This is a genomic window from Acuticoccus mangrovi, from assembly GCF_016411865.1.
GTDB lineage: Bacteria > Pseudomonadota > Alphaproteobacteria > Rhizobiales > Amorphaceae > Acuticoccus > Acuticoccus mangrovi.
This window is the reverse complement of sequence record NZ_JAEKJA010000018.1, coordinates 1-56,698: the sequence shown is the minus strand read 5'-3', so window position 1 is coordinate 56,698 and position 56,698 is coordinate 1. Positions and strand designations below refer to the sequence as shown.

General features: G+C 69.8%; 49 protein-coding genes, 1 tRNA gene, 1 other RNA gene and 1 pseudogene (1 of these 52 cut by a window edge). 20 read left to right on the top strand and 32 right to left on the bottom strand.

Annotated features, from left to right (window positions below):
• Both JCR33_RS18055 and JCR33_RS18050 read left to right on the top strand, forming a co-directional pair.
• On the top strand, positions 1-260 hold the 3' end of the coding sequence (locus JCR33_RS18055) for an alpha/beta hydrolase (RefSeq protein ID WP_198883517.1). 475 nt of this gene lie to the left of the window's left edge; the window shows 260 of its 735 coding nt (coding positions 476-735); its start codon lies off the left edge, out of view; the stop codon is at positions 258-260.
• Positions 261-294: 34 nt separating this feature from the next.
• On the top strand, positions 295-1,551 hold the full coding sequence (locus JCR33_RS18050) for a glycoside hydrolase family 15 protein (RefSeq protein ID WP_198883516.1): 1,257 nt from the start codon (positions 295-297) through the stop codon (positions 1,549-1,551).
• Here JCR33_RS18050 and JCR33_RS18045 read toward each other — a convergent pair.
• The 8 genes from JCR33_RS18045 to JCR33_RS18010 all read right to left on the bottom strand — a co-directional run bounded on the left by JCR33_RS18045 (position 1,520) and on the right by JCR33_RS18010 (position 11,580).
• Positions 1,520-2,797 carry a glucoamylase family protein gene (locus JCR33_RS18045; protein WP_198883515.1) on the bottom strand — a complete coding sequence of 426 codons (1,278 nt, stop codon included), beginning with the start codon at positions 2,795-2,797 and terminating at the stop codon, positions 1,520-1,522. The genes JCR33_RS18050 and JCR33_RS18045 overlap by 32 nt on opposite strands.
• The gene (gene bglX, locus JCR33_RS18040; protein WP_198883514.1) at positions 2,790-5,045 is read right to left on the bottom strand and encodes a beta-glucosidase BglX; all 2,256 of its coding nucleotides are present in this window, start codon (positions 5,043-5,045) and stop codon (positions 2,790-2,792) included. Before bglX ends, JCR33_RS18045 begins: the two co-directional genes overlap by 8 nt.
• Positions 5,046-5,063: 18 nt before the next feature.
• Positions 5,064-7,184: an ABC transporter ATP-binding protein/permease gene (locus JCR33_RS18035; RefSeq protein ID WP_198883513.1), complete on the bottom strand. Its 2,121-nt coding sequence runs from the start codon at positions 7,182-7,184 to the stop codon at positions 5,064-5,066.
• A 552-nt stretch (positions 7,185-7,736) separates the two neighbouring features.
• Positions 7,737-8,516 carry an HAD-IIA family hydrolase gene (locus tag JCR33_RS18030; RefSeq protein ID WP_198883512.1) on the bottom strand — a complete coding sequence of 260 codons (780 nt, stop codon included), beginning with the start codon at positions 8,514-8,516 and terminating at the stop codon, positions 7,737-7,739.
• A 148-nt stretch (positions 8,517-8,664) separates the two neighbouring features.
• Entirely contained in the window at positions 8,665-9,867 is a 1,203-nt protein-coding gene (locus JCR33_RS18025; RefSeq protein ID WP_198883511.1) for an alpha-hydroxy acid oxidase, read from the bottom strand.
• A gap of 83 nt (positions 9,868-9,950) precedes the next feature.
• A complete protein-coding gene (locus JCR33_RS18020; RefSeq protein WP_198883510.1) occupies positions 9,951-10,769 on the bottom strand; it encodes a sulfotransferase family 2 domain-containing protein in 819 nt (272 codons plus the stop codon).
• A 119-nt stretch (positions 10,770-10,888) separates the two neighbouring features.
• Positions 10,889-10,965: transfer RNA gene (locus JCR33_RS18015), tRNA-His, on the bottom strand.
• A 117-nt stretch (positions 10,966-11,082) separates the two neighbouring features.
• The gene (locus JCR33_RS18010; protein ID WP_198883509.1) at positions 11,083-11,580 is read right to left on the bottom strand and encodes a phasin family protein; all 498 of its coding nucleotides are present in this window, start codon (positions 11,578-11,580) and stop codon (positions 11,083-11,085) included.
• Positions 11,581-11,816: 236 nt separating this feature from the next.
• Here JCR33_RS18010 and JCR33_RS18005 point away from each other — a divergent pair, with 236 nt between their 5' ends.
• Positions 11,817-13,094 (top strand): PAS domain-containing protein, encoded by a 1,278-nt coding sequence (locus JCR33_RS18005; protein ID WP_198883508.1) that lies wholly within the window; start codon positions 11,817-11,819, stop codon positions 13,092-13,094.
• A 3-nt stretch (positions 13,095-13,097) separates the two neighbouring features.
• Here the strand turns inward: JCR33_RS18005 and JCR33_RS18000 are convergent, their stop codons facing one another.
• Positions 13,098-14,015: a dihydrodipicolinate synthase family protein gene (locus JCR33_RS18000; RefSeq protein ID WP_211110395.1), complete on the bottom strand. Its 918-nt coding sequence runs from the start codon at positions 14,013-14,015 to the stop codon at positions 13,098-13,100.
• Between the two features lie 277 nt (positions 14,016-14,292).
• Here JCR33_RS18000 and JCR33_RS17995 point away from each other — a divergent pair, with 277 nt between their 5' ends.
• The 3 genes from JCR33_RS17995 (at position 14,293) to JCR33_RS17985 (ending at position 18,401) form a co-directional block, all read left to right on the top strand.
• A complete protein-coding gene (locus tag JCR33_RS17995; protein ID WP_198883507.1) occupies positions 14,293-15,369 on the top strand; it encodes a nickel/cobalt transporter in 1,077 nt (358 codons plus the stop codon).
• A 63-nt stretch (positions 15,370-15,432) separates the two neighbouring features.
• Entirely contained in the window at positions 15,433-17,805 is a 2,373-nt protein-coding gene (locus tag JCR33_RS17990; protein ID WP_198883506.1) for a transketolase, read from the top strand.
• A 62-nt stretch (positions 17,806-17,867) separates the two neighbouring features.
• Positions 17,868-18,401, top strand: a complete 534-nt coding sequence (locus JCR33_RS17985) for a Rho termination factor N-terminal domain-containing protein (RefSeq protein WP_198883505.1) — start codon at positions 17,868-17,870, stop codon at positions 18,399-18,401.
• A gap of 57 nt (positions 18,402-18,458) precedes the next feature.
• On the opposite strand, the gene JCR33_RS17980 is transcribed toward JCR33_RS17985, so the two are convergent.
• Positions 18,459-19,541: a PLP-dependent cysteine synthase family protein gene (locus JCR33_RS17980; protein WP_198883504.1), complete on the bottom strand. Its 1,083-nt coding sequence runs from the start codon at positions 19,539-19,541 to the stop codon at positions 18,459-18,461.
• Between the two features lie 94 nt (positions 19,542-19,635).
• Positions 19,636-19,959: an ArsR/SmtB family transcription factor gene (locus tag JCR33_RS17975; RefSeq protein WP_198883503.1), complete on the bottom strand. Its 324-nt coding sequence runs from the start codon at positions 19,957-19,959 to the stop codon at positions 19,636-19,638.
• A 97-nt stretch (positions 19,960-20,056) separates the two neighbouring features.
• On the opposite strand from JCR33_RS17975, the gene JCR33_RS17970 reads away from it, so the two are divergent.
• Positions 20,057-20,491, top strand: a complete 435-nt coding sequence (locus tag JCR33_RS17970) for a YeeE/YedE family protein (RefSeq protein ID WP_198883502.1) — start codon at positions 20,057-20,059, stop codon at positions 20,489-20,491.
• A complete protein-coding gene (locus tag JCR33_RS17965) occupies positions 20,491-20,922 on the top strand; it encodes a DUF6691 family protein (RefSeq protein WP_198883501.1) in 432 nt (143 codons plus the stop codon). The genes JCR33_RS17970 and JCR33_RS17965 overlap by 1 nt, the downstream gene beginning before the upstream one ends.
• Before the next feature lie 25 nt (positions 20,923-20,947).
• Here JCR33_RS17965 and JCR33_RS17960 read toward each other — a convergent pair whose 3' ends face one another.
• The 6 genes from JCR33_RS17960 to JCR33_RS17935 form a co-directional block, all read right to left on the bottom strand.
• Entirely contained in the window at positions 20,948-21,454 is a 507-nt protein-coding gene (locus JCR33_RS17960) for a DUF6653 family protein (protein WP_332461221.1), read from the bottom strand.
• A gap of 106 nt (positions 21,455-21,560) precedes the next feature.
• Complete coding sequence (locus tag JCR33_RS17955; protein WP_198883500.1) at positions 21,561-22,310, bottom strand: YebC/PmpR family DNA-binding transcriptional regulator; 750 nt, start codon at positions 22,308-22,310, stop codon at positions 21,561-21,563.
• A gap of 118 nt (positions 22,311-22,428) precedes the next feature.
• Positions 22,429-22,857 carry a DUF983 domain-containing protein gene (locus JCR33_RS17950; RefSeq protein WP_232372666.1) on the bottom strand — a complete coding sequence of 143 codons (429 nt, stop codon included), beginning with the start codon at positions 22,855-22,857 and terminating at the stop codon, positions 22,429-22,431.
• A 127-nt stretch (positions 22,858-22,984) separates the two neighbouring features.
• Positions 22,985-23,812: a TIGR00282 family metallophosphoesterase gene (locus JCR33_RS17945; protein WP_198883499.1), complete on the bottom strand. Its 828-nt coding sequence runs from the start codon at positions 23,810-23,812 to the stop codon at positions 22,985-22,987.
• Positions 23,803-24,360: a 5-formyltetrahydrofolate cyclo-ligase gene (locus JCR33_RS17940; protein WP_198883498.1), complete on the bottom strand. Its 558-nt coding sequence runs from the start codon at positions 24,358-24,360 to the stop codon at positions 23,803-23,805. Before JCR33_RS17940 ends, JCR33_RS17945 begins: the two co-directional genes overlap by 10 nt.
• Entirely contained in the window at positions 24,357-25,388 is a 1,032-nt protein-coding gene (locus JCR33_RS17935; RefSeq protein WP_198883497.1) for a peptidase M29, read from the bottom strand. The genes JCR33_RS17940 and JCR33_RS17935 overlap by 4 nt, the downstream gene beginning before the upstream one ends.
• A 117-nt stretch (positions 25,389-25,505) precedes the next feature.
• Between JCR33_RS17935 and JCR33_RS17930 the strand changes: the two genes are divergently transcribed.
• Positions 25,506-27,044: a carboxyl transferase domain-containing protein gene (locus tag JCR33_RS17930; protein WP_198883558.1), complete on the top strand. Its 1,539-nt coding sequence runs from the start codon at positions 25,506-25,508 to the stop codon at positions 27,042-27,044.
• A 430-nt stretch (positions 27,045-27,474) separates the two neighbouring features.
• On the opposite strand, the gene JCR33_RS17925 is transcribed toward JCR33_RS17930, so the two are convergent.
• From JCR33_RS17925 to JCR33_RS17915, 3 genes are all read right to left on the bottom strand, one after another.
• Positions 27,475-28,506: a phytanoyl-CoA dioxygenase family protein gene (locus tag JCR33_RS17925; protein ID WP_198883496.1), complete on the bottom strand. Its 1,032-nt coding sequence runs from the start codon at positions 28,504-28,506 to the stop codon at positions 27,475-27,477.
• A gap of 59 nt (positions 28,507-28,565) precedes the next feature.
• Positions 28,566-29,504, bottom strand: coding sequence for a DMT family transporter (locus tag JCR33_RS17920; RefSeq protein WP_198883495.1), 939 nt, complete (start codon positions 29,502-29,504; stop codon positions 28,566-28,568).
• 242 nt (positions 29,505-29,746) lie between these two features.
• Positions 29,747-30,727: a hypothetical protein gene (locus JCR33_RS17915; protein WP_198883494.1), complete on the bottom strand. Its 981-nt coding sequence runs from the start codon at positions 30,725-30,727 to the stop codon at positions 29,747-29,749.
• A gap of 103 nt (positions 30,728-30,830) precedes the next feature.
• Here JCR33_RS17915 and JCR33_RS17910 point away from each other — a divergent pair, with 103 nt between their 5' ends.
• Positions 30,831-31,019, top strand: coding sequence for a hypothetical protein (locus JCR33_RS17910; RefSeq protein ID WP_198883493.1), 189 nt, complete (start codon positions 30,831-30,833; stop codon positions 31,017-31,019).
• Positions 31,020-31,112: 93 nt separating this feature from the next.
• Here JCR33_RS17910 and JCR33_RS17905 read toward each other — a convergent pair whose 3' ends face one another.
• Positions 31,113-31,442 (bottom strand): c-type cytochrome, encoded by a 330-nt coding sequence (locus tag JCR33_RS17905; RefSeq protein WP_198883492.1) that lies wholly within the window; start codon positions 31,440-31,442, stop codon positions 31,113-31,115.
• A 13-nt stretch (positions 31,443-31,455) separates the two neighbouring features.
• Positions 31,456-32,730: a PQQ-dependent sugar dehydrogenase gene (locus JCR33_RS17900; RefSeq protein ID WP_198883491.1), complete on the bottom strand. Its 1,275-nt coding sequence runs from the start codon at positions 32,728-32,730 to the stop codon at positions 31,456-31,458.
• Between the two features lie 208 nt (positions 32,731-32,938).
• Between JCR33_RS17900 and JCR33_RS25660 the strand changes: the two are divergent.
• A pseudogene (locus tag JCR33_RS25660) lies at positions 32,939-34,189 on the top strand (adenylate/guanylate cyclase domain-containing protein); the annotation flags it as partial.
• 95 nt (positions 34,190-34,284) lie between these two features.
• On the opposite strand, the gene rnpB reads toward JCR33_RS25660, so the two are convergent.
• Positions 34,285-34,661, bottom strand: an RNA gene (gene rnpB / locus JCR33_RS17890) — RNase P RNA component class A.
• A 260-nt stretch (positions 34,662-34,921) separates the two neighbouring features.
• Positions 34,922-36,091 carry a pyridoxal phosphate-dependent aminotransferase gene (locus JCR33_RS17885; protein ID WP_198883490.1) on the bottom strand — a complete coding sequence of 390 codons (1,170 nt, stop codon included), beginning with the start codon at positions 36,089-36,091 and terminating at the stop codon, positions 34,922-34,924.
• A gap of 190 nt (positions 36,092-36,281) precedes the next feature.
• On the opposite strand from JCR33_RS17885, the gene JCR33_RS17880 reads away from it, so the two are divergent.
• The 3 genes from JCR33_RS17880 to JCR33_RS17870 all read left to right on the top strand — a co-directional run bounded on the left by JCR33_RS17880 (position 36,282) and on the right by JCR33_RS17870 (position 39,136).
• The gene (locus JCR33_RS17880) at positions 36,282-37,352 is read left to right on the top strand and encodes a hypothetical protein (protein WP_198883489.1); all 1,071 of its coding nucleotides are present in this window, start codon (positions 36,282-36,284) and stop codon (positions 37,350-37,352) included.
• A gap of 96 nt (positions 37,353-37,448) precedes the next feature.
• Positions 37,449-38,387: a sulfite exporter TauE/SafE family protein gene (locus JCR33_RS17875; protein WP_198883488.1), complete on the top strand. Its 939-nt coding sequence runs from the start codon at positions 37,449-37,451 to the stop codon at positions 38,385-38,387.
• Positions 38,384-39,136: a TIGR02186 family protein gene (locus JCR33_RS17870; RefSeq protein ID WP_198883487.1), complete on the top strand. Its 753-nt coding sequence runs from the start codon at positions 38,384-38,386 to the stop codon at positions 39,134-39,136. Before JCR33_RS17875 ends, JCR33_RS17870 begins: the two co-directional genes overlap by 4 nt.
• Before the next feature lie 102 nt (positions 39,137-39,238).
• Here JCR33_RS17870 and JCR33_RS17865 read toward each other — a convergent pair whose 3' ends face one another.
• Both JCR33_RS17865 and JCR33_RS24735 read right to left on the bottom strand, forming a co-directional pair.
• Entirely contained in the window at positions 39,239-40,384 is a 1,146-nt protein-coding gene (locus tag JCR33_RS17865; protein WP_198883486.1) for a glycerate kinase, read from the bottom strand.
• Between the two features lie 66 nt (positions 40,385-40,450).
• Positions 40,451-40,690 (bottom strand): hypothetical protein, encoded by a 240-nt coding sequence (locus JCR33_RS24735; protein WP_211110394.1) that lies wholly within the window; start codon positions 40,688-40,690, stop codon positions 40,451-40,453.
• Positions 40,691-41,024: 334 nt separating this feature from the next.
• On the opposite strand from JCR33_RS24735, the gene JCR33_RS17855 reads away from it, so the two are divergent.
• The gene (locus tag JCR33_RS17855; protein WP_198883484.1) at positions 41,025-41,675 is read left to right on the top strand and encodes a 2,3-bisphosphoglycerate-dependent phosphoglycerate mutase; all 651 of its coding nucleotides are present in this window, start codon (positions 41,025-41,027) and stop codon (positions 41,673-41,675) included.
• A 13-nt stretch (positions 41,676-41,688) separates the two neighbouring features.
• Here JCR33_RS17855 and JCR33_RS17850 read toward each other — a convergent pair whose 3' ends face one another.
• Positions 41,689-42,213, bottom strand: coding sequence for a cell division protein ZapA (locus tag JCR33_RS17850; RefSeq protein ID WP_332461222.1), 525 nt, complete (start codon positions 42,211-42,213; stop codon positions 41,689-41,691).
• 17 nt (positions 42,214-42,230) lie between these two features.
• Positions 42,231-42,524: a DUF4164 family protein gene (locus JCR33_RS17845; protein ID WP_198883482.1), complete on the bottom strand. Its 294-nt coding sequence runs from the start codon at positions 42,522-42,524 to the stop codon at positions 42,231-42,233.
• Positions 42,525-42,638: 114 nt separating this feature from the next.
• Here JCR33_RS17845 and tkt point away from each other — a divergent pair, with 114 nt between their 5' ends.
• Positions 42,639-44,624: a transketolase gene (tkt, locus tag JCR33_RS17840; protein WP_198883481.1), complete on the top strand. Its 1,986-nt coding sequence runs from the start codon at positions 42,639-42,641 to the stop codon at positions 44,622-44,624.
• A 76-nt stretch (positions 44,625-44,700) separates the two neighbouring features.
• On the opposite strand, the gene leuD is transcribed toward tkt, so the two are convergent.
• Together leuD and JCR33_RS17830 are read right to left on the bottom strand one after the other, a co-directional pair.
• Positions 44,701-45,306: a 3-isopropylmalate dehydratase small subunit gene (leuD, locus tag JCR33_RS17835; protein ID WP_198883480.1), complete on the bottom strand. Its 606-nt coding sequence runs from the start codon at positions 45,304-45,306 to the stop codon at positions 44,701-44,703.
• 84 nt (positions 45,307-45,390) lie between these two features.
• Complete coding sequence (locus JCR33_RS17830; RefSeq protein WP_198883479.1) at positions 45,391-45,915, bottom strand: hypothetical protein; 525 nt, start codon at positions 45,913-45,915, stop codon at positions 45,391-45,393.
• Between the two features lie 464 nt (positions 45,916-46,379).
• Between JCR33_RS17830 and JCR33_RS17825 the strand changes: the two genes are divergently transcribed.
• From JCR33_RS17825 to JCR33_RS17810, 4 genes are all read left to right on the top strand, one after another.
• The gene (locus tag JCR33_RS17825; RefSeq protein ID WP_198883478.1) at positions 46,380-51,227 is read left to right on the top strand and encodes an NAD-glutamate dehydrogenase; all 4,848 of its coding nucleotides are present in this window, start codon (positions 46,380-46,382) and stop codon (positions 51,225-51,227) included.
• Positions 51,228-51,364: 137 nt separating this feature from the next.
• Positions 51,365-52,486: a site-specific DNA-methyltransferase gene (locus JCR33_RS17820; protein WP_198883477.1), complete on the top strand. Its 1,122-nt coding sequence runs from the start codon at positions 51,365-51,367 to the stop codon at positions 52,484-52,486.
• Positions 52,487-52,534: 48 nt separating this feature from the next.
• Positions 52,535-53,653, top strand: coding sequence for an isocitrate/isopropylmalate dehydrogenase family protein (locus JCR33_RS17815; RefSeq protein WP_198883476.1), 1,119 nt, complete (start codon positions 52,535-52,537; stop codon positions 53,651-53,653).
• A gap of 1 nt (position 53,654) precedes the next feature.
• Positions 53,655-54,683 carry a Gfo/Idh/MocA family protein gene (locus JCR33_RS17810; RefSeq protein WP_198883475.1) on the top strand — a complete coding sequence of 343 codons (1,029 nt, stop codon included), beginning with the start codon at positions 53,655-53,657 and terminating at the stop codon, positions 54,681-54,683.
• A gap of 15 nt (positions 54,684-54,698) precedes the next feature.
• Here JCR33_RS17810 and JCR33_RS17805 read toward each other — a convergent pair whose 3' ends face one another.
• Both JCR33_RS17805 and JCR33_RS17800 read right to left on the bottom strand, forming a co-directional pair.
• Positions 54,699-55,625 carry a BKACE family enzyme gene (locus JCR33_RS17805; RefSeq protein WP_198883474.1) on the bottom strand — a complete coding sequence of 309 codons (927 nt, stop codon included), beginning with the start codon at positions 55,623-55,625 and terminating at the stop codon, positions 54,699-54,701.
• Between the two features lie 22 nt (positions 55,626-55,647).
• Positions 55,648-56,574 carry a 3-hydroxyacyl-CoA dehydrogenase gene (locus JCR33_RS17800; protein WP_198883473.1) on the bottom strand — a complete coding sequence of 309 codons (927 nt, stop codon included), beginning with the start codon at positions 56,572-56,574 and terminating at the stop codon, positions 55,648-55,650.
• Positions 56,575-56,698 lie beyond the last annotated feature (124 nt).

Genomic DNA, 56,698 nt, shown 5'->3' with positions numbered 1-56,698 from the left:
CCCTCTTTCAGGAGGTGGCGGCGGCGCACGACGAGTGGCCGCGGCACGATCTCGCTGCGGTCGCACCCTTGGTGGACGTGCCCGTCGCCATCATCGTCGGCGCCGACGATGCCGTGACGCCCCCCGCCCACGCCCACCGCCTCGCCGGCTGGCTCGGGACCCGCGCCCACGTCGACGTGATCCCGGGCGAGCCGCATTCGCCCCTCGGCCCCGCCTACGTCGCGAGCGTCGGCCACGCCCTCGATCGGCTGCTCGGATGACCGCCCGACCCCCACCTCCTGCGACGGTCCCGGCGTGAGCGGTCTCGACGCCTGGCTCGAGGCGCAGGAGCGCCACTCGGCGGCGGCGATGGCGGCGGCCGTTTCCGCCACCCACCTCCGCCACACCCGGCCCGCCTTCGGCCTCACCGTCGTGCCGGCGGCGGGGAGCGTGCTCGCCTCGCCGGTACCGGCCCTATGGGACCCGGAGCCCGACTACTTCTACCACTGGGTCCGCGACGCCGGGGTGGTGATGCTGTCGGCCGTCCCCCTCTCCGCCGATCCCGCCTGGCGGCGCCGCCTCGCCGACTATGTGCGCTTCAGCCTCGCCATCGCGACGCGGCCGGGGCCGGCGCACAACCCCCTCGCCGAGACGACCAGCGCCGACCATCGCCGCTTCCTGCGTCCCGACGCCGAGCTCGCCGCCCTCCACGGCGATGCCCTCCTCGGCGAGCCGCGCGCCAATGCCGACGGCAGCGTCGACGTGGAGCGCTGGAGCCGGCCGCAGTTCGACGGCCCGGCCCTGCGCGCCCTCTCCGTTCTCGCCGCGATGGAGGTCTTCGCGCACGCCCCGGGACCGGTCGAGGCGGCCGAACGCCTGCTGCGGCTCGATCTCGGCCACGTGCTCGCCCACGCCGGCGAGCCCGCCATCGGCCCGTGGGAGGAGGAGCCGGCGGCGCTCGACGCCTTCACCCTCCTCGCCCAGCGCGCCGCCCTCGCGGCGGCCGGCGAGCGGCTCGGCGACATCGGTCCGGCCCTGCGCCGCATCGATCGCGCCCTCGACGCGCTCTGGTGTGGCGATCACTTCAAGGCGTCCTCGAACGCCGAGCCCGGCGAGAGCGACGCCGCCACGATCCTCGGCGCCCTCCTCGGCGCGGCGGACGCGCCGTTCGGCGTCGGCGACGAGCGGATGGCAGGCACCGCGCGCCATATCGCTCGCTGGTCGCGCGCCGCCTACCCGCTCGCCGCGGACCTTCCCCTCGTGGGGCGCTTTCCGGGCGACGTCTATTTCGGCGGCAATCCCTGGCTGCCGACGAGCCTCGGCTTCGCCGAGTTTCACTTTCGCCGCGCCCGCCTCCTCGGCTATGAGGCGGAACTCGTCGCGGGAACGCGCTATCTGGAAGCGGTGCGCCGGGCCCTGCCGCAGCCGGGCGCCCTGCCGGAGCAGCTCGACCGGACCACCGGCGCCCCCACCTCCTGCCGCGACCTCACCTGGAGCCACGCCGCGCTCCTCGCCGCCGCACAGGCGCGGCGCGACGCGCTCAGCTCGTCGGGGCGAGGCGCGGGCTCGTGAAGCCGAGCCGACGGAGGCCCGCCGCCACCTCCGGCGCCGACATCATCAGCTGCCAGACGAGGCCGGTGCGGTAGTTCTCGATCATCACGACGATGGGGCCCTGATCGATGGCGAGCGTCGCCGGCGCCACCCACCCGGTCGCCGGGGCGAAGGCGTCGGCGAGGCCGTAGGGGCCCCACAGCGCGGCACCGCGATCCTCCACGAAGTGGCGCAGCGCCGCCATCGCCGCCTCCGGCGCGAAGGGAAGCGAGGCGACCGCCGCCGTCGGCGAGATCACGCCGAGATCGTTGGTCGGCGAATGGGCGGCGTAGCCCGCGGGGCTGTCGCTCGCGGTGAGGCCCCAGCAGGCCGGCCCGTAGCCCGCGTGCCGGCCGGGATTGTCGATGCAGTAGGCCCGGTTGATCGCGACGTGGGCGCGGACCTGCTCGCCGTAGTCCGCGTAGGCGTCGCGCAGCCCGTCCGGGTCGATCCCGAGGAAGGAGTAGTGGGAGAGGAACAGCGGCCCGCCCATCGGCGGCCCGAGCGGCAGACGGATGCCGTAGTAGGTGGCGCCGTTGAGGAATTCCTCCGCCCGCGCCCAGGAGCGATGGTAGATTTCGGGCGCGATCGGGTGGGTCGGCGAGCCCGTCGCCAACACGAAGGTCACGAGGCTCTCGTTCCACCCTCGGATCGGCAGGCTCTTGTCGGTCCACGGATGGCGCGGGCTCTTGTGCCACATCAGCCCACCGTCGGACTGCCGCACGTGGGCTGCCCAGTCGACGCGCCGCCACAGCCGATCGATCGTCGCGACCAGCGTCGCCTCCTCGGCGAAGGCCTGCCGCGCGGTGAGGAGCCCCGCCATCAGGAACGAGGTCTCGACGAGGTCGCCCCCGTCGTCGGTCGGCGAGAACGGGATCGTCGCCCCCGTCGCCCCGTCCATGAAGTGGGGGAAGACGCCCTCGTGGTGCTCCGCCGCCTCCAGAAAGGCCGCGACGGTGGCGATCCGCTCCACCACGGCGGGCCGCGCGAGCCAGCCGCGTGCCGCCCCCACCACCAGCGCCATCAGCCCGAAGCCGGTGCCGCCGGTGGTGACGACGCGCTCCACGTCGTAGCCGAAGGCGCCGCCGCTGCGCTCGCGCGTCATACCGCTGACGGGGTGGGCGAAGTCCCAGAAATAGGCGAGCGCGGCGCGGGAGACGGCGTCGAGCAGATCGTCGTCGGAGAGGCCCGACGGCGGACGGCCGGGGTTGAGGACGGCTTCAGCCATCCCAGTGCACCGCCACGCTCTGGAGATCGCGGGCGTTGGGGCCGGTGCGGAACACGAACACGCCGGGGTCCCACACCCACTCCACCGCGAGCGGCTCCTCGCCGATCGCGTAGGCGAGATCGCGACGGGTGAGGCTGAAGGCGACCTCCCGCGTTTCGCCGGGATCGAGGACGATCTTCTTGAACCCTTTGAGCTCGATCATCGGCCGGGTGATGCGGGCGACGGGGTCGGACACGTAGAGCTGGACCACCGTCGAGCCGCGCCGCACGCCGGTGTTGGTGACGACGACGCGCACGCGCGCGGTGTCGTCCCCGGCGAGGCGGTCCCGCTCCACGGTGGGCGCGGCATAGTCGAACGTCGTGTAGGAGAGGCCGAAGCCGAAGGGAAAGAGGCCCGTCGCCGGCGGGATCGTGTCGGGAAGGTCGACATAGCCCGTCTTGAACTTCTCGAAGTGGCCCGGATAGGGGCGCCCGGTGGGCTCGGCGGCGTAGAGCACCGGCACCTGGCCGGTGCGGGCGGGAAAGGTGATCGCGAGACGGCCGCCGGGCTCGGTGCCGGTCAGGACGTCGGCGATGCCGTTGCCCGCCTCGGTGCCGGCGAACCAGGCGAGCACCACGGCGCTGGCGAGCGCCGTCTCGCGCTCCAAGGCGAGCGGCCGGCCGGTCTGCACCACGAGGACGAGCGGCGTACCCGTGGCCGCGAGCGCCTCCACCAGGCGCTGCTGCGGCGGCGGCAGGTCGAGGTCGGTGCGCGAGGAGCACTCGCCGGAATATTCCCGCGCCTCGCCCACCACGGCCACCACCACGTCGGCGGCGCGGGCGGCCGCGACCGCCTCCTCCACCATCAGCGCGGCGGGGCGGTCGTCGAGAAACACGGTCTGGCCGTGCACGTTGAGACGGTGGGCGAGCTCGGGGTCGTCGACGATGTCGGCCCCCTTCACGCAGGTGAGCGGCTCCTCGAGGTGGGCTTGCAGCCCCTCGCGGAAGGTGACGGCGGCGGCCTGGTCGCCCGACACCGCCCAGGTGCCGAGGACGTTGGTGCGGTCGTCCGCCATCGCCCCGACGAGGGCGACGCGGGCCCCCGTGCGCAGCGGCAGAACGCCGTCGTTCTTGAGGAGCACCGTGCTCTCGGCGATCGCGTCGCGCGCCACGCGGCGGTGCTCGGGCGACAGCGCCGTGGTCGTGGCGCGCGCCTCGTCGCAATAGCGGAACGGATCGTCGAACAGGCCGAGGCGCTCCTTCAGCGTGAGGACGCGGGTGCAGGCCCGGTCGACGGCGGCACAGATGTCGCCCGCAGCGATCGAAAGGCCCGCCTCGGGGGCGTCGAGCCCCTCCACCGCGAGGCGGGGCAGATGGTGCAGGTAGTTCTCGCCGATCATGTCCATGTCGACGCCGGCGAGCAGGGCGAGGGCGGTGACCGTCGCCCCGTCGCCGAGGCCGTGGGCGCTGAGCTCGGCGATCCCCGTATAGTCGGCGACGAGCAGCCCGTCGAAGCCGGCCTTGCCGCGCAACCAACCCTCGATGAGCGGGCGGTGGGCGTGCATCGGCCGCTTGTTCACCGCGTTGAAGGCGGCCATCACGCTGCCCGCCCCCGCGGCGACGCCGGCGCGGAAGGGCTCGGCGTAGACGCCGATCAGCTCCTCGGCGGAGAGGCTGGCGTTGTCGTAGTCGCGCCCGCCCACGGCCGCCCCGTAGGCGAGGAAGTGCTTCAGGCACGCGACCACGGTGTCGGGGCGGGTGAGGTCGTCGCCCTCGAGGCCGCGCACCGTCGCCTCGGCGTAGCGGGAGGCGAGGTACGGGTCCTCGCCAGGGCTTTCGGCGACGCGGCCCCAGCGCGGATCGCGGGCGATGTCGATCATCGGCGCGTAGACCTGCTTGATCCCCTCGGCGGCCGCCTCGCGGGCGGCGACGCGCGCCGTCGCCTCCCACACCGCCGGGCTGAAGGCGCCCGCGAGCGCGATCGGCAGCGGAAACACGGTGCGATGGCCGTGGATCACGTCCTCGGCGAAGAAGAGCGGGATCGCGTGGCGCGACCCGGCGAGCGCGAGCTCCTGCCAGGCGCGCACCGAGACCACGGACTTCGTCCCGAAGATCGCGCCGAGACGGCCCTTTTCGAGCCGCCCCCGGATGTTGCCGACGGCGGCGCTGCCGGTCTCGGGGCCTTCGCCCGCGCTCAACAGGTTGAGCTGGCCGATCTTCTCGGCCAGCGTCATCCGCGCCATCAGCGCGGCGATACGGTCGGTCGTCATGACGGCTGTTGCCCTCGCCTACTCCGCGGCGATCGGAGGCCGCTTGATCGCCGCGACCGTTATAGGATGAAGGTCCGCCTCGCCATCCTCGATATAGAGAATGTTGTCGTAGAACGACTTCCCAGTGGGGCTTACGGGCGGCTCCGGGCTGTGCATGATCGAGATCACCACGGCATCCCCGCAATGATGGCGCAGGAGGCTGTGGAAGTCGGTCACCGCCGCCGGATCGAGCGCGGAGCAGGCTTCGTCGAGCAGCAGCACGTCGGGCCGCTGCAGGATGATGCGGGCGAGCACCAGGCGCTGCCGCTGGCCGCCGCTGAAGACGTTGTTCCAGGGCTTGCCGTGGTGGAGGCTCTCGTCGAGCTCGCGGATGAAACGGCCGAGACCCACTTCGGCGAGCACCGCGGCGACGTCCTTGTCGCTGTAGGCGCTGCCGAAATGCGGGTAGGTGACGAGCTCCTTCAGCGAGAGCCGCGTCGGCAGGTCCGGGTCCTGGCCGGCGAAGAACACGCTGGCGCCTTCCGGCAGCACGACATCGCCGGAGCCGTAGGGCCACAGCCCGGCGATCGCCTTCAGGAGGCTCGACTTGCCGCACCCGTTGTGGCCGCGCACGTAGGCCCAGTGGCCGGGACGCAGGCTGAGATGGCGCACCCGCAGGAAGGGTTCGGCATCGCGCCCGCGGTGGTTGAGGGCGAGGTCGCGCAGGGTCAGCCCGAAGGCGGACGCCTGGGTGAGGGCACGGAACTCGTGCACCCCCGTCTCGCTGTAGAAGCGGTGCTGATCGCTGGCGCACTCGATCGCCTCCGCCACCTCGGTGAGGCGCTTGGCGTTGGCGTTGAGCGTGGCGATGGCGGGCATCACCTGGAGGAACCAGGAGCAGTCGTTGATCAGCTCCGCGGCGAGCTCCGACGTCGCCGTGTAGGTGCGGAAGGTCATCGCCCCGGAGAGATAGCCGGGCAGCGCCGGCAGGTAGGAGACCAGCCGCTTCGACAAGAAGGTGTAGCCGTCGGTGAACGCCTGGAAGGCGGCCGTGGTGATGTTCATGCGGTGCCACACGCGGTCGATGGCGCCGTAGAGGACGGAGTTGGTGCGCGCCTGCACCCGCTCGCCGTTGGAGATGGCGAGCTGGCCGGAGCGGCTCAACAGGTCGTTGAGCTCGCCGCGCCAGCTGCCGTCGCGCGCCTGACGCTCCAGCGTCTGCCGCTCCAGCACGCGGCCGAGGCACCAGGCGCAGAAGGTGCCGAGCGGCACGTAGACGGCGATGAGCAGGGCGACGAGCAGCGCCGAGCCGTACTCGCCGGGCGAGAAGGAGAGCGCCGCCCCGACGCTCGGGCCGAAGGCCTTGCCGGCGGCCGCGCCGATGGCGGCGAACCAGCGCTCCAGGAAGGCGACCTCCACCGAGCGCGCGATGATCGCGACGCTGACGAAGTAGATCGAGGCGACCGCCCCCCAGATGCCCATGGCGAGGCCGATGATGCCGCCGAACAGGGCGTTGGAGCACTCGTCGATGCGCTGATCGACGTTGTCCGGCATGCGGCCGGCGGTGCCGGGGGCCGCATCGCGGTTGCTCATCAGCCCCATGGCGATGTGGTTCTTGGCGAGGAGAGCGGCGGAGAACTGCTCCTGCATCCAGCCGCGCGCCTTGCGGTGCAGGCTGGTGGACAGGAAGTGGCGCACCGCCGTCCCGCCGACGCGGGCGAGGTGGACCGCGGCGAACGCGGCCACCGCCGTCAGCAGAACGGCGACCGGGTCGACCCCCTCGGGCGTCGCGTGGATGCGCACGATGGCGCTGAGGAAGTCGGCGGTGGCGGTCGCCGCCCACACGCTGCTCTTCGACAACAGCGTGGTGAGGACGACGATGCCGACGGTGAGCGCCCACGCCTCGACCCAGCGCTCCGACCCCCAATAGGCCATCACGAGACCGCGGAAGGAGCGCATGCCCGACACGGGCGTCGGCCCGGCGCGTCGCAGCGGCTGGTGGAGCCGCGGATGGGTGAGCGCGAGACGCACGCCGAGGACGAGCGGGGCGAGGTCCACGGCGCCCAATGTCGCCTGCAGGAGACCCACCCAGCCGGCCAGGATGTGAAGGCTGCCCATGACGGCGGTCGCCCAGCCGTGCGGCAGCGAGTCGAGAACCATGAAAGTATCGAGAAGGTACGCCAAAAGCGCCGCGCCCGTCGCGGTGACGAGCACGCCGCGACAGCCCGGTTCGATCTGAAAGTTACTCGACGTTACAACAATGTTGCGCAATTCAGTAAACACCCAATAGTGCGAGCAAAGTATGCCGCATGAGGCTGCACCGATACTTGCCGCGGAGCTTAGGCTGAGCGTCGTTGGTCACACTATAGCCACAGTGCCACACGGCGAGCTGTTCCTTCCGTCTACTCGCCGAGGGCATCGGAATGCCCATGGGTCGCAAAGGGACAGTCAAATAGTTGGTGATCCGGCAGAGGGTTCACTTGTGTCGCAGATCACAGAATGTGGCACCGTTGCCGCATTCGCGGCCCGGAACTCGCCCGTCCCGACCGGGTCCATCACGCGTGCGTGAAAAATCGAAGCGGATTCGTGCTTGCTTTTCCCGCCGACCGCTAGCGCCCTTCGCACATGCGGCAAGAACGGACAAAGGTCACATTTTCGTGAGAATCGCCTCCTAACCGCCGATCCAGCGGACGGAAGGGGGTTCGCACGCGGTCAGGCGGCGAGCGGCGGCCGCAGCGAGGTGAGGTCGGCGAGGGTGAGGTCGGGCTCCGGCACGTGCGGCAGCGGATTGGCGACGCCGGTCTCCACGAGCACCGCAAACACGCCGGCGGCCCGCGCCGCGGCGATGTCGGTCGCGACCTGATCGCCGATCATGATGACCCGATCGCGGGCGACGCCGAGCCGGACGATCGCCTCCTCGATGAGGTCCGGGCCGGGCTTGCCGATGATTCGCGGGGTGACGCCGGTCGCCGCCGCCACCGCGGCGATCATCGCCCCCGCTCCTGGGGCGAAGTGGCCCGATTCGGGAATGAGCCGGTCGGCGTTGGTGCCGATGAAGGCGGCTCCCGCGAGCACCGCCGCCACCGCCCGGTCGAGGCGGCGATAGGTGAGGTCGCGGTCGAGCCCCACGACCACGCAGTCGGCGTCGGCGTCCTCGGTGAGGACGAAGCCGGCCGCCTCCACCGCCTGCTCCAGCGACGGCGCGCCGAGCACCACGGCTTTGCCGCCGCGGGGCCACCCCTCGCGCAGGGCGCGCATGGTGCCGGTGGAGCTCGTGACCACCTGCTCCTCGGTCGCCGGCACTCCCATCGCCGTCAGCTTGGCGGCCATCTCCGCCGGGCTCTTGGTCGAGTTGTTGCTGACGAAGGCGTAGGGGATGCCCGCCGCGCGCCAGGCGGCGAAGGCGTCGACCGCGCTCGCGATGGGGGCGGCGCCGCGAAACACCACGCCGTCCAGGTCGGCGATGATCGCCTCGATCGGTGGCAAGGTCACGGCGTCCCCCTCTCAACCGGGCCCGGTATCGCAGGGCGGGCCAACCACACGCCCGATCCAAGCATCGGCGGTGGCACTTGAAAAGAGGACGCCGCGCCGCCGAGCCCCCGGCGGGCGTGCGGATGTCGCGAGGGTGTTGCCGCCGGGCTCAGGCCCCGACGGCGGCGAGACCGCGCTCGCGGTCCGGGTCGACCACCGGCGCCGGATGGGGCACCCCGCCCCAGATGTTGTGCGGCCCGACCTCGGTGATCTTGGTCTCGCCGCAGAGCGCCATGGTGGTGTCCAGCTCGCGCTGGATGATCTCGAGCGCCTTGGTGACGCCGGCCTCGCCCATCGCGCCGAGGCCGTGGATGAAGGCGCGGCCGATCGACGTCGCGTGCGCGCCGAGCGCCATCGCCTTCAGGACGTCCTGACCGGAGCGGATGCCGCCGTCCATGTGGATCTCGATCTTGTCGCCCACCGCCTCGGCGATCTCGGGCAGCATGTGGATCGAGGCCGGCGCCCCGTCGAGCTGGCGCCCGCCGTGGTTCGACACGGTGATGGCGTCGGCGCCCGTCTGCAGCGCGATCTTGGCGTCCTCGACGTCGCCGATCCCCTTGAGGATGAGCGGCCCGTCCCAGTGCGACTTGATCCACTCCACCGAGGACCAGTCGAGCGAGGGATCGAACTGCCGCGCCGTCCACTCCGACAGCGAGCCGAGATCGTCGACCCCCTTCACGTGGCCGACGATGTTGCCGAAGGAGCGCCGCTTGGTGCCGAGCATCTTCATGCACCACGCCGGGTGCTGCACCAGATCGGCGATCACCTGGGGCGTCATCTTCGGCGGAGCGGAGAGACCGTTGCGGACGTCCTTGTGACGCTGGCCGAGAATCTGGAGGTCGAGGGTGAGGACGAGGGCGCCGCAGCCCACCGCCTTGGCGCGGGCGATGAGATCGGCCACGAAGCCGCGATCGCGCATCACGTAGAGCTGGAACCAGAAGGGCTTGGTGGTGGCGGCCTTCACGTCCTCGAGCGAGCAGATGCTCATGGTGGAGAGGGTGAAGGGCACGCCGAACGCCTCGGCGGCGCGGGCGGCGAGGATCTCGCCGTCCGGATGCTGCATGCCGGTCATGCCGACGGGAGCGAGATAGACGGGGATGGTGGCCGGGCGCCCGAGGATCGTGGCCGAGACGTCGCGATGGTCGATGTTGCGGGCGACGCGCTGACGAAGCTTGATGGCGGCGAACGCGGCTTCGTTCTCGCGATAGGTGCCTTCCGTGTAGGAGCCGGAGTCGGCGTAGTCGTAGAACATCTTCGGCGTAAAGCGTTTGTGCCTCAGGCGAAGATCCTCGATCGTCAGAATGGGTGCCACACGTCCTCCCCGGCCGGCGCTCCGACCTCGTTCGTTGCACACTAGCCCCAAGCGCTGACCGGGGAAAAGAACCAACGCAGCCGTCAGGCGGACGGCGAAGCGCCTCCGCCCACCACCGCCACGCCGCGATGGCGCACGCTGTCGGGAGCGACGGCGCCCAGAAGGGCCATGTCGAGCGCGTTCCATTCGAGGAGCAGCGCGCGCGTGGCGGGCGACAGCGTCGCCACCGTCGCCACCTCGTAGTCGGATTGGGCGGGATCGACCTTCGGCGCGACGTTGCGGTGGGTCAGGCTCCCCTCGAGCACCCCCTTGTCGCGCAGGAAGGCCTCGATGAGGGGCTGCTCGCCGATGATCAGGCGGCGGTCGGCGATGCGCTCCTCCACCAGGCTCCGCGCCTCGTCGAAGGTGGCGCCGAAGCCCGCCGGGCCGAGCACACCCTTGGCGCTGTCGCCGTCCACGAAGCGGTCGATCGATAGGCCGCTGAAGGCGCGCGTGTAGTAGTTGCTCCACTCCTTGAAGAAGATCGGATGGGGCCGCATCAGCGCCTCGGTGAGGTCGTTGAGGCTCTTGAGGCGCTTCTTGAAGATCGCGTTGGCCGGATGCGACGTGCTGCGGTGCACGAAGTTGAAGAAGCTGCAGATGCGCTCCAGCGGATCGCGCAGGATGGAGAAAGCCGTGAACGGGCGATTCTCGAAATACTCGGTGACGTTCCAGGCGAAGTGGCCGGCCACCGCGTCGTAAGCGGCGTTGCGCTCGTCGAGCGTCATCGCGGCGAGCCGCCCGAGCGCCAGCGGCGGCTGCCCGGAGAGCACCCGCGCCGCGCCGAAGTGGCGAATCATCTCGTAGTTCACCGACGTTCCCGAGCATTTCGGGATATGAAGATGAATCAGAAGCTCCCGCATCGGGCTCCGGTCTCCTCGCGATCGTTGCCGAACTCACATGCCGAGCGACGCCCCCTAAGGGGTCTGCTCGGTTCGCACAAGGTGCGATGCCACAACGATCCTGGGGATTTAGGGGCGGGTGGTACCGACGGTAGGGGTCGAACCTACGACCTCTGGATCCACAATCCAGCGCTCTAACCAACTGAGCTACGTCGGCCCGCGTCAGGTCTGACGGGGGCGGGCGAATGAGCCGCACCCCCGTCGGAGATGCCTCTTGGCACAAAAAAAGCGCGTCGGGAAGCCCGGCGCGCTCTGGCGGACAGAAACAACCTGATTAGGTGTTGAACTTCTGCGTCGCGCGCTCCCAGGCCTCCTTCATGGGGCCGGTGGTCTCGGTCGCGAGCTTCTGCGCCGTCTCCTGCATTTCGCGCGCCTGGCCGGCGAAGGCCTCGAACTGCTCGCGCACGAACTTCGTCTGGAGCTCCACCGCCTCGGACACGGTCTTGGCGCTGGCCACTTCCTTGGCGAAGGCGAACACGCGGTCGGTGTTGGCCTGGGCCTGATCGATCAGCTTGAGGTTCATCTCAGTGAACGATTTGCGGGCGTGCTCGTAGGTATCTTCCATCATATCCGTCGCTTCCTCTGCTGCATTACGCGCGGTTTCGTACATCTGCCGGGCGGACGCGATACTCTGCTCAGCGAGCTCCCGAACCATGTTCGAGCCCTCGGCTCCCGGAATAACAGATGCAAAGTCATTGGTCGCCATTTGGGCGGCCTGAAAACCCTGCTCGATTGCCGCGTCAGGGTTAGGAATATTTTCGTTGGTCGACATTCTGACCTCCTTCACGGGTTCGCGGCGGTTCGCTGCACGACCCCGTCCCGTGATTTCATTCGACTGCGGCATTGAACCGCTGCCGAGCCATACATAATCGAGTTATTGTGCAGTGCAACATGTTTTTGCGTCCGCGATGCGATTCACATGAATCTCGCGCGCCCTTAACCCATTCGCAGCACACCGGCGGCTACGTCTCGACGCTCGTATTGTTGAGTTTGCAGGGAGGCCGCAGGATGGAGCGCGGCGACGCATCGCTCGATCTCAGCCGGCTCGAACGGCCGGAAGACGAGGCCTTCCGCTATATCGCCGAGGCGCTCGGCGCCCGCTATGCGGGCGACCTGCGGATCGAGGGCGAGCCTGCGACCGCGCGCGCGCCGCTCGCGATCCCGCGTCAGGGCTCCACCCTCGACGTCGGCAACAGCGACCCGCGCACCGCCACCATTCTCGACCGCATCCCGGTCGCACTGCTGGTGCTCGACGGCGACAGCATCGCCTTCGCCAATCGTACCGCCCTCGCGGAGTTCGGATATTCTTCCGCGAACGTGCTCGAGATGGCCGGCGGGCTCGGCGCCCTGTTCCATCGCGCCAATTCGTCGCAGACCGGCACGATGACCATGACCACCGCCAACGGCCACCCGTTCGACGCCCGCGTCACCATGGCGCCGATCGACTGGGCCGGCCGGCGCTCGATGCTGATCACCGTCATCCGCCAGGAGGCCGCCGACGCGGTCCCGTCGACGTTGCGCCTTGCCGAGGACGACCCGCTCGGCGCCATCCTCGACGCCAACCCCGATCCGATCGCGCTCGTGACGCGCACGGGCGACATCGAGGTCGCCAACCGTGCGTTCCAGACATTGGCCGGCGACGCTACCGACCTCTCCGGCGTCCTCCCCCTCGAAAGCGAGCGGGCGCACATTCTGGATCTCGTCTCCCTCGCCCTCTCCGTCGGCACCTCGCCGACCCGCTCGACGGCGCCCGTGCGCGCCACCGACGGGCTCCACGACGTGACCGTCGGCGCGCTCGGCGGCCGCCTCGCCCTCGTCGCCTTCCACAAGGTGGCGGACGAGGGCGCCACCTGCCCCGCGCCGGCAAGCGAGGATGCGGCGGAGGACACCCCGCTCGCCGCGGCGGTGCGGGAGGTGCGCCGTCTCGTCACCGAAGCCTCGGTACTGATCGTCGCCGAGGCCGACCCTCAGGCCCACGGCGACGCCCGCCTCGCCGCCCGCGACCGCGAGGTTCGCCTCCTGCGCCTCCTCCTGTTGTCGATCGCCTCGCGCGTTTCGGCCGGCACCGTGATGCGGGTGCGCGAGGACGGCGACGATATCGTCGTCAGCCTCACCCCCTATGCCGACGCCCCGTTCGCCCAGTCGCTCGCGTCGGGCCGGCTCGCGGAGCTCGCCGAAGCGGCCGGCCGCACCCTCACCCGCGAGCCCGGCGGCCTCCTGCGCATCGCCGGTGCCGAGCCCGCGGCGCCGGCGAACACGCTGACGGTGCTCGACAGCTGGCGCTGAGCCTCAGCGCCCCCAGCGCAGCGCAAGTGGCGACGCCGCGGCGGCGAGCTCCACGAGCCCCGCCCGCGTCGCCGGATGCAGCGGCGTCAGCGGATGGCGCACGTGGTCGGATGCGATGACGCCGCCCTCCTTCATCACCGTCTTGCAGGCGCGCAGGCCGCATTGCCGGTTCTCGTAGTTGATCAGCGGGAGGATCGCGGCGTAGCGCGCGGCGGCGGTGGCGCGGTCGCCCGCCGCGTGGGCCTCGAGCACCGGCTTGATGAGATCGGGCAGCATCGCCGACGACATCGTGCCCGTCGCCCCGGCGTCGAGGTCCGCCATCAGCGTGATCGCCTCCTCGCCGTCGAAGGGGCCGACGATCGCCTCGCCGCCCGCCTCGATCAGCGCCCGCAGCTTGGCGGCGGCCATCGGCGTTTCGACCTTGAAGTAGGTCACGAGCTCGATCTCGCGGGCCATCTTCACGAGGAAGGGCACCGAGAGCTCGACGCCCGACAGCGGCGCGTCCTGAATCATGATGGGCACCCCCACCTCGCCGGCGCGGGCGAACTGCTCGTAGGTCTGCGCCTCGCCGCCCTTGAGGAGGGCGCCGTGATAGGGCGGCATCAGCATCACCATGGCCGCCCCGAGGGAGCGGGCGAGCTTGACGCGCTCGACGACGATGCCGGTCGCAAAGTGCGAGCAGGTGACGATCACCGGCACGCGCCCGGCGACGTGTTCCAGGCAGAGCCGGGTGAGCCTCTCCCGCTCGTCGTCGGACAGGAGGAATTGCTCGGAGTAGTTGGCGAGGATGCAGAGACCGTCGACGCCCTGGTCGACCATGCAGTCGAGAACGCGCGTCATGCCTTCGTAGTCGACGTCGCCGGTCTCGGTGAACGGCGTCGGGGCCACCGGCCAGACGCCCTTGTAGGTGGGCACGCTCATCTCGCTCTCCTCCCGCGCGGTGTTTCGACCCGCGCCTTGTTGCGGCGCAGGGCCCGGGCCATGCCCGAGCCGCGCCGTCGTGTTCGTATTGGTTGCGGCAGGCTGCCGCGCCGGCTGCTACAGACCAGAGCGATCGGTATGTTTCAACCTGTCGCCGAGGTGGACACCGTCGCCACGCCCGACGACGGGGCTTGCGCCCATGACGCGATGGCGTCAGAGGTCGAGTGTATGTGTATCGATCCGCCGGTCGGTCGAGGTTGAAACAGGTGAGGCGTCCATGGAGCGAGCGACCACCGGATCGGTCCCCACGATCGGCGCGCGCGACGGCAACCTGACGGCCCGCGGCCGCCGGACGCTCGGCGCCATCATCGTGGCGGTGATCGGCTTCACGGCGACCGCGGCGGTGCTCTCCTCCGGCCTCGGCCTCGTCGACATGGCCCGCTGGGCGGCCGAGCAGCAGCGCGCCTTCCACACCATGGTCAACGAGCTGCTCGGGGTGAACCGGCACGGCGGCCTCGCCTCCCTCGGCCTCGTCGGCGCCTGCCTCGCCTACGGCTTCCTCCACGCCGCGATCCCCGGCCACGGCAAGTTCCTGATCGCCGGCGCCGGCATCGCCAGCCGCATTTCCACCGTCCGCCTCGTCGGCCTGTCGCTCGCGGCAAGCCTCGCCCAGGCGGCGACGGCCATCGCGCTCGTCTACGGCAGCTTCGCCCTCCTCGACATCACGGCCGGCTGGGCGATGGCGGCGACCGACCAGATCCTGGTGCCGCTCAGCTATCTCGCCATCCTCGCCATCGGTCTCATCCTGATCCGGCGGGCCATCAGCGGCTTCCACGGGATCTGGCGCGAGCAGGCGGCCCGGTTCGGCCTGATCGCCCCGGCCCTTGCCGCATCGGACGACCATCACCACACCCACGATCATCACGCGCACGACGACCACACGCACGGCGAGCACGTGCACGACCATGACCATGACGGCCTTTGCGGCTGCGGCCACCGGCATGCGCCGACGCCGCAGGAGGTGGAGGCGATCCGCTCGTGGCGCGACGCGGCGATGCTGGTGATCGGCATCGGCCTGCGGCCCTGCACCGGCGCCGTGTTCGTGCTCGTCGCCGCCTGGCGCATGCACCTCTTCACCGTCGGCGCGGTGGCGGCGGTGGCGATGGCGCTCGGCACCGGCACCTTCATCAGCCTCGTCGCCATTTCGGCGACCACGGCGCGAGGGGCGACGCTGTTCGCGGCGGGCGTGCGCAACGTCGGTCTCGCCGTGCCGATCCTGCAGCTCGGCGCCGGCGTCGCCATCACGCTGATCAGCGTCGCCTTCCTCATCGCGGGCATCTGGCCCAACATTTGACGGCTATCCGAACGGCCGGATCCCGCGCTATTCTTGTGACTTGAGACCCGAGGGGAGAACGCCATGGCTCGCGACCTTACGATGCTGTCGAAGATCGAGCGGAAGGTCCTCTGGCTCTCCTGCTACATGATCCACGCCGCGAACCATCTGCGCGAGCCGGACGAGGTGAAGATCGGCGGCCATCAGGCCTCCTCCGCCTCCATGGTGCAGATCCTCACGGCGCTCTATTTCCGCGTCCTCAAGCCGGAGGACCGCGTGGCGGTGAAGCCGCACGCGTCGCCCGTGTTTCACGCGATCCAATATCTCGCCGGCCACCAGAGCCTCGCCAAGCTGAAGGCCTTCCGGGGCTGGGGCGGGGCGCAGTCCTACCCTTCCCGCACCAAGGACGGGCCGATGGTGGACTTCTCCACCGGCTCGGTCGGCCTCGGCGTCGCCATCACCGCCTTCTCCTCGCTGATCCAGGACTACGTCGCCGCCAAGGGCTGGCGGGGCGACAAGCCGATGGGCCGCATGATCGCCCTCGTGGGCGACGCCGAGCTCGACGAGGGCAACGTCTACGAGTGCCTGCAGGAGGGCTGGAAGCACGGCCTGCGCAACACCTGGTGGATCATCGACTACAACCGCCAGAGCCTCGACGGGGTGGTGCGCGAGGGCCTCTACGACCGCATCGCCCACGTCTTCCGCGCCTTCGGCTGGGAGATTGTGACGCTGAAATATGGTGCCCTCCAGCGCGCGGCCTTCCAGGAGCCCGGCGGCGAGACGCTGCGCCAGTGGATCGACAATTGCCCCAACCCGATCTACTCCGCCCTCGCCTTCCAGGGCGGCGCCGCCTGGCGCAAGCGGATCATGGACGAGATCGGCGATCAGGGCGACGTCACCGCCCTCCTCGACCGCCGCTCCGACGCCGAGCTCGCGGCGCTGATGGAAAATCTCGGCGGCCACTGCCTCGAGACGCTGATCGACGCCTTCGAGCGGGTGGATCACGACCGGCCCATCGTGTTCATCGCCTACACCATCAAGGGCTGGGGCACTCCGCTCGCCGGCCACAAGGACAACCACGCCGGGCTGATGACGCCCTCGCAGATGGCCGCCTTCCAGAAGGTGATGGGCGTGCCGGAGGGCACCGAGTGGGACCCCGCCGGCGGTCTCGACGCCTCGGCCGACGAGATCTCGCGCTTCATCGCCTCCACGCCCTATTTCGCGCCCCGGCCGGCGCGCGCCGCCCCGGCACCGGTGGCGCTGCCGCCGATGCCCAAGGTCGCCGAGCGCACGATCTCGACGCAGGCCGCCTTCGGCAAGATCCTCGACGGCCTCGCCCGTGAGAAGAGCGAGCTCGCCGCCCGCATCGTCACCTCCTCGCCCGACGTCACCGTCTCCACCAATCTCGGACCGTGGGTGAACCGGCGCGGCCTCTTCGCCCGCGAGGCCATCGCCGACTTCTTCCGGCAGGAGCGGGTGCCGTCGGCCCAGAAGTGGCAGTTCTCGCCCGAGGGGCAGCACATCGAGCTCGGCATCGCCGAGATGAACCTCTTCCTGCTCCTCGGCGCGGCCGGTCTCTCCGGCGACCTCTTCGACGCGCCCCTCTTCCCCGTCGGCACCCTCTACGACCCGTTCATCGCCCGCGGGCTCGATGGGCTCACCTACGCCTGCTACCAGGGCGCCCGCTTCCTCCTCGCCGCCACCCCGTCGGGCATCACGCTGGCGCCGGAGGGCGGGGCGCACCAGTCCATCAACTCCCCGCTCATCGGCATGAGCCAGGACGGCCTCACCTCGTTCGAGCCCGCCTTCGCCGACGAGCTCGGCGTGATGATGGGCTTCGCCTTCGCGCATATGCAGCGGCGCGGGGCCGCCACCCCCGATCCGCGGACGAGCCTTCCCGACGAGGCGGGCGGCGCCACCTACGTGCGCCTCACCACGCGCCCGCTGGAACAGCCGATCCGCGAGATGACCGACGACCTCGCCGCCGCGATCATCGACGGCGCCTACTGGCTGCGCGAGCCCTCGCCGAGCGCCGAGATCATCGTGGCGGTGCAGGGTGTCGTCGCCCACGAGGCAATCCAGTCGGCGGCGATGATCGCGGAGGGACGGCGCGACGTCGGAGTGCTCGTCGTCACCTCCGCCGACCGGCTGCACGCCGGGTGGGTCAACGCCCGCCGCGCCCGCGCCGACGGGATCGCGGCAGAGTGCGTGGTGGAGCGTCTTCTCGCGCCGCTGCCGCGCCACTGCGGCATCGTGACGGTGCTCGACGGCCACCCCGCGACCCTATCTTGGTTGGGTGCGGTTCACGGCCATCGCGTCGCCCCGCTGGGGGTCGATCACTTTGGGCAGACAGGACGCATCGACGAGCTTTATCATCACTACGGCATCGATGCGGAGGGCATCGCGCGTGCGGCCGACGGGCTGATGCCGCGCCGCCTCCGCCTCGCCGCCGGTTGACTATCCGGGGCGAAACCGGCACGCCGTGCCGGCGTTGCGCCCCCAGATCATGGAGGCACCTGATGTCGACAGCGCAACCGACCCGCCCGCGGCTTTGGGAGGTCGTCAAGGACGAGTTGATCTGGTCGGACGAAGGCGGGGAGCCCGGCGAATGGTCGGCCCGCAAGGCGCAGCTCGCGGCCGCCGAATATGAGCGCCGCGGCGGGAGCTATCGCGCGGCCGACCTCGGGGACGCGCACCTTGCCCGATGGAGCGCGCCGGCGACCCCCGCCGCCACGCGCGAGGTGCGCCGCGGCGGCGCCGGGCACCGCTACTCGCAGCAGTCCGCCGAGTTCGCCGAGAAGACCGCCCAGTTCGGCAAGCGCATCATCGAAGCGCGGAAGTCCGACCTCATCGCGCTCGCCCGCGACCTCGGGGTGCGCGGCCCCACGCGCATGACGAAGACGGAGCTCGCCCGCGCGATCCACAAGACGCTGAAGAACGCCGGCGATCTCTCCAAGGAGACGCTCGCCCGCTACGCCCGGGCGCTGCGCGTCGCCGGGCGATCGCGGATGTCGAAGCGCGAGCTCTGGGCGGCGCTCATCGGCACCGCCTGAGCCGCCTCGGGCCGCACCGCCCGAGCCGGCGGAGGGGCCGGCACCGCGTGAGCCGGCTCAGCCCATCTGATAGCCGGGGGTGGAGCGGGAGATCACCATCTCTTCCTCGTCCATCTCCTCGGCGATGCCCTCGAAGAGGGGGGTGGAAAGGTAGCGCTCACCGGTGTCGGGCAGCATGCACAGAAGCACCGAGCCCGGCGCCGCCTTCTCCGCGATCATCTGCGTCACGGCGAAGGTGGAGCCGCCGGAGATGCCGGTGAAGATGCCCTCCCTCCGGGCGAGGAGACGTGCCCACTTGATCCCCTCCGGCCCGGGGATCGGCACCAGCTCGTCATAATATTTCTCGTCGAGCGTCTCCTGCAGCGTCAGCGGGATGAAGTCGGGCGTCCAGCCCTGGATCGGATGGGGCTCGAAGGCCGGATGGCTCACCGCCGGGGAACCGTCGGCGGTGCGCCGCTGCGGCGTGCCGGAGGCGACGAGGGCGGCGTTGGCGGGCTCGCACAGAATGATCTTGGTGTCGGGCCGCTCCGCCCGCAGGACGCGGCCGACGCCGCTCACCGTGCCGCCGGTGCCGTAGCCCGTCACGAAATAGTCGAGCCGGCCGTCGGCGAAGTCGCCGAGGATCTCGCGCGCCGTGGTCGCCTCATGGATCGCGGCGTTGGCCTCGGTCTCGAACTGGTGGGCGAGGAACCAGCCGTGCCGCTCGGCGAGCTCCACCGCCTTGCGGTACATGCCGAAGCCCTTCTCGGCGCGCGGCGTCAGCACCACCTTGGCGCCGAACATGCGCATCAGCCGGCGCCGCTCCACCGAAAAGCTCTCCGCCATGGTGATGACCAGCGGATAGCCCTTCTGGGCACACACCATGGCGAGGCCGATGCCGGTGTTGCCGCTCGTCGCCTCCACCACGGTCTGGCCCGGCTGCAGCGTGCCCGCGCGCTCGGCCGCCTCGATGATGTTCACCGCGAGGCGATCCTTCACCGACGCCGCCGGATTGAACGCCTCCGCCTTCACGTAGATCGTCACATGGTCGGGACCGAGATTGTTGACGCGGATGGCCGGCGTGTCGCCGATCGTGTCGAGAATGCTGTCGAAGAGCTTGCCGCGCCCGCTGGTGGTGCGAATCCCGTCGTTAGTCGCCATTGGCTGCCCTCGCTGGCTGGCCGCCCTCCCTCCGGCGGCGAGGTGGGGCACATTGAACCAGCCCGCCGCGGCCTTCAACTCGGCGAGGCGAGGATCAGCCGGCCTCGGCGGGCGGGTGGCAGAAGGCGGTGTAGAGCGCCGTCATCAGAAGCCGCGTCTCGTCGTCGGCGATCCGGTAGTGGATCGTCTGCGCCTCGCGCCGCGTCGCCACGATCCCGGCCTCCCGCAGCCGCGCCAGATGCTGCGACAGGGCCGACTGGGACAGCCCCACCGCCCCTTGCAGGACGCCCACCGACGCCTCCCCCTCCGTCAGCCGGCAGAGGATCAATAGCCGGCTCGCATTGGCGAGGAGGCGCAGCCGGTCGGCGACCCATTCGGCCCGCTCGCCGAGCGCCGCGCTCGCTTCCAGACTGGTCATCTCGGCACCAATATTAGCATTGTCTAATTTAGATGATTATCATATGTGAGGGAACGCGGCATCGTCAAAGCCGCTCTCGATTTTCGAAGGAGCCTTCATGCTGCCCGTCGTCACTACCTCCTTCACACCGCTCGCCTCGCTGCTGGGCGGCGTGCTCATCGGCATTTCCACGGTGATGCTGATGGGCCTTCTCGGCCGCATCGCCGGCATCTCCGGCATCACCCTCGGCGCGCTCGGCAGCGCGAGCGACTGGGGCTGGCGCCTCGCCTTCCTCGCCGGGATCATCGGCGCACCGCTCGCTGTCGAGCTCGTCGGCGGGACGGTGGAGAGCACCGTCTCGACCAACCTCGTCGGCATGGCGGTGGCCGGCCTCCTCGTGGGCTTCGGCACCGGGCTCGGCTCCGGCTGCACCTCTGGCCACGGGGTGTGCGGCCTCGCCCGCCTGTCGCCGCGCTCGGCCGCCGCCGTCGGCGTGTTCATGGTCACCGCCGTCGCCACCGTCATCGTCCTGCGTCACGCGGAGATCTTCTGATGCGCCTCCTCACCGGCTTCCTTTCCGGCCTCGTCTTCGGTGTCGGGCTCGTGATCTCGGGCATGAGCAATCCCGCCAAGGTCCTGAACTTCCTCGACATTCTGGGGCCGTGGGATCCCTCCCTCGCCTTCGTCATGGGTGGCGCATCGGTGACCGCCTTCATCGGCTATCGCCTCGCCTGGCGCCGTCCGCAGCCGGTCTTCAACCCGAGCTTCGCGGTGCCGACGAACCGGCGGATCGACGCCCCCCTCCTCCTCGGCGCCGCGATCTTCGGCATCGGCTGGGGGATCGGCGGCTTCTGCCCCGGCCCGGCGCTGACGGCGATCCCGCTGCTCGCCCCCGGCACCCTGGTGTTCGTGCCGGCGATGCTGATCGGCCTCTTCCTCGGCACGCGGTCGCGCGAGGCGGCGGCCCGCCACGCCACCGCCTGATCGGCTACCGGCTCAGGGTCGGGGCTCAGAGGTCGAGGGTAAAGCGCCCCTCACCCGCCTCGTCGTAGAGCCAGACCATGCGGTCGACGAACCAGAGCTTGGCGCCGGCGGCGAGGATGGTGCCGGCGACCGTCGCCCAGCCGTCGAGCGCGATCAGCCCGTAGGCGAGGATCGGCAGGCCCAGCCCACTCGCAAGGGTGAGGCGCCGGGCCGCCTCGGCATGGTGCCGCGGGACCGGCCGCTCGTGACGGGCGAGCCAGAGGCGCTCGCCCCAGACCGCGCGCGTCGCCCATCCCGGCGGGCCGCGCGGTGGCGCGAAGACGCGGGGGTTGAGAAAGGTCCAGACGACGAGGAGGGCGACGGGCAGGAGCGCCCACCAGCCGATCCAGGCGCGGCTGAAGATCGCGAGCGCCAAGGCCGGCAAAATCGGCACCCGCGTCCAGACGCTCCAGGGGCTCGCGTGACGCCGCCACGTCGCCTCGTCCATCGCCATCGCGCGGGCGATGGCCCGACCGGCGGCTCCCGCCCTCACGCTCGGCTCCGCGGCGGGCGGATCGCGCGCCGTCGGCTCTCCGGTGCGATGGGGGCGTCGCTCGCCATCGGTGCCTCCTGCGGCGGGGCGGCCGCCCGACCGGCGGTCAGGCCGCGGCGAGCTTCTCCATCACCTCGTCGGAGATCTCGTAGTTGGCGAAGACGTTCTGCACGTCGTCGTCGTCCTCCAGAATGTCGATGAGCTTCATCAGCGTGCCGGCCTTGTCCTCGTCGACGGGGGTGGAGTTCTGCGGGCGCCACACGATGCGCACCGCCTGCGCCTCGCCGAGCCGCTCGCCGAGCGCCGTCGACACCTCCGCCACGTCCTCGAAGGCGCAGGTCACGAGATGCCCGTCCTCGTCGGAGGAGACGTCCTCGGCGCCGGCCTCGATGGCGGCTTCCATCATCGCCTCGGCGTCGGCCGCGGCGGGCGCGTATTCGATCTCCCCCACCCGGTCGAACATGAAGGCGACGGAGCCCGTCTCGCCGAGCGCCCCGCCGTGCTTGGAGAAGGCCGCGCGGACGACGCCGGCGGTGCGGTTGCGGTTGTCCGTCAACGCCTCGACGAGCACGGCGACGCCGCCGGGGCCGTAGCCCTCGTAGCGCACCTCTTCGTAGACCGCGCCGTCGTCGCCGGCGGCCTTCTTGATGGCGCGCTCGATGTTGTCCTTCGGCATCGACTGTGCCCGCGCCGCCTGGATGGCGAGCCGCAGGCGCGGGTTCATGTCGGGATCCGGCGTGCCCATCTTGGCCGCAACGGTGATCTCACGCGACAGTTTGGAAAACAGCTTCGACCGCTTGGCGTCCTGTGCGCCTTTGCGGTGCATGATGTTCTTGAATTTGGAATGGCCGGCCATGGTCGTCCTCTGATCACTCGGCCCACGATGTAGCGACGGCGCGGCTCGAAAGGAAGCCGGGCCGCCGAGTTCGCGATGCCACGAGAGGTCGAAAGTGTGGGCGCGCGCGGCCCGGCCGTCAATCGTGCGAGGTCTGGCCCGCCGGCGGCACCATGTCGACGCGCTTGCCTTCGGCCGCGTCGTGATAGAACTGGCTCGCGATCAGCCAGGCCTTCAGCGGGCGCAGCGGCAGCACGCAAGCGGCGATGATGAGCGGCAGCGTCGTGAGGAAGTGCACCCAGAGCGGCGGCTGAAGCGCCACCTCCACCCACACCGCCACGATGAGCGCCGGCACGCAGGTGAAGCAGAGAACGAAGAAGGCCGGCCCGTCCGCCGGGTCGGCAAAATCGTAGTCGAGCCCGCACACGTCGCAGCTCTCGCGCAGCGAGAGGAACCCCTTGAAGAGCTTGCCCTTGCCACAGCGCGGACAGCGGCACGTCAGGCCTATGGTGATCGGCGAGGGATAGTCGGCCCGATCGATGGTCATCATGGGACGCTGCTCGCTCATATCGCTTCCTCCGCAATCACCCACCTTCGATGACAGGTGCGCCGAACCCCTGCAAGCGCCGCGGCCGCCCGGCCGGTCACCTGCGCCAATCGATCGCTGGGGTGGACCCTACACCGCCGCGCTCGCCTCAATCCTCCTCCCAGCGCGTCGGCAGGGCGGGGTCGAGGTCGCCGCCGACGCGCACGGGCGCGATCCAGTTCGCGAGGCCGGTGCGGTCGTCGGTGTCGACGGCGACGCCGCTCAGCGTGGCCGGGCCCGTCGCCGGGCCGATCCGCTGACCCGGCACGCGCTCCACCATCCGCCGCATCGGCTCGTCCTTCTCCATGCCGATGACGGAATCGTAGGTGCCGCACATGCCGAGATCGGTGATGAAGGCGGTGCCGTAGGGCAGCACCCGGTGGTCGGCCGTCGGGCAGTGGGTGTGGGTGCCCGCCACGAGCGACACGCGCCCGTCGAGGAGATGGCCGAACACCTGCTTCTCGCTCGTCGCCTCGGCGTGGACGTCGACGATCGCGGCGTCGACCTCCGAGCCGAGCTTGTGCATCTCGAGCGCGTGCTCGAGCGGACGGACGGGATCGTCGAGGGGCTCCATGAAGGTGCGGCCCATGACGTTCGCGACGAACACCCGCGCCCCGTTGCGTGCCGTGACCATGGTGGCACCGGCGCCGGGCGTTCCCGGCGGATAGTTGATCGGCCGGATGAGGCGGGGCTGGCGGGCGATGAACACCAGAGCGTCGCGCTGGTCCCAGACGTGGTTGCCGGTGGTGACGACGTCGGCGCCAGCGTCGAGGAAGGACTGCAGGATCTCTTCGGTGATGCCGAAGCCCCCGGCGGCGTTCTCCCCGTTCACCACGGCAAAATCGATGGCGTAGCGCTCGATCAGGCGCGGGAGGTGAGTGGTGACGATCTGCCGGCCGGTCCGGCCGACGACGTCACCCAGAAAGATCAGCCGCACAGTGTCTCCTTGGTCCTGATGAACTCGCGCTCGGTGAGAATGGCGTCGAGCGGCTGGTCGTGCGGCTCGATGGGCAGCGCCTCGACCTCCTGCGCGGCGTAGGCGAGCCCCACGGTCTTCGCCTCGGGATGGGCGGCGAGCCAGCGATCATAGTGGCCCGCGCCGTAGCCGAGACGGCCGCCGTCGCGGGTGAAGGCGAGCAGCGGCACCAGAAGGAGGTCGGGCGTCGCCGCCTCCCCGCTCGGCTCCATGGTGCCGAACGGGCCGGGCGTCAGCGGCTCGCCGTCGGCCCAGGCGTGGAAGCTCATCGCCTTGTCCGCCACCACCGGAAGCGCGAGGCGCATGCCGCGGGCAGCGAGCGCGCGGGCGAGCGGCAGAGGGTCGATCTCGTCGCGCATCGCGACATAGGCCGACACGGTGCGCGCCGCGGGCAGCGCGGCGGCACGGGCGGCAAGGCGCTCGGCGGCATCGGGCGCGGCGGCGGCAGCGGCGGCGCGGCGGGCCATCGCGTCGCGACGCAGCCCCTTCTTGATCTCGGATAGGCTCATACGAGCCGGCCTTCCCGCACCACGTCCACTCCGTCAAGGCTGATGGTGCAGCCCATCATCGGCAAGTCGAAGTGACCCTCGGTGAAGCGGCCGGCGAATTCGTTGGCACCGGTCGAAAAGAGGAAGTTGCCGGCGACCGCCCGCAGCTCGGTGCCGTTGGTCTCCGCCTTGTCCATCATGGTGAGGGCGTCCCACCGCGCCGCCGGGTTGAGGCCCCATCCGACGTGGCTGACGGCGTAGGCCTCCGGGTCGTTCCAGGCGGCGAGCGTGTCGCGCATCAGGCGGGCGTCTACGCCCTCGCCCTCCACCGCGCGCACGCGGTCGTCGGCGAGCGTCAGATGCACCGGCGCCTCGACATAGCGCTTGTAGGTCAGGTTCATGTCGCCCGGCGACAGCACCAGCCGACCGGAGATGGTGCCCGCGCGGGGGAAGGACACCACGATGCCGCCCGGCCAGTGGGCGAGCGTGCCGGGCTTGTCGGTCCAGCCCCAGACGCCGACCGTCTGGGCGCCGCGCATGTCGACAGTGAGGTCGGAGCCCGCCGGCGAGGTGACGCGCATTTCGCTCGCCCCGCGGGCGGCGCGGGCGGCCTCGCGCACCGCCTCCTTCAGCGCCGGGTCGGGACGCATGCGCTCCAGCACCTCCGGATGCTCGTTGGAGATCACCTGGATGCGGGTGCCGGCGCCGAGGATCGCACCCGTCTGACGCGCGTGCATCAGCCCTTCGATGGTGAGGTCCACCACCACGTCCACCCGCTGCAGCGTCTCGACTACGGCGTCGAAGCCGTCGAGGGCGCGGCTCGCCCCGGTGGAGCGGACGATCATCGGGCCCGATCGCGGCGTCGGCACGGTGAGGGTGAAGGCCGCGACGCCGAGCCGCGCCAGGGCGAGCTCGGCAAGGTGCACGTTGAGCGCGCGGGACTGGGTTTCGGCGAGGATCGCGACGCGCTCGTCGGGGCGGATGCGCGCGGCCTCGAACAGCTCGGCGAACGCGTCGATCCACTTCCCTTCGATGCGATCGGCGAACATCCTCTTCCTTTCCGCCCCATCCTGCGCTTTGGTCCGGTCCGAACTCGCGAAGGACCGGCCGTGACTGTCTTACACTCCACCCTCGACGCCGACACAACCGCCGCCAACCGCACCGCCATGGAAAACCTCGTGGCCGACCTCGACGCGCACCTCGAGCGGGTGTCCGAAGGCGGCCCGGCGCGCGCCCGCGAGCGGCACATCAAGCGCGGCAAGCTCCTGCCGCGCGAGCGCGTCAACACGCTGCTCGATACCGGCGCGCCGTTCCTGGAACTGTCGCCGATGGCGGCCAACGGCCTCTATGACGACGCGATCCACGGGGCTGGCCTCATCACCGGCATCGGCCGCGTGTCGGGCCGTGCCTGCATGATCGTCGCCAACGATGCGACCATCAAGGGCGGCACCTACTACCCGATGACGGTGAAGAAGCACGTCCGCGCCCAGGAGATCGCGCGGCAGAACCGGCTGCCCTGCATCTACCTCGTCGATTCGGGCGGGGCGAACCTGCCGAACCAGACCGAGGTGTTCCCCGACCGCGACCATTTCGGCCGCATCTTCTACAATCAGGCGACGATGTCGGCGGAAGGCATCGCCCAGATCGCGGTGGTGATGGGCTCGTGCACCGCGGGCGGGGCCTACGTGCCGGCGATGGCGGACGAGGCGATCATCGTGCGCCATCAGGGCACCATCTTCCTCGGCGGCCCGCCGCTGGTGAAGGCGGCGACAGGCGAGGTGGTCTCCGCCGAGGATCTCGGCGGCGCCGACGTGCACGCCCGCCTGTCCGGCGTCGCCGACCACTACGCCCTCGACGATCGCCAGGCGCTCGCGATGGCGCGCCGCTCGATCGCCAATCTCGGCGCCCCCACCCCCGCCGACGTGCCGCTCGCCCCCGCCGAGGCGCCGCTCTACGACGACATCGAGGGGGTGATGCCGGCGGATCTGCGCCAACAGGTGGACATCCGCGAGATCATCGCCCGCCTCGTCGACGGCTCGCGCTTCGACGAGTTCAAGGCGCTCTACGGCACCACCCTCGTCACTGGCTTCGCGCGGCTCTCGGGGATCCCCGTCGGCATCGTCGCCAACAACGGCATCCTCTTTTCCGAGAGCGCCAACAAGGGCGCCCACTTCGTGGAGCTGTGCTGTCAGCGCAAGATTCCGCTCCTCTTCCTGCAGAACATCACCGGCTTCATGGTGGGGCGGGAGTACGAGGCGGGCGGCATCGCCCGCGCCGGCGCCAAGCTCGTGACCGCCGTCGCCTGCGCCGAGGTGCCCAAGATCACCCTGATCGTGGGCGGCTCCTACGGGGCGGGCAACTACGGCATGTGCGGGCGCGCCTACTCGCCCCGCTTCCTCTTCACCTGGCCGACGGCGCGCATCTCGGTGATGGGCGGCGAGCAGGCGGCCTCGGTGCTCGCCACCGTGCGCCGCGACAACATCGAAGCCGACGGCGGCTACTGGTCGGCGGACGAGGAGGAGGCCTTCAAAGCCCCCATCCGCGACACCTACGAGCGGGAAGGTCATCCCTACTTCGCGACCGCCCGACTGTGGGACGACGGGGTGATCCGCCCCCGCGACACGCGGCGCATTCTGTCGCTCGCCTTCGCCGCGACACTGCAGGCGCCCATCGCGTCGACCCGCTTCGGCGTTTTCCGAATGTAGATCAAAGGCTTGCAGGACGATCCGCACACCATGTGGGCGCTATGCACAAAAGGATGGCAGATAGTGCCGCGCGGCTATTCACTTCACTGAAGATCCGCGCCATCTGCGGGGTAACGACGCGCTCGCCGCGCGCCGCGCGCCCCATTCTGCGAACCCGCGAGCCAAACCCATGCAGTCCGATTCGACGCCTCTCACCGACGCCGTCACCCACTTCTTCTATGCGCTGATGCGCATCTTCGCGCCGCCCCACAACCAGGCGGACATCCGCGACCGTCACCGCTACGACTGACGCCACCTTCCGCCCGGCCGCTGCCCCGGCAAGGGCGGGATCGCGTCAGCCAACGGCATCGCCCGACCGCGTTCCTCCCGACGCGGACGCGGGCGATGCCGTTTTTCGTCGACCGCTCGGCACGCCCTCCGGCGCCCGGCCTCAGCCGAGCGAGGGGTGGCGGGGATCGTCGAGCGGGCGCACATCGCCCACGGCGTACCAGTCGTGGCGCTTGCGCAGCCCGTTGGTGTGCGCCCAGACCGCGAACCGCTGCCACAGGATCGCCTCCCGTTCCGCCATGCCCGGCGGCGGCCAGATCGGATTCTTGAGGAGCGGGTTGAACGGATTGGGCCGGCTCGTCGCCCAGAGCTCCAGCCGACGCGACGGCTTCGTCGCCCGCGTGCGGCGGTGGAGACCGAAGGTGTCGCCGGTGACCATCGTGCCCGCGGGCACCGTGAAGCGCGTCGGCTCGGGCAGCCGCAACCGCTCCCGCTCCGCCTCGCTCACCCGGAAGGACCCGCCCTTGGGGCCACCCGTCGACGCGATCACCGAGCGCCGCTTGTGCCAGGCGAGGCGGCGCCGATCGAGCCGGTGCGAGCCCTCCACGTAGGCGAAGGGCCCCGTCGCCTCCTCCACGTCGTCGAACCACAACCACGCCTTCACCGTTGGGTGGAAGGTGTCCATGTGGAGATCGTTTTGCGGATCGGGCACGCCGCCGTCGGCGACGTGGGTGAAGATGGTCTGGATGTAGAGCTGCGGCGCCACGTCGAATGAGCCGACATAGCGGATCGGGCCCTGATAGGCGGGCGAGCGCACGAGGGCGGCGAGCCGCGGCGCCGCGGCGAGAAGCCGTGGCGTGATCGCGATGCGGCGCGTCACGGCGTCCCCCTCCCGCATCTCGTAGGCGGGCGCGGTGATGCCCGTCACCTCCTCGCGCAAGGCGTCGAGGGCGGCCGCATCGAGGGGCGTGGTGCGGATGTAGCCCTTCGCGGCGTACTCCTGCCGTGCTTCCGGCGAGACGCGGTCGGCGAGGCGGCGCCGCCGACGCGCCGCCAGCGCGTGCGCGGCGGCGACCCGCGCCGCGTAGAGTCCGCGACGGTTGAGCCGCTCGCTCGCCAACAGCGGATTGGAGAAGGCCTTGGTCGGCAATACGACGTCGATCGGCCAGAGCGGTGCGGTCAGCCAATTGCTCATTCACTTCCTCCCAAGCCGGGGGCGCGGAACAAGCATCCTCCGCATCGCGCGCCGCCGTGCTAAGGACGCAGCGGCGCACCCATCTTCCGTTCCGCGCGGTGCAGGCCGAGCTGCCGCTCGCGGAAGATCACGAAGATCCCTGATCCGATCACGATCGCCGCCCCGATCACCACATAGATGGTGGGGATCTCGCCGAAGACGAGGTAGCCGATGGCGATGACCCAGATCATCGAGGTGTACTCGAACGGCGCGATCAGCGACGCCTCGGCGTGCTGGAAGGCCTGGGTGACCATGATCTGACCGACCCCGCCGAGCACGCCGATCATCACCAGCATCGCCGCATCGCTCCACGACGGGACGACCCAGGTGGGGGCCGTCAGCGCCGTCACCAACGTGCCGGCGATGAGGAAATAGATCACGATCGTGTGCGTCGGCTCCGAGCGGGCGAGCTGGCGCACGAACACCGCGGTGAGCGCCATGCAGGCGGCCGACACCAGCGCGCAGGCCGCGCCGAAGGAGGCGGCGTTGCCGAAGATGTCGAACCCTTCGCTGAGCTGCGGCACCATGATGATGGCGACGCCGACGAGACCCACCGCCACCGCCGACCAGCGGTAGACGCGCACCCGCTCGCCGAGCACCGTGGCGGCGAGCACCACCATCATCAGCGGCGCGGCGTAGACGATGGCGGTCGCTTCGGGAAAGGGAAGATATTGCAGCGCGACGAACCACAGCCCCATGGCGAACATGCCCGACATCGCCCGGCGCATGTGGCCCCAGATGTTGTTGGTGCGCAGCGCGTCGTGCAGGTGACCGGTGTAGGCGATCATCACCACCACCGGGATGAGCCCGAACAAGTTTCGCGCGAACAGCAGCTGTCCGACGGGAATGCGCTCGCCTGCGATCTTCACGAACGTGAGCATCAGCGTGAAGAACAGAACGGACGTGACTTTCCAGAAAATGCCTACGGCGGCATCATTGCTTGCGGAAGGGACGGGCATCGTGACCATAAGACGCACAATTGTCGTTCCTTGGCCAAAGCGCAAGCCGGCACCCTCGCGCACCCGTTATGCGATAATCGCGTAACGGATCGTTTCTACCGATCCCACCCGCGGATCGCAGCTCTCGCGGGTCGGCGCGACCCCTGCGATGACCCTCGGCAGGGCGGCCGCCGCCGCGCCGAGGCGCAGCGGCGGTGTGGGGCGGCGGTGTGGGAAACCCGCCGCGAGATCGGGCGGCGCCGTCAGAACTTCTCCGACGCCTGCTTCTGGAGGTCGGTCACCATCTCGTTCACCCCGTACTCCTCGGAAAGTCCCTCGACCTCCTTCATGAGACGGGAGAGCGGGCCGTCGTCAGGGATGAAGGCCTCGGGCGGCAGCGACTTCAGCTTGTCGATGAAGTCCTCGTAGTCGCCCTGCGCCCACGTGTCGGTCAACGTCGCCGGATCGCCGGCGAAGAGCAGCGCCTTGGAGCACATCGCCGGCACGGTCTTCGTCTCGCCGAGGCCGAACCAGGACAGGGCGTAGGGGGCGCGGCGGTTGAGATAGAAATCGTCCGAGCCCTTCGCGACGGCCGGGGAGAGGATGCCCATGATGGTCATATCCTCCTGGTAGGCGTCGTGGATGGTGCCGTCGGTGGGGTTCGGATAGGCGTAGAACACCCCCACCGCGCCGCGGATCGAGTTCACCGCCTCGAAGATCGCCTGCTGACCCTTGGCGTACTTGAAGCGGGGGGTGATGCCCTCGAGCGCGGGCTCGGCGTCGAACATCTTCTTCACGAAGGCTTCCGACCCCGACCCTTCCGGCACCACGAAGGTGACGCGGGACGCGTTCTGCATCACCGACTTCCAGTTGGGCAGGCGCGGCTCCTTGGTGAACGCCATCGCGCATTCGCCCGGAAGATCGTTGCGGATGATCTGCGTGCCGCCGGAGGTCACCGCGTCGTATTCGAGCCCGCCCTGGCCGATACCGAAGCAAATATTCTCGGTCTCGTCGGCACAGGCGTTCGCGTTGGCCACCGCGCCGCCTGACGGGACGCGCCGGACTTCATATCCAAACGGCCGGGCGAGCTCCTTGATCTGCTCCTCGACGGCCTTACCCATTCCATTATGATACGTGGAGCCTTCGCCGGTCGGCGCTCCACCGGTATAAATCAAAATCTCCGTCCCTTGGGCGGCGGCCACGGTCGTGGCGAGCACGGCGGCAATGGCCAAAGTTCTCTTCATGGCAATTTCCTTGTCTGGGCCAAGTCAGCGATAAGAGCTGCATGGCAGACATAAGCGCAGCGCAAAGCGTTGAAACCCATTGCGATCTGGCCGAGGAATCCCTATGGCGCCGTCGAAAAAGTCGCCCCCTGCCGCGTCCGAGGAGGACGACAAGAACGCCCGACTGCGCGAGGCGCTGCGCGCCAACCTGCGCAAGCGCAAGGAGCAGACGCGGGCCCGGCGCGACGCGACGCCGCGCCCGGCCGCCAACAGTGATGGCGACGGCGACGAGGCGAGCGGCACCGACGAGTGACCGTCCGTGCACGATGAGATGTCCAGGCGGAGCCTCCGGAACGAGCGGAGCGCGAGGATCGGCCGATGCGCACGGCACCGGCCGATCGGGGCGTCAGAACTGCGGCACGGTCGCCGTGATCTCGATCGCGCCGTAATAGTCGGCGAGGTCGCGAATGTCCCCGTCGGAGAGGTTTTTCGCGACCAGCGACATCATGCGGTCCTCGCGCGTCCCGTCACGGAAGGCGCGAAGCTGCTTGATGAGGTAGATCTCACTCTCGCCGCCGATGTTGGGCACCTCGGGATTGGTGCCCATGCCGTCGAAGCCGTGGCAGACCTGGCATTGGGCCGCCTTGCGCTTGCCGGCCACCGGATCGGCCACCGCCGCGGAGGCGGTGGCGAGGAGGAGGGCGGCGGACAGTCCCGCCGCCACCCAGCGTGTCATTCCCACGCAGGCCTCACTTCTCGTAGGAGATGCGATAGATGGCCCCCGCGAGGTCGTCCGACACGAGGAGCGAGCCGTCCTTCAGCATGGCGACGTCCACCGGGCGGCCGAGATACTCGCCGCTGTCGGTGAGCCAGCCTTCGGCGAACGGCTGGGTCGTGGCGGTGCCGTCCTCGGCGACGAAGGTCACCATCACGCGGGCGCCCACCGGGGTGGTGCGGTTCCACGAGCCGTGCTGGGCCGAGAACAGGGCGTTCTTGTACTTCGCCGGGAACATCGACCCCCGATAGAACATCATGCCGAGGTCGGCGGCGTGCGCCACCGTCTCCACCGCCGGCATCACGAGATCGTCGGGCAGCTCGTCGGTCTCGTACTCGGTGGTGCGCACCGAGCCCCCGCCATACCAGGGGAAGCCGAAGTGCTGGCCCGCCGCGGTCTGGTGGTTGATCTCACCGGGCGGGATGTCGTTGCCCATGCCGTCCACCTGGTTGTCGGTGAACCACAGATCCCCGGTCTGCGGGTCGAAGTCGTGCCCGACGGAGTTGCGGATGCCGTAGGTGTAGACCTCACGCCCCTTGCCGTCGGTGCCGATGCGGATGATCCCGCCGATGCCTTCCTTGCGGTAGAGGTCGAGCTTGTCGGGGGCCGGCACGTTGTAGGGCTGCCCGAGCGAGATGTAGAGCTTGCCGTCGGGCCCGATGCGGCACACGCGGGCGGTGTGGTTGAAGCTCTCCTCCGAGGCGGGGATCAGCTCCCCTTGCGGCACCACGTTGAACGCGGCGACGTCCGGGCTCTCGTAGAAGAACTCCGCGGCCGGGAAGACCAGCACGCGGTTCTGCTCCGCGATATAGAGGAATCCATCGGGAGAGAAGCACGGCCCGTTCGGAATGACGAACTCCAGCGACGGGGCGAAGTCCTTCACTTCGTCGGCGACGCGATCCTTGTCGCGATCGGTGACCGCCCACACCTTGGTCTTGCGGGTGCCGACGAAGGTGACGACGCCCTGCGGACCGACGGCCATGTGCCGCGCGTCGGGGACGATGGCGTAGAGATCGATCTTGAAGCCGTCCGGCAGCGTGACCCCCTCCAGCGTCTTGCGGATGGCGTCGGCCTTGGAGCCGGTCTGATCGATGGTGGTGAACTCGGTTATACCGGTGGTCTGGAAGTTCGAGAGCCGCTCGAGGTTGTCGGGCACGGGAGCCTGAGCGGCGGCAGGTGCAGCAAGAGCAGCGGCAACGAGCGCAGCCGCGGCGCTATGCGCCGTGAGGCGCAGTGGCGTCGTTCTCATGTGTCTTCCTCCTATCCCCCGTGTGCTCCGGGGGTTCAGCTCGACGCACCGGACGGCGCGTCGATCGGACGCATGATGCACTGTGATTGTGGTAGTCGTCAGCAATTTCTACTCTAAAAAGCGACAAAAAGGCACGCCGACCACATGTCACCCGCCGAGCGGGTCGCCCGGGGCGGCTTGATGGGGGCGAGTCGTGTCGCACGAGCCAATGACGCAGCCGGGCGAGCGGGTGGGTGTCGCCCCGGCCCGGCCGGAGCGCGTCACCCGCCTCGGCCGCGCCCTCGCCGGCTCTCCCTGGCCCGCCAAGCTCCACCGCGTGGCGGACTGGTTCCTCTCGGTCGGGATCCGCTCCGCCGATCCCGCCGTGCAGCGGCGCCAGCGCTTCGTGAACGCCGGCGCGATCGTCGGCACGCTCGCCTCGTTCCAACACGTGATCGAGCAGTTCGCCATGAACGCGGCGGCGCTGCAGCCGCTCATCGTCCACAACATCATGTTCGGCGCCGCTCACCTCGCGACGCCGCTCTTCCACCGCGTCTCGGAGCATGCGGCGGCGCTCTGGCTCTGCGCCGCCATCATCGTCGGCACGCTGCGGGTGATCTGGCTCACCGGGCTCGACGGCGGCGCCCACGTCTATTTCGCCTTCACCGCCGCCGCCTTCCTGTTCTTCGGCGTCGCCCACTGGCCGCTCTTCGCGCTGGTGGTCGCGGCGGCGTTCGCGGCGGTGATCGCCGCGCTCAACTTCGCCCCGGAGGTCGGCCCGATCGCCCTCGCGGCGCCGCACTACGTGGAGCATCTCTCGGCGATGGTGGTGATCAACGTCATGATCATCAACGTGTGGCTGTTCACCTATGCGCTGGTGAAGACGCACCGGGCCGAGCAGCTCCTCGCCGCCGAGGTGGAGCGCTCCGACCAGCTGCTCCTCGCGATCCTGCCGCGCCCGATCGCCAACACCCTGAAGCGCGCCCCCGGCCAGCTCGTCGCCGACCGGCACGACCGGGTGACCATCTTCTTCGCCGACCTCGTTGGCTTCACCGCGAGCGCCCGGACGGCGAGCCCCGAGGCGCTGGTCGCCTGGCTCGACACCCTGATCAAGGGTTTCGACGAGCTGACGATCGCCCACAAGGTGGAGAAGATCAAAACCATCGGCGACGCCTATATGGCGGTGTCCGGGCTGCGCGTGCCGCCGGAGGTGGGGGCCGAACGCCTCGCCCGCTTCGCCCTCGCCTTCCGCGAGTTCGCCGAGGCCTATGGCGGCCTCGACGGCGGCCCCTTGCGGGTGCGCATCGGGCTCCACACCGGCCCGGTGGTCGCCGGCGTCATCGGTGGGACGCGCTTCGCCTACGACCTCTGGGGCGACGCCGTGAACACCGCCTCGCGGATGGAAAGCCACTCGCTGCCCGGCCGCATCCAGGTGTCGGCGAGCACCGCCGATCTCCTGCGGCCGAGCTTCCTCGTGGCGCCGCGGGGCTGGCTGGCGGTGAAGGGGCTCGGCGAGGTCGAGACCTTCTTCCTGGAGGGACATGCCGGCGCCGACGGCGGGCGAGGCCGAGGGGAAGCGCCAGCCGGTCTATAAGCCGGGTTCTGTATGGCGGGGTGACCCCCACGTGACGGCCATTCATCTGGGACGTGCGTCGCCGCACGCCTCGCGCGACCTACCCGGGCGGCTTAGCGGCCGGAAACGGGCCACCGCCCCTATGCGGTCTTGCTCCCGGCGGGGTTTGCCGTGCCACGACCGTTGCCGGCCGCGCGGTGGGCTCTTACCCCACCGTTTCACCCTTACCGCCCGTCACCGGACGGCGGTTTGTTTTCTGTGGCACTTTCCCTGGAGTTGCCTCCGCCGGGTGTTACCCGGCGCCGTGTTTCCGTGGAGCCCGGACTTTCCTCCCCGGCGGCCTTTCGACCGTTGCCGGAGCGGCCGTCCGACCGGCTGGCCGCCGATACATGGCCTGCCCTCGCGACAAAGGCAAATCCCCGGTCGGCGATTCGGCGGTCGCTGCAATGAAAAAGGGGTCCGACACAATGGCCAGACCCCAGTTGAGGGAGGAGCAAACAGATATTCGCACGATTCGATGAAGGAGGGGATAACCCGGTCGCAACAATTCGAAGCTGCGGCAAGATTCACACAAGCTCCGCCGAAGCTTGGGAATAGGAATCCAAAAGGCCCGCGCGAATAAGAAATTTAATCCCAGCGTTAATTGTCGAGGAATCGGGTGATCCGCTGCATGGCTTGCGTGAGGCTGTCCTCGCTGCGCAGGAAGCAGATGCGGACGAAGCCTTCGCCGATGCCGCCGAACGCGGTGCCGGGCGCCGTCCCCACCAGCGCCTCGTCGATGAGGCGAAAGGCGGCCTCCCGCGACGAGCCGAGCCCGTCGACGCGGAAGAAGGCGTAGAAGGCGCCGTCGGGGGGCGCGAACGTCACGCGGTTGTTGCCGGCGAAGGCGGCGGACACCACCTCGCGCCCGCGCCGCGCCCGCTCGATGGAGCGCTTGACGAACCACTCGCTCTCCTCGAGCGCCACGACGCCCGCCCGCTGCATGAACTCCGCCACGCCCGAGGTCGAATATTGGATCAGATTCTCGATGGTCTGCTTCAGCGCCAGCGGGGCATGCAGCCAGCCCATGCGCCAGCCCGTCATCGCCCAGTTCTTGGAGAAGGTGTTGACGTAGAGGATTTTCTCGTCCGGCTCGGCGATGTCGAGGAAGGACGGGGCGCGGGGCGCGCCGGTCCACACGAAGCGGGCGTAGATCTCGTCGGCGATGATCCAGAGGCCGCGCGCGCGGGCGAGCTCCAGGATGGCTTGCAGCGTCGCGAGGTCGGCGGTCCAGCCGGTGGGGTTCGCCGGCGAGTTGAGGAAGATCGCCCGCGTCGCCGGGGTGATCGCGGCGGCGAGGTCCTCCACCGCCAGATGCCAGCGCCCGCCCTCCTCGCGCATCGCGACGGGAACGGCGGTGGCGCCGATCACGCTCGCCGCGCCCGTCACGTTGGGCCAGGCGGGGGTGGGCACCAGGATCTCGCCGCCCGCCCCCACCGAAAGGGCGATGGCGATCTGGATCGCCTGCATGCCGGAGCCTGCCAGGAAGAAGGTGTCGGGGTCGAACGGGCGGCCATACTGGCGCTCGTAGTAGGCGGCGAGCGCCTCGCGCAGCGGCGGAATGCCCCGCTGATGGGTGTAGAAGGTCGCCCCGTCATAGAGCGCCTTGGCGGCGGCCTCGGCGATGATGCGCGGGGTGGGCAGGTCCCCCTCGCCGGCCCACAGCGGGATCAGGCCCGGCTTGTCCCGGCCGTGGTTCACCGCGCTGATGATGCCGCTGACGGGCGTCGCACGGGCGGCGGTCGTCACGGCGGCGAGGAGATCGCTCATTGGGGGGTCCTCCCGGTGCGAAAGTCCGATCCCGTTGGCACGACGGGGTGATCCCGTCAAACCGCGAGCCCGACCGTTGAGTCTATAAAGTCCCGCCCCATAATCGTTTCTATGTGATAGGGTTTGCCTTGCCCCTCGACCTTTCCACCGTCGGCCGTGTGGCTGGCGCAGCGGAGTACCCAGCCGAGCGATGCGCATCTTGCCCGCCGCCACGGTCCTGTCCCTCGGGACGGTCGCGTTCCTGGCCCTCGCGGTGCCACGCCTCGCGACGGGGATCGACGAGCGCGAGATCCGGCGCGAGCTGCAGGCCGCGACGCCGGGCGACACGCTCGACAGCCGCGTGATCGCCGCGCTCGACGACGGCGACGTCGACGGTGCCCGCCAATACGCCGCCCTCGCCGACGAGTTGCAGAAGCCGCTCGATCCCGAGACCGTGGCGGCGCTGCAGGACGCTCAGGGCACGGTCGCCACCATCCTGCGCCATGCGGGCGACTTCGCCGGCGCCTACATCACCGGCCACGCCGATTCGGCGGCGGGCCTCGCCGGCGCCGTCGTCTCCGACCTCACCGTGGTGGGCGACGTGCGCGACATCGTGACCGAAGGCGGCAAGGCCGCCATGGGCGAGGACTATTCGCAGTTTCTCCTCGCCCTCGCCGCCGTGGGCATCGCCGCCGAGGGGGCGACGATCGCGACCGGGGGCACCTCGCTCGTCGGCAAGGTCGCCGTGTCGGTGCTCAAGGTGGCGAAGCGGACGGGTAACCTCACCGTGGACTTCGCCGGCCGCCTGGTGCGCCTCGCCCGGGCCGCCACCCAGGCGGCACCCACCAACGTGGTCGCGAGCGCGGCGCGCGGCGGCGGCGTGGTGGACGTGTCGGCGGGCGCCGCCGCCGGCCTCACCCGCGCCGCGGCGCGGGCGGAGCTGCGCACCACCCTCGGCTCCGTCGCGAGCATCGCCGACAACGCCGGCGCGGCGAACGCCGTGCGGTTGATGCGCACGGTGCGCAGCGGCGAGGACGCGGCCGAGCTCGCCACCTTCTCGAGCCGCTTCGGCCGCCGCACCCGCGCCGTGGTGGAGTTGACCGGCAAGACCACGCTGCGGGCCTTCCGCGCCGTCGTGCGGGGTCTGCGCCTCGTCATCGCCTTTCTGTGGAGCATGGTGGGATGGATCATCGGCCTCGTCGGTCTGCGGATCGTGAAGCGCGTCGTGTTCGGCTTCTTCCGCCTTCTCGGCGGGGCCTTCAGTGCGCTCGCCCTGCCCTAGCTTGACGGACGGATTCCCCATCGGCTCCATCCCGCCCCACGGGCGGACCGGCGGCGCTATCGCGCCATGTCGATACCGCGCGAGAGCAACGCCTCGATGACCTTCTACCTCCCCATCGCCGAGATGCCGGTCAGCGTCTTCATGGTCCTCGCCATGGGCGGCGCCGTCGGCCTCATCAGCGGCCTCTTCGGCGTCGGCGGCGGCTTCCTGATGACGCCGCTCCTGATCTTCTCCGGCATTCCGCCCGCGGTCGCCGTCGCCTCGGTCACGCCGCAGATCGTCGCGAGTTCCACCTCGGCCGCCCTCACCTACTGGCGGCGCCGGCAGGTGGACTTCAAGCTCGCCGCGATCCTCATCGCGGCCGGCGCGGCGGGCGCCTTCGCCGGGGCGGAGCTCTTCGCCCGCCTCGGCAGCGCGGGGCACCTCACGCTCGTCATCGCGCTGTCCTATACGGCGTTTCTCGCCACCATCGGCTCGCTGACACTCAACGAATCGGTGCGCGCGATGCTCCGCGCCCGGGCCGCCCGCAAGCGCGGCGAGGCGCCGCCGCCCTCCCGCCGCGGCGGCACCCACGGGTGGATCCACCGCCTGCCCCTCAAGGTGCGCTTCCGCCGGTCGCGCCTCTACATCTCCGTGCTCCCCGTCGTCGGCCTCGGCCTCACCATCTCCTTCCTCGGCACCCTGTTGGGCATCGGCGGCGGCTTCATCATGGTCCCGGCGCTGATCTACCTCCTCAAGGTGCCGACCTCGGTGGTGGTGGGCACCTCGCTGGTGCAGATCGTCGGCGTGATGGGCATCGCCACCGTGATGCACTCGGTCGCCTCCGAATCGGTCGACATCATCCTCGCCTTCATCCTGATGATCGGCGGCGTGTTCGGCGCGCAGATCGGCGCCTCGATGGGGCAGGCGCTGCGTGGCGAGCACCTGCGCGCCCTCCTCGGCCTGCTCGTGCTCGCCGTGGGCCTCCGCTTCGCCTTCAACCTGGTGGTGACGCCGAGCAACCTCTTCGCCATCACCGTGACGGGCATGCCGTGACGCCTCGTCGTCTGGCCCTCGCTCTCGCCGCGGCGGTGAGCCTCGGGGCGAGCCCCGCGGCGGCCGAGCGGCTCGTGTCGTCGCTGTCGGCCGACGTCGTCCGCGTCGCCTCCAACTTCTCCGGCGCGCGCCTGTCGCTGTTCGGGGTGATCGAGCGCGACGCGCAGACGGTGGCCCGCGCCGGGACCTACGAGGTGATCGTGGTGGTGCGCGGTCCGCCTCAGGACGTGCTGGTGCAGCGCAAGGAACGCCGCTTCGGCATCTGGATGAACTCGCCGGGCGAGCGCTTCAGCGAGATGCCGTCCTACTATGGCGTGTTCGCCTCGCCGGGGGCGGAGGCGTTGTTCCAGGACCCGACGGCTCCGGGCCTGCCGCGCTCGCTCTCCACCCTTGCCGGCGGCAATGCCGAGCGCCAGCTCCTCGCCCGCGCGATGACGCTTCACTTCGCCGGCGACGGCCTGTTCGTGGAGCGCTTCGACGCCGTGTCGATGCTGACGAAGACCTTCTTCCGCACCGACATTCCGTTGCCGAGCGTCGTCGCCGACGGCGACTACTCGGTGACGATCTTCCTCTACGCCGACGGTGCCCAGCTCGACACAGAGGAACTCGCCTTCACCGTGTCGAAGGTGGGGTTCGAGCAGCGCATGTTCGAGTTGTCGCGCCACCAGCCGCTCCTCTACGGCATCGGCGCGGTGGTGATCGCCCTCCTCACCGGCTACGTCGGCGGCGTCGTGTTCCGCCGCAACTGAGCCACTGGCGGGGCTGTCGTATAAACCGATTTATCGCTCTATTTTAATAACTTAGCCGAAGACCATCGACATGAAAGGCGGGCCTCGAATGTCTCGGTCGCTTCACGAGAGGCGCCGGGCGGCGGCGATGAGGTCGAAGGCGTTGCGGGCGGTCTCGTGCAGACCGTCGGCGCCGGCGGCGAGGGCCTCCTCGAGGCTCGCCGGGCCGCGGCCGATGGCGAAGGCGGCGACGATGCCGTGCGCCCTCAAATCCTCCGCCGCCACCGCCAGACGGCCGGCGAAGGCGATGGCCGGCACCCCTGACGCCGCCGCGGCACGGGCGATGGCGACCGGCCCCTTGCCGCCGAGCGACTGGCTGTCCAACGATCCCTCGCCGGTGACGACGAGCGCGACGTCCGCCATCGCCGCGTCGAGATCGTGATGCTCGGCCACCACCTGGAAACCGTCGCGCGCCGCGGTGTCGGCGATGGCGGAAAGGCCCACCATCATGCCGCCCGCGGCGCCGGCAAACTCGTGATTCGCCAGCGTGTCCGCCGACCGGGCCGCCGCCACCGCCCGGTCGAAGGCGGCGAGGGCGGCGTCGAAATCGTCGATGTCGGCCGCGGCGACGCCCTTCTGCGGGCCGAAGACGCGGGCCGCACCGCGCGGGCCGATCAGCGGATTGTCGACGTCGGCGGCGAGCACGATCGAGAGCCCGCGGACGCGCGCATCGAGGCCCGAAAGGTCGACCCTCGCGACGTCGGCGAGGCCGCGGCCCGCGGGACGCGCGAGCGGCGCGCCCTTGTCGTCGAAGAAGCGGCCGCCGAGAGCCTCGAGCGCTCCGGCACCACCGTCGACGGTGATGCTGCCGCCGAGCGCGATCACCACCTCGCGCGCGCCCTCGTCGAGCGCGGCGCGGATGAGCTCGCCGACGCCCACGCTGCTCGCCCGGTCGGGGTCGTAGCCCTCCTCCGCCGCCACCCCGTGTCCGGCGGCGACGGCGAGTTCGATGACGCCGCGGCGGCGCGCCTCGTCATAGAGCCACTCCACCTCGAGCGGCTTGCCGTAGGGTCCGGTCACGGTGGTTTCGAGGCGTCGGCTCCCCGGCCCCTCCAGCGCGGCGAGCGTCCCTTCGCCACCATCGGCGATCGCGATCGCGAGGCAGGAGGCGTCGAGCGCGCTGGCAGCCAGCGCGTCGGCGATCGCGGCGTTCGCCTCGGCCGCCGTCAGGCTGCCGCGGAACTTGTCGCAAGCAATGAGGATCTTCACGGGTGGGATGCGTCCGGGGAGCAAGCGGCGTGGCCTCCACCTCGCCGCACGATAGAGCGCAGCCGGTCAGACCGGCTGCAGCGACTTTTCGGACGGCATGCGCCAGCCGTCGGCGATGTCCTCCATGACGATCTCGCGCTGCTCGGCGGTCTCGCTCGCGAGATGCACGTGGATCTCGGTGGCGCCGGCCTTGATGGCGCGCAGCAGCGCATCGCCGTGGTGCTGGTAGAGTTCGTCGCTGATGCTCTTGGCCGAGCCGATCAGCAGCGGCGTGCACTGCCCCCACGCCTCACGCCGCACCACCATGAACACACCCGCTTCCGGACACGAGAACCCTTTGAGATCGCACACGGATGTGAGATACCAAGCTCCACTCCAGCCTTCCCACCAGAAGAGGGACATCACGCCTGGTGAACGTCCCGCTGCGGTCAAACGATAATGATTGAAGAGCATGGAGCCTCCCGTTGCCAACTCGCGCATTCGCGTACTTGACACCGACGACCTTACCGCAACGTGAAAGTTCGAACGAACGTGGAACACCCTTGTCCAAGCTATACACAGCCTGTGGATAACTTGGCGTAATCGTTGCCGTATGGTGAAGACGACACACTCGCCTGATTCGATCCACAGGATTTCGACCATGTCCGACCGTATTCTTGCCCTTGTCCGCCACGGCCAAAGTGAGTGGAATCAAAAGAACTTATTCACCGGCTGGCGGGACCCCGACTTGACCGAGAAGGGAATTGCCGAAGCGATTCATGCCGGCAAAATTCTCGCCGGCGCCGGCTACCAATTCGACGTCGCCTTCACGTCCGTGCTGCGGCGCGCGCAACACACTCTCACCTTAATGCTGGCGGAACTGCGACAGGAAGACCTGCCCACCATCGCCGATCAGGCGTTGAACGAGCGCGACTATGGCGACCTCTCCGGCCTCAACAAGGACGATGCGCGCAAGAAGTGGGGTGAGGAGCAGGTGCACATCTGGCGCCGCTCCTTCGACATCGCCCCGCCGGGCGGCGAAAGCCTCAAGATGACGGCGGAGCGCGTGCTGCCCTATTTCGAGGCGACCATCAGGCCGCGCCTCCTCACTGGCGAGAGGGTGCTGGTGGCCGCCCACGGCAACTCGCTGCGCGCCCTCATCATGTCGCTGGAGGCGATGGGACCGGACGCGATCGTGAAGCGCGAGCTCGCGACCGGCGTCCCCATCATCTACACCCTCGACGAGTCCGGTAAGCCGCTCACCCGCACCGACTACGACGACGCGACGCCCCGCGTGACCGAGCTCGCCTGAGCCGAGCGCCGCCTCACCCGGCGGTCCGGCTCGCGAAAGCGGGGTCCGCCGGGGCGGGATCGGCGGCGCTCTCCCCGTCTGCGGCAGGCGGTCCAACGCCAGCGGCAGGCGGCTCGGCGTTATCGGGCCGGCCCTCCGGGGCCCGTGCCCGGGCGAAGGTCGGGGCGACCTCCTCCTCGGCGTCGACGTCCATCGCCCGGACGCTGGCGCTCACGATGTGGACGAGCCGGTCCACCGCATCGGTCACCCGGTCGATGCGGGCGATCAGCGGCTCGTCCTCCCCCTCGGCGGCGAGGGCGGCCTGCTCACGCGCCCTCTCCAGGCGGGCGATGCGGGCGGTGAGCTCGGCGTTGCGGGCCTCGGCGGCATGGAGGCGGTCGAGCACCGTCAGCGCCGCCATCACCGCGAGGCGGCGGTCGCCGATCTCGCCGATCCGCCCCTTCAGCACCGCGATGGTGCCGTCGAGCTCCTCGGCGAGGGCGACCACGCGCTCCTCCTCGCCCGGCTCGCAGGCCATGCGATAGTCGTGCCCGTCGATGGTGACCTTGACCTGGCTCAGGGACGATCCTCCCCTCCGGCGCGCGCATCCTCGCCCACCGCGATGCCGGCATCCATCCGCCGCACCCGCTCCATCACCTTGACCAGCCGGTTGGCGACGGCCTGATTCGTGTCGCGCAGCCGGTGGGCGCGCGCCTCGGCGGCGTCGAGCCGGGTGGCGAGCTCGGCGCGATCGCGCTCCAGCCGAGCGCGATCGTCGCGCAGCGCCTCCACCTCTTCGCGCGCCTCCGAGTGCACCGCCACCGCCGCCTCCAGGCGCGTCAGAGCGGCCTCGAGACGAGTGAGTGCCATCAACGTGCGATGCCCCGCGATCGCTTCCTCCTTCACGCTGGGCTTTGCTCAAGCCCGCTCCTGTGCGTATAGGTCAGCCCACATCGACACTATCAAACATTTCGAGTGCCCTTCATGGTGGATATGGACAAGCTGAAGCCGATGGCCAACGCCATTCGGATGCTCTCTGTCGACGCGGTGGAGGCGGCAAAGTCCGGCCATCCCGGCCTGCCGATGGGCGCCGCCGACATCGTCACGACCCTCTTCGTACACCACATCAGCGTGGATCCGGCCGACCCCCTTTGGCCGAACCGCGATCGTTTCGTGCTCTCGGCCGGCCACGGCTCGATGCTCCTCTATTCGCTCTACCACCTCCTCGGATACGAGGACTTCACGCTCGACGACCTGAAGAACTTCCGTCAACTGAATTCGCGCACGGCCGGTCACCCCGAGTACGGCCACGCCCGCGGGATCGAGACGACCACCGGCCCGCTCGGTCAGGGCGTCGCCACCGCGGTGGGCATGGCCATCGCCGAGCGCATCATGAACGCCGAGTACGGCGACGCGATCGTCAACCATCGCACCTTCGTGCTCGCCTCCGACGGCGATCTGATGGAAGGCATCAGCCACGAGGCGATCTCGCTGGCCGGCCATCTCAAGCTCAACAAGCTCATCGTCATCTTCGACGACAACGGCATCTCCATCGACGGGCCGGTGTCGCTGTCCGAATCGGGCGACGTGGTGAAGCGCTTCGAGGCCGCCGGCTGGGCCGCCGAGCGCATCGACGGTCACGATCCCGTCGAGATCAACGCCGCCCTCGCCCGTGCCGCCCAGAGCGACAAGCCGACCCTCATCGCCGCCCGCACCATCATCGGCTACGGCTCGCCCAACAAGGCGAACTCGTCGGGCGTGCACGGCTCGCCGCTCGGCTCGGCCGAAGCGGCCGCGACGCGGGCCGCCCTCGGCTGGGAGTGCGAGCCCTTCGACGTGCCGGAAGCCATTCGCGACGCCTGGCGCATCGCCGGGCTGCGCAACTCGCAGGCTCACAAGGAGTGGCGCCAGCGCTACGAGGCGATGGACGCCGAGAAGCGCGCCGAGTTCGACCGCCGCATCCGAGGCGATCTGCCGGGCGAGTTCGCCCCAGCGATGGCGGCGCTGCGCGAGCATCTCCTTCTGGAGCGGCCGACCATGGCGACGCGCAAGGCGTCGGAGCGCGTACTCAACACGGTGAACAGCGTCGTGCCCGAGACGGTGGGTGGCTCGGCCGACCTCACCGGGTCGAACAACACCAAGACCGACCATCAGTCGCCGATCACCCCGGGCCAATTCGCCGGCCGCTACATTCACTACGGCATCCGCGAGCACGGCATGGCCGCGGCGATGAACGGCATGGCGCTGTCGGGCGGGCTGATCCCCTATGGCGGCACCTTCCTCACCTTCTCCGACTATTGCCGCCCGGCGATCCGCCTGTCGGCGCTGATGGGGACGCGCGTCGTCTACGTGATGACGCACGACTCCATCGGTCTCGGCGAGGATGGGCCGACCCACCAGCCGGTTGAGCATCTGGCGGCGCTGCGGGCGATCCCGGGGCTCCTCGTGATGCGTCCGGCCGACGCGGTGGAGACGGCGGAGGCGTGGGAGATCGCGATGGAGCACAAGGGCCCGTCGCTGATGGCCCTCACCCGTCAGAACCTGCCGACGCTGGCCCCGGCCGGTGCCGCCAAGAACCGCTCGCGCCGCGGTGCCTACAAGATCCTCGAAACCGCGGCGAAGCCGCTCGCGACGCTCTTCGCGACGGGCTCCGAGGTCGAGATCGCCGTGGAGGCCGCGACGCGCCTCAACGGCCTCGACATTCCGACCGAGGTGGTGAGCGTGCCGTGCTTCGAGCTGTTCGAGGCCGCCGACGCCGACTATCGGGCCGCCGTGATCGGCGACGCGCCGGTCAAGGTGGGCATCGAAGCCGCCATCCGGCAGGGCTGGGACGCGCTGATCGGCTCCGACGGCATCTTCATCGGAATGACGGGCTACGGCGCGTCCGGTCCCTACAAGGCGCTCTACGAGCACTTCGGCATCACGGCCGATCGGACCATCGAGGCCGTCCGCGAACGCCTCGGCCGCTAGAGCGAAACGGGAGATCCCTCGGGGGTCTCCCTCACCGGCAGTCGACGGGCCCGACGGCGACGCCGGGCCCGCTCGCTCAAACCCAGGGGCGCGACTCGGCGAGGTGAGCCTCGTGGCCGGCGATGGCCTCGCTCTTCTGCATGGTGAGAGCGATCTCGTCGAGACCGTTCACCAGGCAGTGCTTCAGCCACGGATCGATCTTGAACTCCACCGGCTCGCCGTCCGCGCCGGACACGGTCTGCGCCGGCAGGTCCACCGTCAGCGTGGCGTTGGCGCCGCGCTCGGCGTGCGCCATGAGGCGCTTCAGGTCCTCCGACGAGACGCGGATCGGCAGCACGCCGTTCTTGAAGCAGTTCTGGTAGAAGATGTCGGCGAAGGACGTCGAGATCACGCAGCGGATGCCGCGATCGAGCAGCGCCCACGGCGCGTGCTCGCGGGAGGAGCCGCAGCCGAAATTGTCGCCCGCCACGAGGATCTGCGCCGACTTGTAGGCCTGCTGGTTGAGCGGGAAGCTCGGGTCGGGCGTCCCGTCTGCATTGCGCGAGATCTCAGCGAAGAGTCCCTTGCCGAGCCCGGTGCGCTTGATCGTCTTCAGATAGTCCTTCGGGATGATCATGTCGGTGTCGACGTTGATCATCGGCAGCGGTGCGGCGACCGCGGTCAGCGTGGTGAATGGTTCCATCGTCGTCTCCCTGGCACGCGGGGCGCGTCTCACATGCGTCCGCGGCGTCTCAATTCCCGCACCCTCGGTGCGTCCGATCGGAGCTCAGCGCTGCGGCGCGCGGCGCATCTCCACCTCGAGGGTCTGCACGTCTTCCTCGAGGCGCGTGCGCAACAGGTTGGCGCGCGACAGCGACGAGATCGCCGCGTCGAGCCGCTCCTCGGTGTCGGCGAGGCTCTGATTGAAGCGCTCGGCGACGCCGTTGTCGTCCTCGCCCTCGGCCGGCGTCACGATCGGGGCGAGGCCCGCGAGGGTGGAGCGCATCGTCGCGACCACCCGCGACAGCTCCGTGACCACGTCGTGGTTGAGGACGGAAAGCTCGGCGGCCCCACGCGCCACGTCGGCGCTGACGGCGTTCACCGGGTTCGCCTGCCGCTGGAGCGCGTTGAGCAGCACCGGCGACATCGACATCAGGCCGCCGAAGAAGAGCGCCACGATGACCCCCGCCGTCATCCCGCGGATGATGCCGATCAACAGGCCCCCCACGATGATGACGAGGCCTGCCATGACCGGGATGAACCACTGGAGGTCGTTGTACTGGAAGTTCGCGAAAAGCTGCTCGAAGTCCATGCCGCCCCGTCTCCCTGTCTAGGCGTCTGCCGTCATGAGGCATAATGCGTGGCAACGCCAGTCGTTTAGGCCGCCCGTCGTCCGCTTTTGGGGCCCATAGCATAATACTCCTCGTTGTGGCGTATCGGGGAGCCACAACGCCACGTCATTTCCGCTCCGCCCGAGGCCCCGGCGTCCCGAATCAGCGCACGAATTGAACTTTAATTCTCCGTAAAATAACCGGGCAATACGCGACAAAACGCCGTCGTCGGAGGCGAAGTCGGCCTCGACGTCGATTTTTTTTCGGCGCTTGCGCGGGGCCTCCGTCTCCCCGAAACGCCAGCGTCGCGCGACGGAATGGGGGCACGGTCACCGCTTCTTCAGGATCGCAGGCTAGACCGCTTGCGTTGCAATCGGGCATCTCGTTGAGAAAAAGAGAGCGTGCCGGACCCTGGTAGACCGTCACGCGCGGGGGAGAGTCGACCATGCTCGAAGATTTCCAGGACACCAAGGACGTGAAGCTCTCCGAGCTCGCCGAGCAGGTTCGCGCCTCCTCCAGCGATGTCGGGTTCGCCACGTTCGCCGCGCTGCTCTTCCGCCACGCCGCGGCGGAGGATCTCGCCCGCTACGGCGTCGGCGACCTGATGCGCCTCGCCCGCTCCGCCTGGAAGGCGCTCCAGCACCGCGAGCCCGACGAGCCGCGCGTCGTGGTGATGGCGCCGGAGGAGGTGCGCATCACCGAGGCCGAGAGCGGCCATGCCATCTCGGTGGTGGAGGCCGTCAACGACGACAAGCCCTTCCTGTTCGGCTCGCTGAAGAACGAGCTCCACGCCCAGGACATCGAGCTGCACCTCGTGGTGCACCCGGTGCTCGCGGTGGAGCGGGACCGGGCCGGCACCCTCATCGCCTTCCACGGCGAGGCCCACAGCGGCGACGGCCATCAGCACGAGAGCTTCGTGCACGTCCATGTCGACCCGATCGACGACCCCGACCACCGCGAGGCGCTCGCCCGCTCGCTGCTCGCCGTGCACCACGACGTCGACGCCGCGGTCGCCGACTGGCCCAAGATGCGGGCGCTGGTGCGCGAGGCGATCGAGCGCTACCGCCACATGCCCCCGCCCGTCGCCCCCGACGTCCTGTCCGAGGCGATCGACTTCCTGGAGGCGATCGAGAAGCGCGACTTCATCCTCATGGGCATGCGCGAGTACACCCTCGACGGCACGCCGGACGAGGGCGAGCTCGTGGCGCCCGACGAAGCCGGCCTCGGCATCCTGCGCGATCCGGCCATCAAGGTGCTGCGCCGCGGCTCCGAGCTCGTGACGATGACGCCGGAGGTGCGCGAGTTCCTGAAGCACGGCGAGCCCGTCTTCATCGCCAAGGCCAACGTCCGCAGCCGCATCCACCGCCGCGTCCACCTCGACTATATCGGCGTGAAGCGCTTCGAGAACGGCGTGCTCGCCGGCGAGCTGCGCATCGTCGGCCTGTTCACCTCCACGGCCTACACCCAGTCGGTGATGGACATCCCGCTGCTGCGGCGGAAGGTGGGCAACGTCATCCGCCGGCTCGGCTTCGACCCCGAGAGCCACTCCGGCAACGCGCTCGTCAACATCATGGAGACCTACCCGCGCGACGAGCTGTTCCAGATCGGCGAGGACCTCCTCGCCCGCTTCGCCCTCGCGATCCTGCAGCTCTCCGACCGGCCGCGGGTGCGCGTGCTGCCGCGCATCGACCCGTTCGACCGATTCGTGTCGATCCTCGTCTTCGTCCCGCGCGACCGCTTCTCCACCGAGGTGCGCGAGCGGATCGAGGCGCTGATGGCCGAGGCCTACGACGGCCACATCTCGGCCCGCTATCTGACGATGCCCGAAGGGGTGCTGACGCGCCTCCACATCATCGTCGGCCGCCGCCTGGGCGAGACGCCGCAGTGCGACCCGCGCGAGCTCGAGGAGCGCATCTCCGCCATCATCCGCACCTGGGCCGACGAGTTGCTGCGCGCCTCGCTCGCCGCCCCCAAGCTCGGCCTCGACCGCTTCAAGATCGCCTCCTGGTCGGAGTCCTTCTCGGAGAGCTACCGCGCCACCTACTCCGCCGAGCGGGCGGTGCGCGACATCACCATCTTGGAGCGGATCACCGACGATACCCCCACCGCGATCCTGTTCTTCCGCCGCGACACCGACGGTCCGGACCGCTGCTCGCTGAAGATCTACCACAAGGACGCGCCCATCCTCCTGTCGGCCCGCGTGCCGATCCTGGAGAACATGGGCTTCATCGTCGTCAACGAGCGCACCTTCCGGGTGAACACGCCGGGGACCGACGAGGGCATCTACATCCACGACATGACGCTCGCCGTCGCCTCCTGCGACGAGATCGAGGTGTCGGTGCTCGCCGAGAAGCTGCAGGCCCTCTTCATCGCCGTCTGGGAAGGCAGCGCCGAAAGCGACGAGTACAACAGCCTCCTCCTCAACGCCGGGCTCGGCTGGCGCGAGATCGCCGTCCTGCGCGCCCTCTCCCGCTATCTGCGGCAGACCGCGATTCCCTACGGCCAGGACCTGATGGCGGAGACGCTGAACCGCTATCCGGCCGTCGCCCGCGCCCTGGTGGCGATGTTCACCGCCCGCTTCGACCCCACCTTCGGCGAGGCCGATCGGGAGGCCGCGGTCGCCCGGCTCGACGGCGAGATCGAGGAGCTCTGCAACGAGATCATCAGCCTCGCCGACGACACCATCGTGCATCGCTTCAAGAACCTCATCGAGGCGACGGTCCGCACCAACCTCTATCAGCACGAGGCGGACGGCTCGCCGGTCGCGACCTTCGCCTTCAAGTTCGACCCGCACGCGCTGGCTGGGCTGCCGCGCCCGGCGCCGTTCCGCGAGATCTGGGTCTACTCCCCGCGCGTCGAAGGCGTGCACCTGCGCTTCGGCGCCGTCGCCCGCGGCGGCCTGCGCTGGTCCGACCGCCCGCAGGACTTCCGCACCGAGGTGCTCGGCCTCGTGAAGGCGCAGCAGGTCAAGAACGCCGTCATCGTGCCGGTCGGCGCCAAGGGCGGCTTCTTTCCGAAGAAGCTGCCGGACCGCGCCCAGCGCGACGCCTTCTTCGAGGAGGGCCGCGAAGCCTACAAGATCTTCATCGACACCCTTCTCGACATCACCGACGACATCGGCCCCGACGGGATCGAGCCTCCGGCCGAGGTGATCCGCTACGAGGGCGACGATCCCTACCTGGTGGTCGCCGCCGACAAGGGCACCGCCACCTTCTCCGACACCGCCAACGCGATCGCCGCCGAGCACGGCTTCTGGCTCGACGACGCGTTCGCCTCCGGCGGCTCGGCGGGCTACGACCACAAGGCGATGGGCATCACCGCCCGCGGCGCCTGGGAGGCGGTGAAGCGCCACTTCCGCGAGATGAACCACGACATCCAGTCGGAGCCGTTCGCCGTGGTGGGCGTCGGCGACATGTCGGGCGACGTCTTCGGCAACGGCATGCTCTTGTCGCGCAAGACGAAGCTCGTCGCCGCCTTCGACCACCGCGACATCTTCATCGACCCCAATCCCGACCCCGAGGCCTCCTACGCCGCGCGCCTCACCCTCTTCAACATGCCCCGCTCATCCTGGCAGGACTACGACCGCGCGACCCTCTCGGCGGGTGGCGGCATCTATTCGCGATCGGCGAAATCCATCGACCTGTCGCCGGAAGCGCGGGTGGCGCTCGACATGCCGTCGGGCCCCCTCACCCCGACCGACGTGATGCGGGCGATCCTCAAGGCACCGGTCGATCTGCTCTGGTTCGGCGGCATCGGCACCTACGTGCGGGCGGCGAGCGAATCGAACCTCGACATCGGCGACCGCGCCAACGACGCCATCCGCATCGAGGCCCGCGAGGTCCGCGCCAAGGTGGTGGGCGAAGGCGCCAACCTCGGCGTCAGCCAGAAGGCGCGCATCGCCTACGCGCTGAAGGGCGGGCGCATCAACTCCGACGCCATCGACAACTCCGCCGGCGTCAACACGTCCGACGTCGAGGTCAACATCAAGATCGCCCTTGCCGGGGCGATGCGCTCCGGCCGGCTCGAGCGGGCCGATCGCGACGCCCTGCTCGTCGAGATGACCGACGAGGTGGCCGAGCTCGTCCTGCGCAACAACTACCTGCAGACGCTGGCGATCTCCCTCTCCAGGCGGCAGAGCGCGGAGGCCGCCGGCTTCCAGCGCCGGCTGATGGAGGCGCTCGAGCCCTCCGGCCTCGACCGCGAGCTCGAGGACCTGCCGTCCAACCAGACGCTGACGGACCGCGTCGCCGCCGGCGAAGGCCTCAGCCGCCCCGAGATCGGCGTGCTCCTCGCCTACGCCAAGATCGTGCTGTTCGATCAGATCCTGCAGTCGGACGTGCCGGACGACGCCTATCTCGGCCGCGAGCTCGACCGCTACTTCCCCTCCGCCATGCGCGAGCGCTTCGCCGAGGACATCCACGGCCACCGCCTGCGCCGCGAGATCATCGCGACGCAGCTCGCCAACTCGATGATCAACCGCGGCGGTCCCACCTTCATCATCCGCGTCGGCGATCAGACCGGAGCGCCGGTGGAGGACATCGCCCGCGCCTACGCCGCCGCCCGCGACTGCTTCTCCCTCACCGAGATCAACGCCGAGGTCGACGCGCTCGACAATAAGATCGACGGCGACATGCAGCTCGAGCTCTACCAGACGATCCGCGGCCTGCTCACCGACGCCACCGTCTGGTTCGTGCGCAACGAGACCTTCTCCGAAGGGCTTGCCACCGTCGTCGACCGCTTCCGCGGCGGGATCGGCGAGCTGCGCGATACCTTCGCCGAGATGCTGCCGCCGGACGACGCCGCCCACCTGCGGGCGCAGGCCGCCGGGCTGATGGAGCTCGGCGTGCCCGAGGCGCTCGCTCCGCTCTTCGCCCGGATGCCGTTGAGCACCGCCGCCCTCGACATCGTGGTGGTGGCCTCGGCCTGCGAGGTGAGCCTGCGCGAGGCGGGCGAGGTGTGGTTCGCCCTCAACGACAACTTCAAGCTCGCGAGCCTCGACCTCACCGCCCGCACCATCCCGGTCGACGACTATTATGACGGCCTCGCCGTGGACCGGGCGCGCCGGACCCTTGCCGACGCCCATCGCGGGCTCGCGGTGGAGGTGCTCGCCTCGATGCCGCCGGGCCCCGGCGCGGAGCGCGTCGCCGCCTGGATGGAGGCGCAGGGAGCCGCCGTCACGCGCACCCGCCGCGCCGTCGCCGACATCATCGACGGTGGCCGCATCTCGATCTCGCGCATCTCCGTCGCCGCCGGCCTGCTCGCCGACCTGTCCGGCGACGACGTCGTCCACTGATCTTGTTTAGATTTCGGTAAGTCGTCTTGAGGACTTGGTAACAAAGGTAAACCGAAATTCTTGCAAGGGCTTAACCGGCCTTTCACCCTCACGCCGTAAATCCTGTCTTGCGATTTGCGTGAGGGTATTGCGTCGCAATGAGCGAACAATCGGTCGGAGCGTCCACGTCCCGGGCGCTCCGACCTCCACTCCTGAGGGACGAGATTCTGGTCGGCGACGCGCTCGATCACCTGGCCGCCCTGGCGCCGGGGTCCATCGACGTCGCCTTCGCCGATCCCCCCTACAACCTTCAGCTCGACGGCGATCTCTATCGCCCCAATCAGACGAAGGTCGCCGGCGTCGACGACGCGTGGGACCGCTTCGCGAGCTTCGAGGAATACGATCGCTTCACCCGGCGCTGGCTCGGTCTGATCCGGCGCGCGCTGAAACCGAACGGCACGCTGTGGGTGATCGGCAGCTACCACAACATCTTCCGCGTCGGCACGGCGGTGCAGGACACCGGCTTCTGGATCCTCAACGACGTGGTGTGGGTGAAGACCAACCCCATGCCCAACTTCCGCGGCCGCCGCTTCACCAACGCCCACGAAACGCTGATCTGGGCCGTCGCCGACCAGTCGCGCACCGACTATGTCTTCAATTACCGCTCGATGAAGACGTTCAACGACGACCTCCAGCATCGCTCCGACTGGACGCTGCCGATCTGCAGCGGCGCGGAACGGCTGCGCGACGCCGCCGGCGCCAAGCAGCATCCGACGCAGAAGCCGGAAGCCCTGCTCAATCGCATCATCCTCGCCTCCACCCGGCCGGGCGACGTGGTCCTCGACCCCTTCTTCGGCACCGGCACCACCGGGGCGGTGGCGAAGCGCCTCGGCCGCGGCTTCGTCGGCATCGAGCGCGACGCGGACTATGCGGCGATCGCCGAGGAGCGCCTTGCCGGCATCGTGCCCTATGACGACCTCGCCCAGGTGGGCAGCGAAGGGCGGCCGAAGCGCATCCCCTTCGGCCTCCTCGTGGAGGCCGGCCACGTCAAGGTGGGCGAGGAGCTCGTCGGCGGCCGCGACGGTCCGCGCGCCCAGGTACGGGTCGACGGCTCGATCCGCTCGGGCGAGCACGAGGGCTCGATCCACAAGGTGGGCGCGGCGGTGCGCAACCTGTCGGCCTGCAACGGGTGGACCTTCTGGCACGTCAAGCGCAACCGTGGCGACCTCGTGCTGCTCGACGATCTGCGCCAGGCGATGCGCCGGCAAATGGCCGCCTGACCCCTCCCCCGGCCCGTGCTACACGGGACGGCAGGGAGGACAACAACAATGACAAACGCCCTCAAGGTCGCCGTCCTACCCGGCGACGGCATCGGCAACGAAGTGACGCCGGCCGCGATCGCCGTGGTGGAGCGCGCGATCGCCGTCACCGGTGGCCCCGGCCTCTTCACCGAGACGCTGACGGCCGGCGCCCAGGCCTATCTCGACACCGGCACCGCCCTCTCCGACGAGGTGAAGCGGGCCGCCGAGGCCGCCGACGCCATCTATCTCGGCGCCATGGGCCTGCCCGCGGTGCGCTATGCCGACGGCACCGAGATCACGCCGCAGATCGACTTGCGCTTCCTCTTCGACCTCTATGCCGGCGTGCGGCCGACGCGGGCGATCCCCGGCGTGCCGACGCCGCTCGCCGACCCGCGCGCCGCCGACATCGACTTCGTGCTGGTGCGCGAATCGACCGAGGGCCTGTTCGCCTCCCTCGGCAAGGGGGTGGTTGAGAACGACGCGGTCGCGCGGGACTTCCAGGTCATCACCCGCGCCACCACCGAGAAGGTGAGCCGCTTCACCTTCGACCTCGCCGCCCGCCGCGCCGCCGCCCGACCCGGCCACGCCGCCAAGGTGACGCTGATCGACAAGGCCAACGTGTTCGCCTCCTTCGCCTTCATGCGCAAAGTCTTCGACGAGGTCGCCTCGACCTACGAGGGCATCGCCGCCGAGCGCCTCTACGTCGACGCCTCGACCCTCACCTTCGTGGGCAAGCCCTGGACGTTCGACACCATCGTGACGGAGAACATGTTCGGCGACATCCTCTCCGACCTCGCCGCCGCCCTCGTGGGCGGCATGGGCTATGCGCCGTCGGCCGACATCGGCGACGCCCACGCCGTGTTCCAGCCCGCCCACGGGTCCGCCCCCGACATCATGGGCACCGGCAAGGCGAATCCCACCGCCGCGATCCTCTCCGGCGCGATGATGGTGGAGTGGCTCGCCGAGCGTCACGACATCGCCGCCTATGCCGACGCCGCGCGCCTCATCAATCGCGCGGTGGACGCGGCGTTCGCCGGCGGCGGCCTCCTCACCTGCGAGCTCGGCGGCAGCGCCGGCATGCGCCAGGTGACCGACGCGGTGCTCGCCGCCATCGACGCGCCGGCCACGATCCGCGCGGCGGGCTGAGGTGGCGGGCCGCCTCCGCGTCGCCACCATCGGCTGCGGCTACTTCGCCCAATTCCACCACGCGGCGTGGGCGACCGAGCCGCGCGCCGCGCTCGTCGCGGTGGTGGACGCCGACCGCGACAAGGCGGCCCGCATGGCCGCCGCCCACGGTGTGCCGCACATCTACGCCGACGCCGCCGAGATGATCGCGGCGGAAGCGCCCGACCTCGTCGACATCATCACCCCGCCCGCCACCCATCGCGACCTGATCGAGCTGACGGCGGCGGCGGGCATCGCCACCATCTGCCAAAAGGCCTTCTGCCGCTCGCTCGCCGAAGCGCAGGACGCGGCAGGGCGCGCCGAGGCGGCAGGCATCATGCTGGCGGTGCACGAGAATTTCCGCTTCTCGCCGTGGTATCGTGAGATCCATCGCCTGCTCCGGGCGGGCGGTCTCGGCCGGCTCTACCAGCTCACCTTTCGCCTGCGCCCCGGCGACGGCCAGGGCGTCAGCGCCTATCTCGACCGCCAGCCTTATTTTCAGACGATGGAGCGCTTTCTCGTCCACGAGACGGCGATCCACTTCATCGACGTCTTCCGCTTTCTCCTCGGCGAGCCGCGGAGCGTCTATGCGGACCTGCGCCGCCTCAATCCGGCGATCGCGGGCGAGGACGCGGGCCTCCTGGTGTTCGACCACGGCGACGGGGTCCGCGCCGTGTTCGACGGCAATCGCCTCAGCGACCACGTCGCGCAGAACCGCCGGCTGACGATGGGCGAGTTCGTCGCCGAGGGCGAGGCCGGCACGCTGCGCCTCGACGGCGACGGCGGCCTCTTCTTCCGCCCCTTCGGTCGCAACGAGGAGCGGCGCCACGCCTATGCCCGGCGCGACGAGGGCTTTGCCGGGGGCGCGGTCGCGGCGCTGCAGCGCCACGTGCTCGACCATCTCGTCGACGGCGCGCCGCTCGAGAACGCGGCAGCGGACTATCTCGCCAGCCTCCGCGTGGAGGAGGCGGTCTATCGCTCGGCGGCGGACGGGGCCCGCATCAGCCTCTGACGCGGGCCGGCCGCCTCAGAAGGCGACGCGATCGCCGCCCTTCAGGGACAGGATCTCGCGCGCCTCGTCCGGCGTCGCGATCTCGTGGCCCATGCCCTCGATGATGGCGCGCACCGTCCGCACCTGCTCGGCGTTGGTCTCGGCGAGACGGCCGGGCCCGCCCCATAGCGAATCCTCCAGGCCGACGCGCACGTTGCCCCCCATCGACACCGACATCGCGGCAATCCGCATCTGGTTGCGCCCCGCGCCGAGCACCGACCAGTGATACTGGTCGCCGAACAGACGGTCCGCCGTCCGCTTCATGTGCACGACGTCCTCGGCATGCGAGCCAATGCCGCCAAGGAGGCCAAACACCGACTGCACGAAGAAGGGCGGCTTGATCACGCCGCGATCGGCGAAGTGGGCCAGCGTGTAGAGATGGCCGATGTCGTAGCACTCGATCTCGAAGCGGGTGCCGTTTTCCGCACAGGTGGTGAGGATGTACTCGATGTCGGCGAAGGTGTTCTTGAACACGCGGTCGCGCGAGCCTTCGAGATAGGGCTCCTCCCAGTCGTACTTGAAGCTCGGGTAGCGCGTCAGCATGGGGTAGAGGCCCATGTTCATGGAGCCCATGTTGAGCGAGGCGACCTCGGGCTTGAAGTGCGCCGCCGGCTTCACCCGCTCGTCGACGAGCATCGTCGGCGCCCCGCCGGTGGTGATGTTCACCACGCAGTTGCTGCGCTGCTTGATGACGGAGAGGAAGGGGGCGAAGGCCTCCGGCGACTGGTCGGGCTTGCCGGTCTCGGGGTTGCGCGCGTGCAGGTGCACGACGGCGGCGCCCGCCTCCGCGGCGCCGATCGCGGCGTCTGCGATCTCCGCCGGCGTGATCGGCAGATGCGGCGACATGGTGGGCGTGTGGATCGCGCCTGTCACGGCGCAGGTGATGATGACCTTGTCGGCCATGGGGTCCTCCTGTCGAAACTCTTCAGCTGCGGCTGGCTTTGTGGGCGGCAAGCGCGGCGAGCCGGCCATCGCGCCACTCACTCATCGCCGCATGATCGGCAGGCGCCGGAGGCGGACCCCAGGCGTCGGTGACGATCTTGACGCGCTCCTCGTCCCAAACCTCGGGCCCGCCCGCCTCGGTGGCAAGACGGCGGAAGAAGGGAGAATAGCGGGCGCAATAGTCCGGAATGCCACCGGGCGCGTTGAGCTCGATGGTCTGGAACGGACCCATGAACGACCAGCGCAGGCCGAGACCGTGGCTGATCGTCGTGTCGAGGTCGCGCGGGCTCACATAGCCCTCCTCGACGAGGCGGAAGGCCTCCGTCAGCACCGCCGTCTGCAGCCGGTTGAGGATGAAGCCCTCGACCTCCTTCTTCACCGTGATCGGCGCCTGGCCGATGGCCTCGAAGGTGGCGCGGGCGGTGGCGACGGTCTCGGGCGAGGTCCACGGCGCGCCGGAGAGCTCGACCACCGGCACCAGATGGGGCGGGTTCACCGGGTGGGCGACGATGCAGCGGTGGCGGCCGTCGAGCTCCTTGGTGAACAGCGAGCACTGGATCGCCGAGGTCGAGCTGGCGAGAACGGTCTCCGGCGCGGCGAGCCGGTCCATCTCGGCGAAGAGGGCGGCCTTCACGTCGTCCCGCTCCGGCCCGTTCTCCTGGACGTGGGCGGCACCGTCGAGCGCTTCGGCGAGGCTCGCGGCGGCGGAGATGCGGGCGGCCGCGGCCGCCGCGTCATCGCACAGGCCGTTCTCGGCGAGGGTGAGGAGGCCCTTGCGGCAGCCTTCGAGCGCCACGTCCAGCGCGCCGGGCGCCGGATCGGTGAGCGACACCGTCCATCCGGCCCGCGCGAACACCATAGCCCACGCGCGTCCGATCAGACCCGCCCCGACGATTGCGACCTTCGACATCGTTCCTCCTTTGCCGCAGCGCGATGGGCCGCGCTCGTCGGTGTTGTGTTGTTCTGCGCCGGGGCGCGGGATCATCGCCCGCGCCTCGACCTCGCGCTAGAGCTGGAACCAGCTCCAGCGTCCT

Coding starts and splice junctions, on each gene's coding strand:
- JCR33_RS17985 (WP_198883505.1), top strand. CDS start 17,868: ATGTCGACAGCGCAACCGACCCGCCCGCGGCTTTGGGAGGTCGTCAAG.
- JCR33_RS24735 (WP_211110394.1), bottom strand. CDS start 40,690: ATGGTGGTGCGGCGTGAGGCGTGGGGGCAGTGCACGCCGCTGCTGATC.
- JCR33_RS17955 (WP_198883500.1), bottom strand. CDS start 22,310: ATGGCCGGCCATTCCAAATTCAAGAACATCATGCACCGCAAAGGCGCA.
- JCR33_RS17975 (WP_198883503.1), bottom strand. CDS start 19,959: ATGACCAGTCTGGAAGCGAGCGCGGCGCTCGGCGAGCGGGCCGAATGG.
- tkt (WP_198883481.1), top strand. CDS start 42,639: ATGGTGGATATGGACAAGCTGAAGCCGATGGCCAACGCCATTCGGATG.
- JCR33_RS17830 (WP_198883479.1), bottom strand. CDS start 45,915: ATGGACTTCGAGCAGCTTTTCGCGAACTTCCAGTACAACGACCTCCAG.
- JCR33_RS17925 (WP_198883496.1), bottom strand. CDS start 28,506: ATGAGCAATTGGCTGACCGCACCGCTCTGGCCGATCGACGTCGTATTG.
- JCR33_RS17930 (WP_198883558.1), top strand. CDS start 25,506: ATGGAAAACCTCGTGGCCGACCTCGACGCGCACCTCGAGCGGGTGTCC.
- JCR33_RS17950 (WP_232372666.1), bottom strand. CDS start 22,857: ATGAGCGAGCAGCGTCCCATGATGACCATCGATCGGGCCGACTATCCC.
- JCR33_RS17980 (WP_198883504.1), bottom strand. CDS start 19,541: ATGGCGACTAACGACGGGATTCGCACCACCAGCGGGCGCGGCAAGCTC.
- JCR33_RS17875 (WP_198883488.1), top strand. CDS start 37,449: ATGACCTTCTACCTCCCCATCGCCGAGATGCCGGTCAGCGTCTTCATG.
- JCR33_RS17910 (WP_198883493.1), top strand. CDS start 30,831: ATGGCGCCGTCGAAAAAGTCGCCCCCTGCCGCGTCCGAGGAGGACGAC.
- JCR33_RS17805 (WP_198883474.1), bottom strand. CDS start 55,625: ATGGCCGACAAGGTCATCATCACCTGCGCCGTGACAGGCGCGATCCAC.
- JCR33_RS17920 (WP_198883495.1), bottom strand. CDS start 29,504: ATGCCCGTCCCTTCCGCAAGCAATGATGCCGCCGTAGGCATTTTCTGG.
- JCR33_RS18020 (WP_198883510.1), bottom strand. CDS start 10,769: ATGCGGGAGCTTCTGATTCATCTTCATATCCCGAAATGCTCGGGAACG.
- bglX (WP_198883514.1), bottom strand. CDS start 5,045: ATGACGACCGACCGTATCGCCGCGCTGATGGCGCGGATGACGCTGGCC.
- leuD (WP_198883480.1), bottom strand. CDS start 45,306: ATGGAACCATTCACCACGCTGACCGCGGTCGCCGCACCGCTGCCGATG.
- JCR33_RS18035 (WP_198883513.1), bottom strand. CDS start 7,184: ATGGTTCTCGACTCGCTGCCGCACGGCTGGGCGACCGCCGTCATGGGC.
- JCR33_RS17990 (WP_198883506.1), top strand. CDS start 15,433: ATGGCTCGCGACCTTACGATGCTGTCGAAGATCGAGCGGAAGGTCCTC.
- JCR33_RS17885 (WP_198883490.1), bottom strand. CDS start 36,091: ATGAGCGATCTCCTCGCCGCCGTGACGACCGCCGCCCGTGCGACGCCC.
- JCR33_RS17905 (WP_198883492.1), bottom strand. CDS start 31,442: ATGACACGCTGGGTGGCGGCGGGACTGTCCGCCGCCCTCCTCCTCGCC.
- JCR33_RS17845 (WP_198883482.1), bottom strand. CDS start 42,524: ATGGCACTCACTCGTCTCGAGGCCGCTCTGACGCGCCTGGAGGCGGCG.
- JCR33_RS17940 (WP_198883498.1), bottom strand. CDS start 24,360: ATGAGCCTATCCGAGATCAAGAAGGGGCTGCGTCGCGACGCGATGGCC.
- JCR33_RS17820 (WP_198883477.1), top strand. CDS start 51,365: ATGAGCGAACAATCGGTCGGAGCGTCCACGTCCCGGGCGCTCCGACCT.
- JCR33_RS18000 (WP_211110395.1), bottom strand. CDS start 14,015: ATGAGCGTGCCCACCTACAAGGGCGTCTGGCCGGTGGCCCCGACGCCG.
- JCR33_RS17970 (WP_198883502.1), top strand. CDS start 20,057: ATGCTGCCCGTCGTCACTACCTCCTTCACACCGCTCGCCTCGCTGCTG.
- JCR33_RS18005 (WP_198883508.1), top strand. CDS start 11,817: ATGGAGCGCGGCGACGCATCGCTCGATCTCAGCCGGCTCGAACGGCCG.
- JCR33_RS17880 (WP_198883489.1), top strand. CDS start 36,282: ATGCGCATCTTGCCCGCCGCCACGGTCCTGTCCCTCGGGACGGTCGCG.
- JCR33_RS17855 (WP_198883484.1), top strand. CDS start 41,025: ATGTCCGACCGTATTCTTGCCCTTGTCCGCCACGGCCAAAGTGAGTGG.
- JCR33_RS18010 (WP_198883509.1), bottom strand. CDS start 11,580: ATGTCGACCAACGAAAATATTCCTAACCCTGACGCGGCAATCGAGCAG.
- JCR33_RS17995 (WP_198883507.1), top strand. CDS start 14,293: ATGGAGCGAGCGACCACCGGATCGGTCCCCACGATCGGCGCGCGCGAC.
- JCR33_RS17800 (WP_198883473.1), bottom strand. CDS start 56,574: ATGTCGAAGGTCGCAATCGTCGGGGCGGGTCTGATCGGACGCGCGTGG.
- JCR33_RS18045 (WP_198883515.1), bottom strand. CDS start 2,797: ATGGCTGAAGCCGTCCTCAACCCCGGCCGTCCGCCGTCGGGCCTCTCC.
- JCR33_RS17815 (WP_198883476.1), top strand. CDS start 52,535: ATGACAAACGCCCTCAAGGTCGCCGTCCTACCCGGCGACGGCATCGGC.
- JCR33_RS17825 (WP_198883478.1), top strand. CDS start 46,380: ATGCTCGAAGATTTCCAGGACACCAAGGACGTGAAGCTCTCCGAGCTC.
- JCR33_RS17965 (WP_198883501.1), top strand. CDS start 20,491: ATGCGCCTCCTCACCGGCTTCCTTTCCGGCCTCGTCTTCGGTGTCGGG.
- JCR33_RS17900 (WP_198883491.1), bottom strand. CDS start 32,730: ATGAGAACGACGCCACTGCGCCTCACGGCGCATAGCGCCGCGGCTGCG.
- JCR33_RS17935 (WP_198883497.1), bottom strand. CDS start 25,388: ATGTTCGCCGATCGCATCGAAGGGAAGTGGATCGACGCGTTCGCCGAG.
- JCR33_RS17915 (WP_198883494.1), bottom strand. CDS start 30,727: ATGAAGAGAACTTTGGCCATTGCCGCCGTGCTCGCCACGACCGTGGCC.